The following is a 57,671-nucleotide window of genomic DNA, read 5'->3' as shown; positions in this document are numbered from 1 at the left end:
CAACAGAAACAATTCGCTTGGAACTACATTCAATTCCATCAATTTATGATGGGTGATAAATGTGTAATTGTTTTGATTAATTATCTTAACCAGTATATTTGTATTTGCATAAGGCTCCACCAATGGATGCGTCAATATATCCAAAACATCTTTGTAATACAACACATAACTTTTTGCATTTCTTGATAACGCATTCGTGTGCATTTTGAATAATTTGGCAATTAAAATTTGGGCTGGATTGTTTTTGCTTGAATACCCCATTGTAATATTCAAAGCGCCAACACTTGACGGTAACGAATATAAAAGCGGTATTAAAAGATTTTCTTCACCAAGTACTATCGCCACTTTATCTAATTTCCCTTCCGGATTTCCATTGATGACATTTTCGATAATACTTCCCGCGATTTTGGCTTGGCCAATTGATTTTGGTGTACCAATAACCTGAATGTTTTTAATCTGCGAAAAATCATTTACAATCCACTCAAACGGATGCAATTTATAATGTTTCCAACTCTCCTTAAAACGTCGCACAAACAATCCTGCATCGTGGTACGGATCATTGAGAAAGGTTTGGTCTACATCCCAATATATTTTGGCCTGATCAGAAGCGATAAGATGTTGGATTATTTTTTCTTCGGCTGCATTTAACGCATTAAAACCAGCAAATAGAAACTGTTTGTCTCGTACGGTATTTGAAAAATGATTTAAGTTATTTACTGCCTCGCGATAAATCAAGCCTTGATACCCAATTCGTTTATTTAGTAAATGAGTGTACAGAGATTGATAGTAATTGGGTAGTAATTTCCAAAAATCAATATATTTCTCTAATAATACAGTTTTGTTTTCAACTTCAATTCCCCATTTTTTTATATCTTCAATATCTTTCAGATACGAAAGAACATGCGACGGTTCTAATAAATAACGGTCAATTTCATTGAAGTCCTGTAATAATGTTTTGGCCCAGTTGGCAAATAACTCAAAGGATTGTTGATTTGCTTTATCAGTGATAGATAAGTAGACTTCATAAAATTCAAATAATAACTCTATAGGATCTACTGTTCGGATTCCAGCTATATTTTGAACAAAATCTTCGATATTTATAATTTCTGGAGAAAGTATATTTGTTTTGACTTGATTTTTTAACGCTTCAATCAAGAATATTTTGGCTCGTTTGTTTGGTAAAACTACAATGGTATTGGAAAGATTGTCTAAATGATTTTCAATTAAAATCGAAGCTATTTTGTCAAGAAAGGAAGTATTTGTCATTTTATAAAAATAAAAAAAACGCCCCGATAAATCGAGGCGTTTTCTAAAAAATTTAGAAGGAAATTATTTTTGCAAAATAACTTCTGTTCTTCTGTTTTTTGCTTTACCAGCAGCAGTTTTGTTTGTTTCAACCGGAGTTCCTTCACCAAAACCTACAGCATTTAAGTTTTCAGCTTTAATTCCTCTTTCTAACAAAGCTTCTCTAACAACGTTAGCTCTATCTTCAGAAAGTTTTTGATTGAAGGCATCTGAACCATCACTATCAGTATGTCCTTCTACGCTGAATTTAGCGTTAGGATAATTTTTAAGAATATTTGCCATTGCATCTAATCTAGCTGGAACATCTCCAGCTTTGAAAGTAGCTTTACCTGAATTAAAATAGATTGCTCTAGCTTGAATTTTAAGATTGTCTAAAGCTTCAGTAGTTACTTCAGGACATCCTCTATTACTAGCTGGACCAGCTACAGTAGGACAATCGTCATCTTTATCTAAAACTGAATCTCCATCAGTGTCTGGCCATGGACATCCACCATTTTCTTTAGGACCTGCAACAGTAGGACATTTGTCATCTTTATCAGCAATTCCATCACCGTCAGCATCAGGACAGCCGTTTAATGCAGCTAAACCAGAAACTGTAGGACATGCGTCATTTTTATCAGCAATCCCATCTCCATCAGTATCAGGACATCCGTTTAATGCAGCTAAACCAAAATCATTTGGACATTCGTCAGCACTATCTTGAATTCCGTCTCCATCAGTATCAGGACAACCGTTGAATTCTTTTAAACCAGCAACTTCAGGACAAGCATCATCTTTGTCATAAATTCCGTCACCATCAGTATCTTTACCACCAAATTTAAAGATAAGACCTGCTGAATGTTGGAAGTGTGATGGAGCATCTGGAACACCAGCTGCATCTTCTCTATCTCCAAAAGATTTTTTATACCTTGTTGCAAGTTCTAAACCTACATTATCAGTAAACCAAAATGTCAAACCAGCGCCTGGGTTTAAAGTTCCGTAGCTACTATCTCCAAAGAAAGTATATCCTCCACCAATAGATAAAGAGGGATCAATTACTTTAGAACTAATTAAGTTCATAAAACTATATTTGATAGTTGCATCAACACCATAGTACATCAAATCTCCAGGATCAGATACTTTATATCCACGAGAATCGCTTCCAATAGTTCCAGGTGCAAATTTTACGTAGCTATCAATTTTATTCACAGATCCAGATAAACCGAAAGAAAAATTATCACCCACGAATCTAGATACACTAAGGTACGATACTGAAGGAAGGATATTCCAATTGTCTTTAACAGCAAATGGTTGAGAAAAATGGCGATCTAGCCAATTATGTCCTCCACCAGCACTAGTTCTAGTGTCAACGGCATTAACTCCAAAAGAGATAGCCCAAGGATTGTTACTGTCTTGTGCGTGAGAGCTTAAACCCATCACCATCATCACAGCAACTAAAATTTTGTTAAGATGTTTCATACTTAATTTTTTTAATTACAATTTAGTTAATTACATACAAAAGTAGTACGTAAATTTTAAACTACAAAATGAATTGTTAAAAAAAACCTACAATCATTTCTAAAAGTGGGAATTATACAACATTTAACATTCTTCCAACCTCAATAAATGCGTTAATTGCCTTATCCAAATCCGCTATTGTGTGAGCTGCAGACAGTTGTACTCTAATTCTTGCTTTATCCTTAGGGACAACAGGAAAAAAGAAACCTACAACAAAAATACCTCTTTTCAACAGCTCATTTGACATCGACTGGGACAATTTTGCATCATAAAGCATTACCGGAACAATTGCTGAATCACCTTCAACAATATCAAAACCTGCTTTTTTCATTCCCTTTTTGAAATAATTAGTATTCCATTCTAGTTGATCCCGTAAAACAGTATCTCTCTCCAATATTTCAAAAACTTTTATAGATGCGCCAACAATAGCAGGCGCCAAAGAATTAGAAAACAAATACGGTCTGGATCGCTGACGCAATATTTCGATAATTTCTTTTTTTGCAGTCGTGTAACCTCCCATGGCTCCTCCAAGCGCTTTTCCTAATGTTCCCGTAATGATGTCGACTCTTCCCATTACACCTTTTGCCTCGAGCGTTCCTTTTCCAGTTGCTCCAATAAATCCGGCAGCATGGCATTCGTCTACCATAACCATCGCGTCATATTTATCGGCCAAATCACAAATTTTATCCAACGGAGCTACAACACCATCCATAGAGAAAACGCCATCGGTAACAATTAATTTAAAACGAGTTCCAACTTCAGTAGCTTTGATTAATTGTTGTTCCAAATCTTCCATATTGCTATTTTCATAACGATATCTAGCAGCTTTACACAAACGAACACCGTCTATAATGGAAGCGTGATTTAAACTATCTGAAATTATAGCATCATTTTCTCCTAATAAAGGTTCGAAAACTCCACCATTAGCATCAAAAGCTGCAGCATAAAGAATAGTATTTTCGGTTCCGTAAAATTCAGAAATCTTTTTCTCCAATGTTTTGTGAATATCCTGGGTTCCGCAGATAAAACGAACCGATGACATTCCGAAGCCATGAGTATCCAAAGCGTCTTTAGCAGCCTGAATCACTTCTGGGTGCGATGATAATCCAAGATAATTATTGGAACAAAAATTTAAAACAGTTTCTCCTGTAGAAATAGTGATTTCTGCTCCTTGAGGTGAAGTTATAATTCTTTCTTTTTTGAAAATTCCGTTATCTTCAATGGTTTGTAATTCTGCTTGAAGATGTTCTTTTATTTTTCCGTACATTTTTGCTGTTTTTTAAAGTTCAATTTTGCGAATAATTCATTATTTAGGTTACAAATTTACTACATCGATTTCTTTTCCGATGTAAATTAGCGCTTTTTTTGTCACTTTATAACCCATTAGCTCAATTGCTGTTTGATAATTTTCCAATTGCTGTTGGTATTTCACATTGTGTATTCCTGTTTTATAATCCAGCAGCAACACTTCTTTGTTTTTTGTTAAAACCATACGATCCGGCTTAATGGTTTTACCTTGTTTTTGAATAATAGTTTGTTCATTCAAAACTTCATTCCCTTCGGCAAAACAAATTTCTAATTCACTGTGATTAACAATTTCCCGAATTGTTTTCAAAACTATTTCTTTTTGACCAAAAGTTATCAATCCGTTTTCTATAGACTTTTTAATTGCCAATTCGATATCGTTTTTCGTTTTCACAAAAGATAAAATTTCGTGAATTACATTTCCATATTCAATGGCTTCCTGTTGATGAGTTCCCCACATTAATGCCTCTCGCTGCGCAATTTTTATATTCTTTGGATTTAGAATTTCAGACACGAGAGGAATCGTTTTTGAAGAATCGACGTGTTGTTTTGCTACAGACAACTTCGTCGCATTTCCAAATTCATATTCCAATTTATCTTTAACAAATTCACTTTTGCTTTCCAAATAATTAATGAAAAAGCTGCACATATTATTCTTTGGGATTTCACCTTTATTGGATAAATTCATATTCGAAATCACATACAACTGCTCTTCAGCTCTTGTCAAAGCCACATACAAAACATTGACATTATCCAATAATTCTTCCTGTTTCTTTTGATTGTAAACCTCCGCAGCTTCCTCGCCAAATCCTTCTACCGCACTGCTGTTGTCAATTAAAACTTTAGGTAAACCGAAATCCTGTTCCTTAGCGTTTAGCCATAATTTGTCTTTTGGCTTTCTGTTATAATCCTCTTCGCCAAAAGGAAAAATCACGACCGGAAATTCCAGTCCTTTCGATTTATGAATCGTCATAATCCGAACGGCATTAGTTCCTTCCGGCGAAGGAATGCTGAATTTCTCCGCATTTTTATCCCAAAAATTCAAGAAATCAGAAATTCCTGCTTGGTTGCGAATGTCCCGCTCTAAAACAATGTCTAGAAAATATTGAACGTAAGCATTCCCCTCCCCGACCCTCCCCGAAGGGGAGGGAGACGAAACTGGTGCAATAGTTTGTAGAAAGGTTTCTTGTAGAATTAACTCTTCTTTTATTTCGTTCAAAACATCTGAAATACTCTTTACAACTTGCTCATTTGTAAATCGAATGACTTTATAACCTAATTTATTTAAAGTGTTTGTTCTATTTTTATCAAATTGAATTTGCTCTTTAGTAAAATGGTATTCGCCATCTACTTCAACAACGAGTTTTTTTGACAAACAAACAAAATCAACAATAAAATCATCAATGAGATGTTGCTGCCTGAATTTATAATTTTCTAATGATTTAGATTTAAGATCCATCCAAAGAATTTTTTCAGCATGTGTTTGTTCTTTCCTCATTGCTTTTGCCTTATCGATTGAAAGGTGAGAATAATTTCCGCCCGTCATGTATCCAAATTTATTTGATTCAACAAGACGGGCTTTATCCATCTGATTAACTACTACGTCACCCTTTACTTTGGAGAGGGCCGGGGAGAGGAACTTTGCTATTATAGTTTCAACTGCTTCATACAATGATTTTTTTCGAATGTTTTCAAAAGACAATTCCACATCAAAACTCATCAACCACTTTTCGAAATCAGTTTCCTGAAATAATGCCATTCCTTGAGCAATAAAATCATGAATTGGTAATTTATCCTGACTGTTTTGAGCTAAATATTGAAGAAAATTTGCTTTAGATTCCAAATCAGAACTGTTTTTAAGGTACTTTAATAAATGAATAATCAACCGAACTTCGGTGGCATTTTGAATCATCAAGGTTTCCGATGACAGAAGTGGAATTCCTTGCTCGGTCAGATAATTCGCAATCGCAATTCCTTGGCTTCGTTTCCGTGTCAGAATCACAATATCTTTGTATTGAAAGCCTTGTTGTAGTACTTTTTGAATCGTATTTAATGTTGCTAAAACATACAAATCGGTTTTATCTAGAGCTTCTTCATCTTCTTCCGAAGTTTCTATTTTTGGAATGAACGAAATATTTACGTAACCACCGGTTTTATCGTTGGTTTTTTGATGGCTGTGATTTTCGTATAAATCTTTATAATCCAAATGTTCAAATTCATTGGACAACAATTTAAAAAAATCATTATTGAATTCGATTATCTTGGAATAAGAGCGGTAATTTTTGTCTAAATGTTCGAGTCTTTTATCTGGATTATTGAACGGATTTTGGTCTTTACTCAATTCAATAAACTGTTCCGCTTTTCCACCGCGCCATCTGTAAATGGATTGTTTTGGATCGCCCACGATCATCAAAGTTCCTTTTACGCCATAATCATCCTGACCCGAAAGTGCATTATCAATCAGCGGAATCAGGTTCTGCCATTGCATTTCGGACGTATCCTGAAATTCATCAATAAAAAAATGACGGTAGCGCTCGCCTAATCTCTCATATATAAAAGGTGCCGGTTGATTTTGAATTTCGCGATGGATAATCGCATTAAATTCTGAAATGGAAAGCACATTTTGTTCCTCCTGAATTTTAGCCAATTCATTACTGACGGTATTTAGTAATGACAAAGGCGTAATGTTTTTGAGAAATGCTTTATAAAAATTTATCTTTTCAAAAGCTGAATAAACTTTAGTAAGAATCTGCAAAAATTCAGGAATCAACTTCTCAATAATCGCTCGATCTTTGGCTGTTTTATTCATTACTATATCATCAAACTCGTGAAAAGTTTTATTCTTAGGATTGAATTTCCCTTGCTGAATACTATTGATATGATTTGGGAAAGTACCTCTGGAAAAGGATTTTACATCAATCCCGTTTTTATCAATTAAAGTCAAGGCTTCTTCTGCAAAAACAATGGTTTGCTTTTCTAAATCTTTGCAGGCTTGAGTTAATTTGACTTTAATTTCGACAAACTCAGCGATGGATTTATCTTGAAAATGGGTGATTTCGTTTCGATTATTTTCGTTTAAAACCAAGCGACCGGTTTCGAGAATTTCACGGGAAATGTCCCAAGATTTATCATCATCGGTTTTTTCCATCGTGAAATCAATGAGTAATTTGGTCAATATTTCATCTTCTCCGGCTTGCGCGATGATGGCATCGACGGCTTCAATTAATAAATTTTCAGTATCCAAAGTGACTTCAAAAGTCATGGGTAAATTTAGATCGTGCGCAAAAGCCCGAATGACTTTATGCGTAAATTTATCAATGGTCGAAATATCAAAAGCAGCATAATTATGAATAATGTGCTTAATGATTTGCTGTGATTTGATTTTGATTTGGATAATAGAAAGTCCTATTGGTTCCTCACTCCATTCTTCAGGATTATTTTCTTTCCGTTTTCCGTTCACCAAATCCTGCATTAAATCCTGCGCTTTATCGCTGGGTTCATCTTTGGCAAATTCGGATAAACTACTTACGATTCGGCTTTTCATTTCGTGTACCGCTTTGTTGGTAAACGTAATGGCGAGAATATTGCGGTAGGCATCATTTTTGGGCGCGACAAGGATAATTTTCAGGTATTCTTTAACAAGCGCATACGTTTTTCCGGAACCGGCCGATGCGTCATATATCGAGAAGGAAGGTCTCCCCTCCCCAGCCCTCCCCGAAGGAGAGGGAGCCGAAACTGGATTTATTTTATGTTCCAAATTGATGTTGTTTATAAATTACGATTTCTGATTTAGAATTAGCGTTCTAATTTCTCAAATCCCATAGCCCTGATGGAAACGGCATCCTTTTTATTAGGTGATTTTTCATCACCTAATAAAAAGATATAGTGAACAGCAGGAAATAGCTCCTAATAATACAAGAATTAACAGGTTACTTTTAAAATTTGTCCCTAAACTTCGGGATAAAACTTAAAAGTAGTATTTTTGCAGCATGGAAACAAATAGACAGAAAAAAATAGGTGGGGTGATCCAAAAAGATTTGGTTGATATTCTACAAGGTGAAGTGAGAAAAAACGGAGTGGCAAATTTAGTCATTTCGGTATCCAAAGTTACTGTAACTACAGATTTATCAGTGGCTACGGTTCATTTAAGTGTTTTCCCTCAAGACAAAGCGAAAGAAATTTTAGAGGCGGTTAAGTCCAATGCCAAAAATATTAAGCATGATTTATCACAACGCGTGCGTTTGCAGTTGAGAAAAGTTCCTAATTTAGTTTTCTTTATTGATGACTCTTTGGATTACATTGAAAAGATTGATAATGCCTTAGCGAATAGAGACAATCCTATAGAAAATAGAGATCTTTTGGACAAACGCAGATTTCAATAAGATTTGAATTTCCCTCTTTACATAGCCAAACGATACATTCTTAGCAACAGTAAAAATAATGCTATCAATATCATCAATCGCATTGCCAGCATGGGAATCATTGTTGGTGCCATGGCTTTGTTTGTGGTTTTATCTGTTTTTAGTGGGTTGAAAGTTTTTAGTCTTTCGTTTACCAATGACATTGACCCCGACCTGAAAATAAGCAGCACTTTAGGAAAATCCTTTTTAATTTCTCCGAGTCAGGAAAGCCAAATCAAGAAAATTAATGGCTTGGCTTCGTATACCAAGGTAATTGAAGAGCGTGTTTTATTTACTTTTGACGGAAAACAAGAAGTTACGTACTTAAAAGGTGTTGATTCTAATTTTAGCAACGTAAACACTATTGAAAAGAAACTTTTCAACGGACAGTGGCTTAAACCAGATACGTATCAGGTGGTTGTGGGTTACGGAATTGCTCAGAAATTTTCGATGGGATTATTGGATTTTAATCGTCAATTGGAAGTTTTAGTTCCAAGACCTGGAAAAGGCGCTATTGAAAATCCGGAACAAGCTTTTAATAAAACGGATTTAATTCCTGTTGGGATTTATGCCATCAGCGAAGATTTAGATTCGAAATATGTTTTTGCCGATTTAGGTTTAGCGCAAGAATTATTGGAATACAAAACCAATCAGGTTTCCGGCATTGAAATCAAGACGAAAATCGATGCTGACGAAAGTGCAATTACAGACCAACTTAGAACTATTTTCAACAATAAAATCACCGTAAAAAACAGGGCGCAACTCAACGAATCGCTTTATAAAATGTTGAATACCGAGAATATTGCCGTGTATTTGATCTTTACGTTGGTGATTGTTGTGGCGCTATTCAACTTGATTGGAGCGTTAATTATGATGATTTTGGACAAAAAAGGAAACCTAAAAACCCTTTTTAATCTAGGAACCGAAATCAAAGATTTGCGAAAAATATTTCTGCTTCAAGGCACATTACTAAGTGTTTTTGGTGGAATTATTGGCTTGTCTTTAGGAATTATCATTGTTTTACTACAAGAGTATTTTCAACTAATTATGATTACTCCTACGCTGGCGTATCCCGTTGTCTTCTCGCTTGAAAATGTACTGATTGTTATGGGAACAATTGTTACGCTAGGCTTTATTGCTTCGCTGATTGCGAGTAGCCGCGTGAGTAAAAAGTTGTTGGAATAAGATTTCCGCTTTAAAATAAAACACGAATTCCACCAATTTACACGAATCAATTTGTGCAACTTAGTGGGATTCGTGTTTAAAGTCATCAGCTAAACAACCTCATAACCCGCATACGTTTCTTCAATTTCACTCAAAGCGGCAAACAACTCTTCCGGTCGGTCTAGGGTTACCAATTGTTGCTTGTGCGTTTTAAAAGAATGAATTCCTTTGAAATAATTGGTGTAATGAGGACGCGTTTCAACAATTCCTAGCCGCTCCCCTTTCCATTCCATGGCCCAAGTCAGGTGATTTCGCACTGCTTCGACTCGATCAATAACGGTGGGTTTAGCTAAATGTTCTCCTGTTTTGAAATAATGTTTGATTTCTTCAAAAATCCAAGGATAACCAATCGCAGCACGACCAATCATGATTCCGTCAATACCGTATTCATTTTTATATTGTAATGCTTTTTCAGGAGAGTCAATGTCGCCATTACCAAAAATAGGCATCGTTATTCTAGGATTATTTTTTACTCGCGCAATGTGCGACCAGTCGGAATGGCCTTTGTACATTTGGGCACGAGTTCTGGCGTGTATGCTCAAAGCGGCAACACCAATATCTTGCAGACGCTCTGCAACCTCATCAATATTAATAGAATTATCGTCCCAACCCAAACGCGTTTTTACAGTAACTGGCAAATGAGTACTATTAATAACAGCCTTAGTCAGACGAATCATCAAATCGACATCTTTGAGAACTCCGGCTCCGGCACCTTTACAAACGACTTTTTTGACAGGGCAACCAAAATTAATATCAATTATATCGGGATTTACAGTAGACACAATCTTTGAGGACATCGCCATGGCTTCCTCATCACCACCAAAAATCTGGATTCCAACTGGACGTTCGTAATCAAAAATATCTAATTTCATTCGGCTTTTGATCGCGTCACGAATCAATCCTTCAGAAGAAATAAATTCCGAATACATCATATCGGCACCATGCATTTTACACAATCTACGAAACGGCGGATCGCTCACATCTTCCATAGGTGCAAGAAGTAGCGGGAAATCTGGTAATTCTATGTTGCCAATTTTTATCAAGGGAATTTTTTTTGCAAAAATACGGAAATGTTTGTAAGTCTAAAACATTTTCTTTTCGGTTAGGTATTTCCAATATCGTTTTGGAACATGCTGTATGTGAAGCTTGGTGTTTTTTCGTTCTTTTATATTGGTATGATCAAAATACTCCCACCACAGTTTTTGATAATTAATTTCTGTGTCCGAAAAAACTTGATTGTTTTTATCATCTAATGATTTGATGTCTAAATCCATCATCACAATTTCGGCGTCTTTTAAATCGTAATACACACCATATTTACGTCGTAAGTCATATATAATCCATTTTTGATCTTGGTAACGATTTTTAAAATGTCTTATAATTAAAGTCAAAACATCAAAATCGGGATCAATTTTAGCAAAATAAATACCGTCTTTCAATTGTTCGAATCTTATGAATGCTTCCATTCGGTGCTTTTCACGCCCCACATTTTTGGTTAGTTGAGAAATTTGCAACACACTTTCATTTGCAAAATCCTTCATAATATTTATGGTAGGATTTTGAACCGCATAATTTATCACATCAAAAATCACATCTTCAACACCTATTTTTTCAGACAAAAAGGCATAAATAATACAGCGAACACCATCATTACCAATTTGTGCGTTAAGCTTTTTAATGACCCGATCGGATTTAGAAATATCGGTAATTATTTCTATTTTTTCAACAAATAAATTGTGCTGTAAATCGTCTTTTTTACTGATTTTTGGGTTTGAATATTTGAATTCATAGATTTCAAAAACTGCAGTTAATAAACCCTCAAAAGTGTTATCGTAGGAAAGTTGTGTCATTGAGTAATGATAATTGATTATCAAACGGTTTCTCAAATTTTGATTTCATATCACTGAGGATAATTTCCTTTAGATTCAAAGCGTTCAAAAATTTTAAATGGGTATTTTCGTTGCTTACGGATATGAAATATTTTGCTCGGTTTATCGATACACCAATTTTTTTAAGATGTTCCATCGTCAGATTTTGGAATCGTCTGGCATGAACAATTTTGTGTGCCGATTTTACTCCGATTCCAGGAACACGAAGAATCATTTCTAGCGGTGCATTTTGAATAATTACTGGAAACTGCGTGATATTCCGGAGAGCCCATCCCATTTTTGGATCGACTTCTAAATCGAGAAATGGATTGTTTTTTTCGAGAATTTCATTGGCTTTAAAGCCATAAAAACGCATCAGCCAATCGGCTTGATACAATCTGTTTTCACGGACCAAAGGAACTTGAGCACCAATGGCTGGCAATCGTGCGTCATTGGAAACTGGAACATAACCAGAATAATAGACTCGTTTTAGGTTAAAATTATTGTAAAAATGATCGGCAACCTGAATGATTTGAAAATCGTTTTCTTGCGTTGCCCCAACAATTACTTGTGTGCTTTGTCCAGCTGGTGCAAATTTTGGTGTGCTTTTGAATTTTTTCTTTTCTTCTTTGTATTGAATGAGTTCATTTTTTACAAAACGCATCGGCTTAATCATGTCCTGATGATTTTTATCTGGCGCCAACAATTTCAATCCAGATTCAGTAGGAATTTCTAAATTCATACTCAACCTATCTGCGTATAATCCGGCTTCACGCATTATTTCATCAGAAGCTCCAGGAATACTTTTCAGGTGGATATAGCCATTAAAATTGTGTTCCAGCCTTAATTTTTTGGCTACTCGAACCAAACGCTCCATCGTGTAATCGGCATTTTTGAAAATTCCTGAACTTAAAAAAAGACCTTCAATATAATTTCTTCGGTAAAAATTGATGGTTAAATCAACCACTTCTTCTACGGTAAAAGCGGCGCGCTGAATGTCATTACTTTTTCGAGTGACACAATAAGCACAATCGTAAATACAAAAATTAGTCAATAGAATTTTGAGCAATGAAACACATCGTCCATCTTCGGTGTAAGTATGACAAATTCCAGAAGCCGACGAATCGCCAAGTCCTTTATTGGTGTTTTTTCGATTCCCGCCACTTGAGGAACACGACACATCATATTTTGCTGCGTCTGCCAGAATTTCTAATTTTTCTTTGATTTTATCGTAATCCACAGTACCTTTTTCTTTCTTTTATTTAAACAAAAGTACAGCTAATAATAATTGTAAAACAGCTATTTAACATTTTTGTATTCTTGTAAAAACCTTCTTTTGGACGGTAAAATATTTAAAGAAATTATGAAAAGTTTACTTTATATTTGCAAACTTAAAGTAGGGCTTAGAAAGACCTGGACAGATATATAAAAGAAGATGATATGTTAGGCATTTCATATTTTCAAAAAATAATATTATTAAGATATGAAACACATACGTAATTTTTGCATTATTGCACATATTGATCACGGAAAAAGTACACTTGCTGACCGATTATTGGGTGCTACACAAACCGTTACTGCTCGTGAGGAAAAGGCGCAATTACTCGATAACATGGACTTGGAGCGTGAACGTGGGATTACTATAAAAAGTCACGCGATTCAAATGGAATACACCTATAAAGGGCAAGAATACATTCTGAATTTGATTGACACTCCAGGACACGTAGATTTTTCGTATGAAGTTTCTCGTTCGATTGCAGCTTGTGAAGGCGCACTTTTGATTGTAGATGCAGCGCAAAGTATTCAGGCACAAACCATTTCGAATTTATATTTGGCTTTGGAAAACGACTTGGAAATTATTCCGGTTTTGAATAAAGTGGATTTACCAAGTGCTAATCCGGAGGAAGTAAGTGACGATATTATTGATTTACTTGGCTGTAAATTGGAGGATATTATTCACGCTTCAGGTAAAACTGGTTTTGGTGTAGAAAATATTTTGGCTGCTATCATCGAAAAAATTCCGCCACCATCAGGAAGTGTTGACGAGCCGTTACAAGCATTAATTTTTGACTCGCATTACAATCCATTTCGAGGAATCGAAGTTATTTTTCGTGTAAAAAACGGACAGATTAAAAAAGGCCAAAAGATTAAATTCATGGCTACGGGAAATGAATATTTTGCGGATGAGATAGGTACTTTAAAATTAAACCAAGTTCCAAAACAAGTCATTTCAGCAGGCGATGTTGGATATTTAATTTCTGGAATTAAAGAAGCAAAAGAAGTAAAAGTAGGAGATACGTTGACGGATGCGAAAACGCCAACAACAAATATAATAAAGGGTTTTGAGGATGTGAAACCAATGGTTTTTGCGGGTATATATCCTGTGGATACCGAAGATTATGAAGAGTTGAGAAACTCTATGGAAAAACTACAGTTGAACGATGCTTCGTTGGTGTTTTTACCGGAAAGTTCTGCAGCTTTGGGATTTGGTTTCCGTTGTGGATTCTTAGGAATGTTGCACATGGAAATTATCCAAGAGCGTTTGGAGAGAGAGTTTAACATGACTGTAATTACTACCGTTCCAAACGTTTCGTATTTGGCTTACACCAAAAAAGATCCTACAACGCCGCTTATCGTAAACAACCCTTCAGACTTACCAGAGCCTTCTCGTTTAGACCATGTGGAGGAACCTTTTATCAAAGCAACGATCATTACGAAATCCGATTACGTCGGAAATGTGATGAGTTTATGTATCGAAAAGCGTGGGTTGATTACCAATCAGACGTATTTGACTACGGAACGTGTAGAGTTGACTTTTGACATGCCTTTGGCAGAGATTGTATTTGACTTTTACGACCGTCTGAAAACCGTTTCTAAAGGATATGCCTCGTTTGATTATACTCCAATTGGGATGCGAACTTCTAATTTGGTTAAAGTAGATATTTTGTTGAACGCTACCATTGTTGATGCTTTATCATCTTTGATGCATGCCGACAATGCATATCACATTGGTAAAAAAATGTGTGAAAAACTGAAAGAATTAATCCCACGCCAGCAATTTGATATTCCTGTTCAAGCGGCGATTGGGGTAAAAGTAATTTCTCGTGAAACAATAAAAGCATTGCGTAAAGACGTTACCGCTAAGTGTTATGGTGGTGATATTTCCCGTAAACGTAAATTATTGGAAAAACAGAAAAAAGGTAAAAAACGTATGAGACTTGTGGGGAACGTTGAAATTCCACAAGAAGCGTTTATGGCTGTTTTGAAGTTGAATGATTAAAAATTATTGTAAATTCTGTCTCGAGCAAAGCGAACTGGCGAGGTAATTTAAAACTATAGATGAAACCTGACGATGTAAAAATTGTCAGGTTTTTTTGTTTTTATTTATCTTTCAACCATTCAAACAATCGTTTTGCATCTTCGAATTTAAACAATTGGGTTCCTTCATTCATCGTTGCTGCTGAACCGCAAGCGACTCCCCAACGAATGACTTCTTTCAGGCTTTTATTTTGGGAAAGCGCCCAAACCATTCCACCCACCATACTGTCGCCGGCACCTACTGTACTTTTTTTGGCAACATTGGGAGCAGGAACAAACTCACAAGAGTCTTTTGTAACCAAAACGGCGCCTTGTGGACCAAGGGAAACGACAACAATTTCGGCGCCACCATTTGTAATGATTTGCTTGGCAGCTTCGTTTACTTCTTCCAGTTCCAACCGCTCCGCGCCTATTAATTTTGCGAGTTCACCAACATTAGGTTTAATCATATAAACACCAACTTCTAATGCTTTTTTTAATGCTTCGCCTGAGGTATCTACAATTAACTTTGCATTTGATTTTTTGGCAATTTCTGCAATTTTTAAATAAAAATCTGTTGACAAACCTTTATTCAAACTACCACTAGCAACTAAAAATTTTGGGCTTAAATCAGCTATGGTTTCTAGAATTCTATTGCTTTCTTCTTCGGAAATTTTTCCTCCTTTAAATCCAAAACGGTATTGAGAATTAGTATTATCATCCACGGCTACAAAACTTTCTCTAGTCCAACTTTGAACGGCAACAGCTTCATAGGCAATTGACTCCTTGTCAACCAATTCTTCAAGCATTTTACCTGTTGGTCCACCAGAAGTAAATACCGCTAGCGAAGTTCCTCCTAAACGCGAAATTGCCTTAGAGACGTTAATTCCGCCGCCACCAGCATCAAAGAGTGGTTCATCACAGCGTATTTTTTGTTCCGGTTTTAAGCCTTTAAAGTGAGTACTTTTGTCCAAAGCAGGATTAACTGTTATCGTAACTATATCAAATGACTTCATTTTTTATGATTTAATTACTCTAAAGGTCGAATAAAATTCATAAAAATTGGTACAAATCAAGGCGAATATTTCTTCGTATATTTGCAACCTCAAAACAATTAAAATAATGATTGAAGATAAAAACCCACAACGTACTAGCATAGCTCAATTAGGAGAATTTGGATTGATAGACCATTTGACAAAAAACTTTGAAATTAATCAGCCTTCTACTCTAAAGGGAATTGGGGATGACGCAGCCGTTTTGGATTTCAAAGACAAAAAGGTGGTTATCTCTACCGATTTACTCATTGAAGGTGTGCATTTTGATTTGGCTTACATGCCGTTAAAACATTTAGGCTATAAAGCAGTTGTGGTCAATGTTTCGGACATTTGCGCGATGAATGCCAAGCCAACTCAAATTACGGTTTCTGTAGCCGTTTCCAATCGTTTTCCTTTAGAAGCTTTAGACGAATTGTTCGCAGGAATTACGCATGCAGCTCGTGAATATAATGTAGATGTTATAGGCGGCGATACGACTTCATCTCAAAAAGGGTTAATTATTAGTATAACTGCTATTGGTGAAGCCGACGAAAATGAAATCGTATATAGAAACGGCGCGAAACAAACTGATTTATTAGTAGTTACCGGAGATATTGGAGCTGCTTACATGGGACTGCAAGTTTTAGAAAGAGAAAAGCAAGTTTTTAAGGTGAACCCAAATTCACAACCAGATTTAGATGCATATACGTATTTAATCGAACGTCAATTGAAGCCAGAAGCCAGAAAAGATGTCCGTACTTTATTGCATGCTTTAGAAATAAAACCAACTTCAATGATTGATATCTCGGATGGATTGTCATCGGAAATTATGCATTTGTGCAAACAGTCCAAAGTAGGTTGTAATTTATATGAGGACAAATTACCAATAGATCCACAATTTATTAATGTGTGTGAAGAATTTAATATAGACAGTACAACCGTTGCGATAAACGGTGGGGAAGATTATGAATTACTTTTCACTATTGCTATGGAGGATTTTGAAAAAATCAAAGGCAATCCAAATTTCACTATCATTGGTCACATGACACAGGAAAGTGAAGGGATTCATTTAGTTACTCGTGCCAACACCAAAATTGCGTTAAAAGCACGTGGCTGGGATGCTTTGAGTGAATAAAGTATACATTGGAACAACAAAAAACGACACCTATTAAGTGTCGTTTTTTTGTAAAAGAAATTTAAAAAAGCAATCCTTTATTTTTAGCTTCTCGAATTAAGTCAATGTCACTGCCGTCTTCAATTTTTAATAATTCTTTTAGTTTTAATTTTCTTTGTTCTATTGCACCCAAAGAAATTGGAATATATTGAGGAATAGTATTCAACTTTGTACCTTTTGATATATGAAACAAAATTTGTTTATCAAATTGATCGATTTCGATTGCATCTTCCTCCGATTGGGCTAACATTTTTAGAACGGATTGACTGTAATACTTTTCATCCTTTATAACTTTGTCAAAAGCAAAAAGCAATTCGTCAAATGTTAAATCATTTTTTATAGCCAGTGCACTTGGGTTTATCGTATTGATAATTGTTTTAATCTTCAGCAATTCCGTATACATGGTTAGCAAAATGATTTTGCAGTTTGGCATATATTCAGATAATAACTTCGCTAAATCCTCCCCAGAATAAATATTTTTTTCTTCAAAAGGAGGCATGCTAATATCCAAAAAAGCGATGTCAAATGCGGGAATATCTGGATTTGTAATAATCTGGTATGCTGATTGACAATCTTTAGCTTGAGTAATAAAAAACTCAAATTCATCCGGATTATATCTGGTAATTGCATTTTTGTAACCTTCAATAATGAAAGGATGGTCGTCAACTATTAAAATTTTATTCTTCGTTGTTAATGTATCAACTGAATTAATCGCCATTTTTTGTGTAAATTGTAGGTTTATTTTCTATTGTATTGGGGCTGTAACGGTTATAATTGTTCCTTTACCTTTTGCCGATTTAATGTCAAAAACTCCATCGCATTCCTTGGATCGAAAAAGTATGTTTTGCAGGCCAATTCCTTTTTTGGCTGTTTTCACATTAAAACCAGTGCCATCATCGGTGATTTTTAAAATTAAGTAATCCGCTTCTTTTTTCAGTTCTATTCTAATGGTATTTGCATTGGCATATTTATTAATATTTTGGAGTGCTTCCTGCAAAATACGATATAAATTAATTTTTACCGGGTTACTCACCAATTCCCATTTTATCGCAGAATCAATATTAGAAATGAGTTTTGATTTATAAGTCTTTTTTTGGTCTTCAAATAAATTATCGATTATCGCGACGAAGTTATTAATTAATTCTGATTTTTCTCTATTAAGATCATGGGAAATCTCACGAATATCCTGCTCAATATTTTTTAATTCTGTTAAATAGCTGTTTCTTTTTTCAATAGCAGTCTCATCAACAACTTTATTTAAACTATCTAAGTTAATTCGTACTCCAAACATTCTGCCCAAAACTCCATCATGCAATTCTTGCGCCACTCTTTTTTTCTCCTTAATCCTATTTATTTCGATTGTGTTTTGTTGTGAAATCATTAAATTATAAATCTCTTCATTGGCAATCTGCTGTTGTTGCTTAAATAACAATTCTCTGTTTTTTGTTTTTTGTGTTCTAATGACAAATGAAAACAAACCAATCATCGCTAATCCGCTAAAAATATATACTAAATTTCTATTTTGTTGAACTAAGTCCGTATTTTCGCTTTTGATTTCCTCTGTTTCAAACTCTATACGGGAGAATTTATTCCCTATTTTACGGTCTGATCTTTGGAGTTTTTCATTGACAAGAATGTATTCTCTGGCATATATCGCCGCGTTTTGTGGTTCTGTTACAGATAATTGCTTTAGCGAGTTTAAAATATCACGATAATCATTAGTCTCTTGTGATAACTTAAGCGCTTGTTTGGCATACTTACTTGCATTTACAGTATCATTCTCAGACATAAAATATACTGATAAATTAATTTTACTTGCAATAACTCCAACTGTAAACTGCAAACTATCCCTGATTTTTAATGACTTAAAAAACAAATCTGGCAATTCATTTTTCTCATTCAGTTTAAATTTGGTATAAGCTAAATTATCTAACAGCATGGCATACAGTGAGGGTTTGTCTTTAAACACATTCTCTTCTTCTAATCCTTTTTGAAAAAAAGATTTTGCTTTCTTAAAGTCTTTTTTGTTTTGATAAACTAATCCAATATTATTATAAGAAGTAGCCTTTGGCTGAAAAACTGATGGAATTATTTCATCAATACTCGCCAAGGCTTTGTTATGGTATGTCATTGCATTATCAAAATCATCTAATTCGTTATAGATTAATCCCAATAAATTATAAGCATGGTACAACACTTCACTTTGATCTGTATTATTTACAATTTTTAAAACTTTAGAAGCGGCTTTTTCAGATCCCAAAAAATCACTTACGTTATACTGAAGATTGGCTTTATTCAGAATCGTTCTTGCTTGATTGGTTTTGTCTTCTAGTTCGAGATACATTTTCTCGGCTTTGTCATAAAATATAAAAGAACTATCCGATACCGCTTGAGAATAATAATAATCCCCTAAGTAGGTATAGCCCTTTGCAAGACTAAACAAATCCTTTTTTTCTTCAGATTTTTTGAGTATTACAAACACTGCTTTTTTATACTCTTCAAATTTGTCTAAGTTGTAATACCGGTTAGCGATTTTAAATAAATTTACACGGTGTAGCGAGTCATTTTCTTGGTCAGCAATAATTATTGATGCTTTTTGTACGTATTGCTCTCGCAACTGAGGAGGCAAGTCAAAATCATTAGCAAAAGTTAAATAAGAAGTAAGGCTGTCTTGTGAGCGCACATTTACAGCTGACGCTCTTTTCTTTTGGTTACAACCCAAAAAAAAGAATGTTAAAACAATTACTAAATAGGAAGTTAATTTCAATAGGAGATTCTTATTTCATCAAAAATAACAAAATAAAATTAGTACCATAAAAAAAGGCTGTCAAATTTCTTTGATAGCCTTTTAAATTTATAGGAGAAGTTTACTAATCTACTTTTTTATTCCCAGCGCTTGTTGATCCACTTCCAGCAAGCTCCAATCTCACATTTTCGATTTTAAAAACCTCTGCTTTATTGTCTTTTTTTGTTACTGAAGTGATTTTTTCATTTGAAGTAAAAGAAGTTAATACCATTACTAAAGAGAATAATCCGATTGTTAAAATTGCTTTTTTCATAATTTGGGTTTTTTATGTTGTTGTTTTGATTTATCTTATTTAGAAGCACAATTAATCAGTGATTCTTCTGTAAAACTACACAGACAACTTAATTTTTTCCTATAAAAAAAGACGTTTATGGTAGAATGCACCCGTTTGGCGGTAGATGAATATCAAATTTGAGTGCATGGCTGATTCTATATTTCTAAATAATTTCCGTTAGCAAATTCAGAGATAATGAGATCGATATTAATCTTGTATGATTTAGAAAAAGGAAGTTTTTCAGTACTATTTTTAATATGACAGAGAGAGTTTCCGCTATGAATTCTGGAAATATAATTACGGTTCACAATGTAACTATTATGAATTCTAATAAATGGATACGACAATGCTCGTTCAAAATGTTTCAATGTTTTAAAAGCAGTAATCATTTCTCCATTGTTGAGATAGATATCTGTTGAATTATTATCCGCCCGCAGATAACAAATGTCTTTTGCATCAATATAACGATAATCTCCATAAGACTTAATACACAATGTCAACGATTGTCCATGACTTATCGTTTCGGGTTGTGGGAGGAATGTTGGTTTTTCATCAAAAGTTATAGGTTCATTCAAATCTACTTCACTTTCAACTTTTGACTTATTTAATTTTAATATCAATTTTACCAGATCAATTCTTAGCAGTGGGTTTACGAAATAATCGAAAACCTCACATTTTATAGCATCAAAGGCTAAATCTTTATTGCTGGATTTAACAATAATTTTTGGGACAACTATTAAATATCTGTGCAGTTCATTGATAAGTGCCAAAGACAAATTACTGGCTTTATTATTAGGATCAATTTCGAGAAAAACTATTACAGGAGTATGTTCTAAAATAAGATTTAGTCCATCAGTATAATTATTTGCGGACGCCACAAAAGTAAGCTCTGAAAAACTATCAGCAACGCCTTTTGTTTTTAGAACACCTTCTTGATTGTCGTCAATAATAATGTACGAGTAATTCATCGATGGTTTTTCCTGAAATTATGAGGCATTAAATCTGATATTCAAAGCAAAACATACTTCAGATCATTAAATTACTATCGTGGTTTAGGGAAACTAATTATACGAAAGCATGAAAAATCAAATAAAAGAATCTTATTCAACATTCTAAAAATAATCATTTAACCTTTTTTCCTCATAAGTTGTTAATATGTTTTAAACAAATGTTAACACATTAAGATGAAGTGCAAATATATCCGATAAAAAGCGTTGTTTTTTATTTTCTAACCAGTTAAAATAAATTTCATTTAGTAAACCATACCTAAAAAACATCTCGTTATTATCACAAAAAATTTCCAATAGAAAAGCTGGGACTTATTTTATTACTGACATAAAAATTAACGGTATCGATTGATTATTACTCTGTGCAAATTAGCCAGCAAAAAATTAAACGTAAAAAATACTTTTTTTACAAATTTATCTTACTTTTATAAAAAAACCAACATTATGAAAAAACTATTTGTATTAATTTGCCTAACTTCTTCTCTATTTGGTTTTAGCCAAGAAAAAGAAACAGTCGATTTTAAAAGAAATGAATTAAAAGGAAATGCACTTTTATTGGTGATAGGCGCCGGAGAATTCACTTACGAACGATTACTTAGCGAAGAATCCGGAGTTGGAGTATCATTATTTTTCAATTATGATGATCAATTTTACACCAAATTTAGCCTGACTCCCTTCTATCGTTTTTATTTCAGTAAAAAACCGGCGGCTGGTTTTTTTGTGGAAGGTTTCGGGATGCTGAATTCTTATGATAGCTATGTCTATAACAATAATTCATACAATTCAAACATCGAAAACAGAACCGATTTTGCGCTTGGTTTTGGTCTGGGTTCTAAATGGATTACCAAAAAAGGATTTCTTTTTGAAATAAATGCAGGTGTTGGTAGAAACTTATTTAATAGCAGCGATACTGATAATGAAATAGTAGGACGAGGCGGAATAACATTAGGTTACAGATTTTAAACAAAAAAGCTTCTCAATCGAGAAGCTTTTTTTTAATATTAATCGCAAGTAATTACATTTTCATCAACCAGTTTTTCATTGAAACTTCATTTTCAATAATTGATTTTAAGTCTGTAATAGCCACACGATCTTGTTTCATTGTATCTCTATGACGAATAGTCACCGTTTGATCTTCGATAGTTTGATGATCGACCGTGATGCAAAAAGGAGTTCCAAGCGCATCTTGTCTTCTGTAACGTCTTCCTACGGCATCTTTTTCATCATACGCCACATTAAAATCCCAACGCAAATCGTCAAAGATTTTATGCGCGATTTCTGGCAATCCGTCTTTTTTTACCAATGGTAAAATGGCAGCTTTTGTTGGAGCCAGAACCGAAGGTAATTTCAAAACAATTCTTGTGGAGCCATCTTCTAGCGTTTCTTCCTTCAATGAAGTCGCGAAAACTGCCAAGAACATCCTGTCTAATCCTACTGAAGTCTCTACTACATAAGGAACATAATTCTGATTCAATTCAGCATCAAAATATTGTAATTTTCTGCCGGAAAACTGTTCGTGTGCTTTCAAATCAAAATCGGTACGAGAGTGAATTCCTTCCAATTCTTTGAATCCAAAAGGGAAATTAAACTCAATATCAGCAGCTGCATTCGCATAATGCGCCAATTTTTCGTGATCGTGAAAACGGTAATTTTCTTTTCCTAAACCAAGTGACAAATGCCAATTAAGTCTCGCCGCTTTCCAATGTTCGTACCATTTCATTTCATCGCCAGGACGCACAAAAAATTGCATTTCCATTTGTTCAAACTCACGCATACGGAAAATAAATTGTCTCGCAACGATTTCATTTCTAAATGCTTTTCCGGTTTGTGCTATTCCAAAAGGAACTTTCATTCGACCTGATTTTTGAACATTCAGGAAGTTAACAAAAATACCCTGAGCCGTTTCGGGACGCAAATACAAATCCATTGCTGAATCAGCTGAAGCTCCAAGTTTTGTTCCAAACATCAAGTTGAATTGACGCACTTCGGTCCAATTTCTGGAACCTGATTCCGGACAAGCAATTTCTAATTCTTCAATTAATGCTTTTACATCTTGCAAATCTTCGTTTCCTAAAGAACGCGCCATTCTTTCCAGAATTTCTCTTTCTTTGGCTTTGTACTCCATGACACGGGCATTTGTCGTAACAAATTCCTGTTCGTTAAAAGCATCTCCAAAACGAGCACGTGCTTTTTCGATTTCTTTGATTGCTTTCTGATTTAGCTTTTCGGCATAATCTTCAATCAAAACATCGGCTCTATATCTTCTTTTTGAATCTTTGTTATCAATCAATGGATCGTTAAAAGCATCTACGTGACCTGATGCTTTCCAAGTAGTTGGGTGCATCAATATTGCCGCGTCAAGACCTACAATGTTATCGTTCATTTGAACCATTGCTTTCCACCAATATTCGCGTATGTTCTTTTTTAATTCTACTCCGTTTTGTGCATAATCATAGACCGCACTTAAACCATCGTATATTTCGCTTGACGGAAAAATAAATCCGTATTCTTTTGCGTGCGAAATTACATTCTTAAATAAATCTTCTTGTTTTGCCATAATAATGCAAAAATATAAAAAGTGAACTTAAAAAAAAGAAAATTGTTAAAGATTGAAGCATTGATTTGTCTATTTTTATAAATAAATCCCTGATTACATGTTTGAAAGCATTATAAATCTCTTTTTTCCAAAAGTCTGTTCCGGCTGCAACTCCTTTTTATTATCTAATGAAAATGTAATTTGTACGGTTTGCAGACACGATATTCCACTGACAAATCATCATTTGAATTCCAAGAATGATGCTTTCAAAAAATTTTACGGACGAATTCCTGTAATCCATACTTCGGCATTATTTTATTTTCATAAAAAAGGAATTGTACAAGAACTTATCCATAATTTAAAATACAAAGGACACGAGGAAATTGGGGCAATTCTTGGCGAATGGTACGCCGAAGATCTAAAGAACATTGACTCACTGCAATCTGTTGATGAAATTATTCCTGTTCCATTACACCGAAAAAAGTTAAAAGAAAGAGGATACAATCAGGTAACTGCTTTTGGAAAAGCACTTTCTTCTGGTTTAAATATCGATTATAATGATTCGCTGCTGATTCGCAATGTGTACTCAAAAACGCAATCCAAGAAAAACTTATTGGGAAGAACAGAAGGAATCGAAAGCATTTTTGATGTTTCTTTTACTGGAAAAGACCACAACAAACATTTCCTTTTAATTGATGATGTCATCACAACAGGCGCTACACTGGAAGCTTGTTCCAGAGCTTTGCTGAAAATTCCCGGCGCAAAAATCAGTATTGTTTGTATGGCCATGGCGCAATCTTAATTTAGAAATTTTGGTTCTAAAACATATATTTAAAACAGAATGGCAATTTAAAGCACAGCCGTTTTTTAGCCCTGATTACTTCACCAAATTTTTATTCTCATGTAAGTTCAATGAACTTCGTTTAAAGTGGAAATCCTTTTTACGCGTCTTTGCAACAGATAAAAAGATTACTTCATTATACTTTTATTTTAATTGGTGTTCGGTGAATTTCATTTGCGGCGGAAAGCAGGACACGAGCGGAGCGAATTAATGAAGTAAATAGCTCCTTAAAATAAGTCTGTTACAATTTCAAATAGCACACTATCAATTAATTTAATGAAATTATAACGAAATAGAATTTCCGTTTCCAAAGTTTAATGTTTAAATTTGAATAAATATTTATAAATCATTAAACAAACACATTATGGCTTTTGAATTACCACAATTACCTTATGCGTATGACGCATTGGAACCTTATATTGATGCGCGCACGATGGAAATTCATCACACGAAACATCACAACGCTTACATTACCAACGTTAATACTGCTATTGCAGGGACGGATATGGAAGGTAAGACGATTGAAAATATTTTACTTAATCTTGATATGAAAAACATGCCAGTTCGTAACAATGGTGGTGGTTTTTACAATCATAATTTGTTCTGGACTGTGATGACACCAAACGGTGGCGGACTTCCAACTGGAGATTTATTAGCTGCGATTGAAGCGACTTTTGGATCTTTTGAAGAATTTAAAGCATCGTTCAGCAAAGCTGGAACAACTCAATTTGGTTCTGGATGGGCATGGCTTTGCGTGCATAAAGGTGGAAAAGTAGAAGTTTGTGGAACTCCAAACCAAGACAATCCATTAATGCCTGGTGTAGGTTGTGGAGGAACTCCAATTTTAGGAATGGATGTTTGGGAACACGCATACTATTTGCATTATCAAAACAGAAGACCCGATTATATTGAAGCTTTTTTCAATGTAATCAACTGGACGGAAGTAGCAAGAAGATTCGCTTTAGATAAATAAAAAAAACGTCAAGATGAAAGAATAAAGACTTCAAAAATTACTGTTGTCTTTTTTCTTGTTTCTTAAAACAAAAATCACCGATTTCAAGATTTGAAATCGGTGATTTTTTTTATATCATTTCCTAACTTTACTCCAATAAAAAAGGTGGAATCTCTTCCACCCTTTTTGCCCCAAATCTACCATAAACTTAACCTACTAATATTATGGTGATTCAAATTTATACTAGTTCTTCGTTGCCACCAAATAAATTAGATGAACAACTTAGAAAACCGATTAAAACCTTGTGGACCCCAAAATTAATACGCTCTAGCGTCTTTTCCTTCATAAAAATTCATGAATGCTCGGTTTACCACTCGGTTTCCTCCAGGTGTTGGATAGCCTCCGGTAAAATACCAATCTCCTAAATTTTTTGGACAAGCAATATGTAAATCTTCTACGGTTTGAAAAATAATTTTCACTTCGGCTTTTATCTCCGGAGAACTTAACATTTGTGCGATTTTATCTGAAATCTCTTGAGGTTGAAAAGGTTCGTAAATTGCCGTTACGTAATTTATAATTTCAATGTCCTTGAAGTTTTCCTGCGCTTTACATTTCAGATATACTTCATCCACGATATGATACAAATTTCTTTCTTTAAGTAGTTCTAAAGCTGCTTTGAAAGCCACTAAACCTTCCAGTTTTGCCATATCAATTCCGTAACAATCCGGATAGCGAATTTGTGGCGCCGATGACACTATAACAATTCGCTTTGGATTCAAACGATCCATCATTTTGATGATACTCATTTTCAAGGTGGTTCCCCGAACAATACTATCATCAATAATAACCAGATTATCCGTTGGTTTTATAACACCATACGTCACATCATAAACGTGGGCTACTAAATCGTCACGGCTACTATCTTCTGTAATAAAGGTTCTTAGTTTAGCATCTTTAATCGCTACTTTTTCGGTGCGAATTTTTACCGCAAGTAATTCTTGCAACGATTCCTTTGTTAAGGTATTTCTATTTTGAAGTATGTAATTGTTCTTTCTTTGATTCAAGAAATCTTGCGCTGCCTCAACTAATCCGTAGAATGAAGTTTCAGCTGTATTTGGAATATATGAGAAAACCGTATTGTCTGTATCTTGATCAATCGAGTTTAAAACAGCCGGAAGAATTAGTCTTCCCAGTGTTTTTCTTTCCTGATATATTTCAGCATCACTTCCTCTGGAAAAATAGATTCGTTCAAAAGAACAGGCTTTTTTAACCGTTGGCGGAAGAATTTCCTGCATAGAAACTGTCCCGTTTTTCTTGATGATCAATGCGTTTCCTGGTTCAATTTCCTGCACTTTTTCGAAAGGCACATTAAAAACAGTCTGGATTACCGGTCTTTCTGAAGCCACAACTACTATTTCATCATCCTGATAAAAATAAGCGGGACGAATTCCTGCCGGATCTCTAAATACGAACGAATCTCCATGTCCCAGAAGTCCAGCCATCGCATAACCGCCATCTAAGTTTTTAGAAGCTCGGGTTAAAATCTTGGCAACATCCAGCTTTTCAGCAATTACTCGTGAAGCTTCTCTTTTTGTTAAGCCATTATTTTTACATTCTTGATACAAATCAGTTACCTCGTCATCCAGAAAGTGACCAATTTTTTCCATTACAGTAACTGTATCAGCCATTTCTTTTGGATGCTGACCCAATTCCACTAAACTTTGAAAAAGCTCTTTAACATTCGTCATATTAAAGTTTCCAGCTAAAATCAAGTTTCTGTGCATCCAGTTATTCTGACGTAAAAAAGGATGAACACTTTCAATGCTGTTTTTTCCAAAAGTTCCATAACGAACATGTCCTAGAAACAATTCTCCTAAATAAGGGATTTTCTGTTTTTGTAGCGCAACATCATCCGCGTATTCCGGATGAGAAGCCATTTCCTCATTGATTCTGTCATTAATCTGCGCAAAAACATCCTGAATCGGTTGTGCATGATTGGAACGAACACGACTAATGTAACGCTCTCCTGGTTCCACGTCTAATTTTATACTTGCAAAACCAGCACCATCTTGTCCGCGATTGTGTTGCTTTTCCATCAAAAGATACATCTTTTGGATTCCGTAAAAAGCCGTTCCGTATTTTTCTTTGTAAAATTCAAGCGGTTTGAGTAGTCTAATTAAGGCTATACCACACTCGTGTTTTAAAGCATCGCTCATTGTAAGTTTGTTTGTGTTGTTGTGTTATTCTAAAAATAAATTGAACTGATTTAAAAAAAAGATAAATCAGATGTAATTCCCTGCTAATTTTATTTAACAAAAAAACCCCGTTTCCGAGGTTTCATAATATTATAATTCTATATCAAATTGTGTCAGTGATTTGAATTGTTGCAATCTGGAAACTACTTCCGTTTTATCTAAATCAACCATTCTTTCGGTTCCAAATTTCTCCACACAAAAGGAAGCCAAATTTGACCCCTGAATAATTGCGTTTTTCATGTTTTCGAATGAAATATTTTCACTCTGCGTTAAATATCCTGCAAACCCTCCCGCAAAAGTATCTCCTGCTCCAGTTGGATCAAAAACCTCTTCAAGCGGTAAAGCAGGCGCGAAGAAAACTTCTTTATTATGAAAGATAAGTGCTCCGTGTTCTCCTTTTTTAATCACTACATATTTAGGTCCCATCGTATGGATTTTTGCAGCCGCTTTAACTAAAGAATATTCTCCGGAAAGTTGTCTTGCTTCCTCATCATTGATGGTGATTACATCTACACGTTTTATTACATCCAATAATTCAGGTAAAGCACAATCCATCCAAAAATTCATAGTATCCAATACTGTCAATTTAGGTTGTGTTTTCATTTGGTCCAAAACACTGCTTTGTACCAATGGATGTAAATTTCCTAACATTACTATAGCAGCGTTTTTATAATCTTGTGGTACTTTTGGTTGAAAATCAGCCAAAACGTTTAGTTGTGTATCCAGCGTATCTCTTGAATTCAAGTCATTATGATAACGACCACTCCAAAAGAAAGTTTTCCCTCCTTTTACAATTTCAAGACCAGATATGTCAATATTTCTTGAAGTCAATAAATCTAAATATTCTTGCGGAAAATCATCTCCAACTACAGAAACTATAGCGGATTGTACATTAAAAAAGGAAGCCGATAAACCAATATAAGTTGCCGCACCACCTAAAATTTTGTCCGTTTTTCCAAATGGAGTTTCAATTGCGTCGAAAGCTACTGTTCCAACAATCAATAATTTATTCATTATATACGTTTCGAATTAAGGCGCAAAGATAGTTTATAAGTTGTAAAGTTGCAAAGAGTCTCAATTGTAAAGTTTTGCCAATTTACATTCTTATATCACAACAGCTTTGCCTCCTCTTTTTCATAAAAAGCATCTATAGAAAGTTGTTTTTGCATTGAAGCCATAACAGCTAATTCATCGCACCTTTCGTTTTGGACATGGTTGTTATGTCCTTTGATCCATTTAAAATCCACTTTGTGTTTTCTATAAACAATTAAAAAACGTTTCCACAAGTCAGCATTTTTCCGGTCTGCAAAGCCTTTTTTTTCCCAGCCTAAAACCCATTTTTTTTGTACTGAATCAACCACATATTTGGAATCAGAAACTACCAATACTCTTGTATTTGGGTTTTTTAATTTTTCGAGACCTACAATAACACCCAGCAACTCCATCCTGTTATTAGTAGTGCGACGAAAGCCTTCATAGAATTCTTTTTTATACGGTTTTCCTACCCATTCCATCACGACACCATAACCGCCGTTTCCGGGATTTCCTTTGGCAGCGCCGTCCGTGTATATGTGTACGTCGTGTTCCATTTATCAATTAGGATTTTAGATTTAAAATTTCCTCAATTACCGTTGGAAAATATTTTTGTTCCAAATCATGAATTTTATGAGCCACTTCCTCCGGAGTTTCATCACCTGCTAAAACAACATTTTGTTGAAAAATAATATTTCCTTCATCATAATTTTCATTAACATAATGAATGGTAATTCCGGTTTCATTTTCTTTATTGGCCACAATTGCTTTATGAATATGCATCCCATACATTCCTGTACCACCATATTTTGGCAACAAAGCAGGATGAATATTTATGATCTTATCCGGATAGGCAGCTATGATATTTGCGGGGAATTTCAATAGAAATCCTGCTAAAACAATCAAATCCGGTTGGATTTCATTTACCTTATGTAGTACTTCGCCTTCAAAAAACTGTTCTTTTGAGAAAACATTTGTTTGTATTTCATAGGTTTTTGCTCTTTCAAGCACTCCTGCATTTCGATTATTTGTGAAGACTGCCACAACATTTCCCGTTTTTGTTTTTTCAAAATACTTTATGATATTTTCAGCATTAGTACCCGATCCAGAAGCAAAAACCACAATTTTTTTCATAACCTTACCTGTTTTAATTGCACAAAAAAAGGCATAAAAATCGAAAATAAATAACATTGCGACAGCTTTGTTAAAATAAATTTCATAAATTAGATGTCACATTTATTAACTAAATAGTTGTTTTAAAATAAAGTTTTTTATTTTTGCCAACAAATTAAATTCTAAAATTAAAGATTATGTCAGACATTGCATCAAGAGTAAAAGCGATTATCGTAGACAAATTAGGTGTTGACGAAAACGAAGTTGTAACAGAAGCAAGCTTCACTAATGATTTAGGAGCTGACTCATTAGACACTGTTGAGCTTATTATGGAATTCGAAAAAGAATTTGACATTCAAATTCCAGACGATCAAGCAGAGAACATCGCTACTGTAGGTCAAGCAATCTCTTATATCGAGGAAGCTAAAAAATAATAAAAGACACACCCGTTTGCATTCTTGTAAACGGGTGTTATTATTATTTTTAAAATTAAATTCGAGATTGAATTTCAATCACAAATATATTTACTGTAACACCCATGGCTCTTTTGTAATAGTAATACAGTAAAGAAAGCATGGGTTTTATTTGTTTAAAGATAACAAAAATAAAGAATTTATGGTATTAAGACGAGTTGTTGTAACAGGTTTAGGCGCTCTTACACCTATTGGAAATAACATTGAAGACTATTGGAACGGACTTATTAACGGCGTTAGTGGCGCTGCTCCAATTACCTATTTTGATGCCTCAAAATTTAAGACGCAATTTGCCTGCGAATTGAAAAATTTTAATGCTGAAGATTTTTTAGACAGAAAAGAAGCCCGAAAAATGGACCGCTATGCACAATATGCCATGGTTTCATCAGATGAAGCGGTACTTGATGCAGGTTTTAATTTCGAAAAATTAGACAAAGACAGAGTTGGTGTTATATGGGGTTCCGGAATTGGTGGCTTGGAAACGTTTCAAATTGAAATGTTGAATTTTGCAGCCGGAGATGGCACACCAAAATTTAATCCTTTCTTTATTCCAAAAATGATTTCGGATATTGCCGGTGGTCATATTTCTATAAAATACGGTTTCAGAGGTCCAAATTTCACTACTGTTTCAGCTTGTGCTTCTTCTACAAATGCTATAATCGACGCTTTCAACTATATTAGATTAGGACATGCTGATGCTATGATAACCGGTGGCTCTGAAGCTGCAGTGACAATAGCCGGAATGGGAGGTTTTAATGCTATGCATGCTTTATCAACCAGAAACGACGATCCTAAAACTGCTTCAAGACCAATGGATAAAGATCGAGATGGTTTTATTTTAGGTGAAGGAGCTGGTGCGTTGGTGTTAGAAGAATATGAACATGCTGTTGCCCGTGGAGCAAAAATTTATTGCGAAATCGGCGGTGGCGGAATGTCAGCTGATGCGTATCACATTACTGCACCGCATCCTGAAGGATTAGGCGCTAAAAATGTAATGCTAAACTGCTTGAGAGATGCTGGTTTGCAAGCAACTGATGTTGATGGTGTGAATATGCACGGAACTTCAACACCACTTGGCGATATGGCAGAATCTAAAGCAATATTGCATGTTTTTGGTGAACATGCGTACACGATGAATTTAAATTCGACTAAATCCATGACAGGTCATTTACTTGGAGCAGCCGGAGCAGTTGAAACAATTTCTTCGATTCTTTCATTAAAATATGGAATAGTACCACCTACAATCAACCATTTTACGGATGATGAAAACATAGATTCTAAACTGAACTTTACATTTAACACAGCTCAGAAAAGAGACATGAACGTTGTAATGAGTAATACTTTCGGTTTTGGAGGCCACAATGCTTGTGTATTAGTTAAAAAATTAGAAATCTAATTATATATGCGTATAATCAAAAAAATATTTTCAAAATCCCGTTCTCCAGAAGACGGGATTTTTTTTGATTCTATTCAGAAAATTTTAGGATTTGCCCCGTTAAATCTTGATTTTTATAAAAAAGCGTTTACTCATCGCTCCTCTAATCGTCTGGATGTTTTAGGAAATCCAATCAATTACGAACGATTAGAATTTTTGGGAGATGCCATGTTAAGTTCCGTTATTGCTGCTCATTTATTCAGCAAAGCACCCGCAGGCGACGAGGGTTATTTGACCAAAATGCGTTCTAAAATTGTAAGCCGAGAACACTTGAACGAATTAGGCAAAGACCTGAATTTAGTCCAATATATAGAAAGCAAAGTGCCACTTCAGCATTTTGGAGAAAACATCCATGGTAATATTTTTGAATCGTTGGTTGGAGCCATATACCTAGACCGAGGATATGTGTATTGCGAAAAATTCATTCAAAAGAGAGTTGTAGTTCCCTATGTTGACATTGCAAGACTCGAGGGAAAAGTAATCAGCTATAAAAGTCTGGTTATCGAATGGTGTCAAAAAGAAAAAAAAATATTTCATTATGATATTTTTGAGGACAATGCAATTGACGGACAACGTCTGTTTGGTGTAAAACTCAGCATTGACGATAAGGTAATTGCAAAAGCAAGAGCAACCTCTAAAAAGAAAGCAGAAGAAAAAGCATCTCAACGCGCTTATTTTGCATTTCAAGAAAAAATGGATAGAAAATAATCTTAACATTCATAAAACTACATCGTTTTCGTTCATAAATTAACAAAAACATCCCATTTTTAGGCTTTTATACTTCATTAGAAATACTATATTTACATCTTATTTTCTCATGAAATGGCTATTCACAAACTTGATCTTGGCGAATTTGACAAAATAGATTACTATCTTATCGCTATTCATACTTCCTTAGAAGACTATCGGTTGGCATTTTTTATTAATCAAAAATTGCCTGTAAACCTAAGTAAAAGTGGGAATGAAATTCAAATCAATATAAAAGAAGGAGAGACAAATTTTTCCAGATTTTATTACATTGATAAAGAAAGTACCATTACCTGGAATTTGATTCAAAATAAAAACGAGGTTATCCAATATAAAAAAGGAAACACTCCAAATCTATTTTCAGATGTAACAATGGAAGTGGCTACGAAAGTCTTTTTACTTCCTGAATTCAAAAAGGTAGATTATTTTTTGAAAATTGAAAATAACGATGATACCATGAACGTATCCAATATACAACTCCTATTAAACACCGTCGACAGCATATCAACTGTTTATATTGTAGATACAAATAAAATCAAATCTAAAAACAATTTAATTTTTTAATATCAATGCTTACAAACAAAAAAACTAAAATTGTAGCCACACTTGGGCCTGCATGTAGTACAAGAGAAATCATAAAAGACATGATTGACGCAGGCGTAAATGTGTTCCGAGTAAATTTTTCACATGCTGATTATGAAGATGTAAAAGAAAAAATAAATCTGATACGGGGATTAAATGAAGAGTTTGGGTACACGACAGCGATTCTAGGCGATTTACAAGGTCCAAAACTTCGTGTAGGAGTTATGGAAGAAGGTGTTGTAGTGCGTGACGGTGATCTAATTACATTTACCACCGCCGAAGATATACTTGGAACTGCAAAGAAAGTGTTCATGAAATACAAAAACTTTCCAAATGATGTAAATCCAGGGGAAAGAATTTTGCTTGATGATGGGAAGCTTATTTTTGAAATTGTGGAGACTGATAAGAAATCAGAAGTCATTGCACGAGTAATTCAAGGCGGTGAATTGAAATCTAAAAAAGGAGTTAATTTACCGAATACAAAAATATCGCTTCCCGCAATGACCGAGAAAGATATTGCTGATGCTATTTTTGCAATTGGACAAAATGTAGACTGGATTGCATTATCATTTGTAAAAACACCACAAGACTTACAAGACTTGCAGGATTTAATCGCAAAACATTCAGATTATAAAATTCCAATCATTGCAAAAATAGAAATGCCGGAAGCATTAGAAAATATCGACAAGATTGTTGCCTATTGCGATGGATTAATGGTTGCCCGAGGAGATTTAGGAGTAGAACTTCCGGCACATGAAGTTCCGCTTGTTCAAAAAGAATTGATTCGTAAAGCTAAAACAGCTCGTATTCCAGTTATCGTTGCTACACAAATGATGGAAACTATGATTACTAGCTTGACACCAACGCGTGCCGAGGTAAATGATGTTGCGAACTCAGTTATGGATGGTGCAGATGCAGTAATGCTTTCTGGAGAAACAGCAACTGGTAATTATCCGGTTCAGGTAATCCAAAAAATGACTCAAATCATTGAAGCAGTAGAAGATTCTCCGCTGATTCAGGTTCCACAAAACACTCCACAGATAAAAACAAAACGTTTTATCACTAAAACAATTTGTCATCACGCAGCAAGCATGGCGAATGTAATTAAAGCAAAAGCAATTTGTACATTGACAAATAGTGGTTATACGGCCTTTCAAATATCTGCCTGGAGACCAAATGCACATATTTTAGTATTTACATCCAATAAAAGAATTCTTACCCAACTTAATTTATTATGGGGCGTAAAATCTTTTATGTATACCAAAGATGTAAGTACCGATGATACCGTAACTGACATCAACGAAATTGTAAAACAAAAAGGTTTTGTACAAAAAGGAGATTTCCTTATCAATCTAGCAGCAATGCCTATTAAAGATAAAGGAATGGTCAATACCTTAAGAGTTTCTGAAATAGAATAGTCCAAAACTGTTCTAATACTTTCCGTCTTGTCTCGTTTTAAAACGAAATAAGACGGATTTTTTTTATGCAATATTACATGAAATATGATTTTACCTCACAAAAATTTAAGAATAATTACACCTTCTTCTGCAAAATAAAATTTATATTTGAACAATAAATAACCCTAAAATTTATGAGTTTAAATTCTAAAAATCCATTTTTAAACAATAAAACTTTTTCGTCAACTGCAGTTTCAAAAAGAGATGAGGTACATCATGCAACGATTATAGATTATAATGAGGAGATGACTTTGTCTGGCACTATTAATAAAAGTTTAATCTTATTTTTGCTTCTTACCGCATCTGCAACCGTAATCTGGTGGCTGACTTTTAACGGAATGAACCCGTTGGTTGCCGCTATTGGTGGAGCTGTCGTTGGATTAATTTTAGTACTTATCGCTGCTTTCAAACCACAATATTCTCCTTATCTAGCTCCGGGATATGCGCTGTTTGAGGGATTATTTATCGGTGGAATTTCGGCAATATTTGAAGTCAGATACCCTGGAATTGTAGTTCAGGCGGTTGGAGCAACTTTTGTAACTTTTATGGTTTGTCTGGGTTTGTATAAATATAAAATTGTAAAAGTAACGGAGCAATTTAAATCAGTTGTCGTGGCAGCTACGTTAGCTATTGCCACTTACTATCTTATATCTTGGGTTTTCTCCATGTTTACCAGTTTTGTTCCCGTTCATTATGGAAACTCCCTGATGAGCATTGGCATCAGCGTTTTTGTGATTATCATCGCAGCTCTAAATTTATTCTTAGATTTTGACCGCATTGAAAAGGGAGTTGAACAAAAAATGCCAAAATACATGGAATGGTATGGTGCCATGGGATTAATGATTACATTAGTTTGGTTGTATATTGAGTTTTTAAGATTACTATCTAAATTGAACAGTAAAAACTAACCTATATATTTATGTAAAAAGAGAAAACCTTTCCAGACTGGAAAGGTTTTCTCTTTTATGCAGCTTTCTCAAAAGCGATATAATGACTCAATTCGCCTTTGATGTTGAAAACAGGATATCCTTTTATCAGACAAGCATAAACTTCTCCGTTCTTTTTATAATTCATTACAACTTTCTCAAAAGGTTGCTGATCTAATATTGCTAATCGGATTTCATTTGAAGTAATGTGATTGGTTGCTTCACCCTGAAACATCTTTGGGCTTTTACCCAATACTTCATGTTCTAAATAGCCATTCATTTTAACGATGTTGTGTGAAGCAAAAACAATGCTTAATCTTGCATCAGTGACAACTACAACTTCATCTCTGAGACTGCTTTTTAAATCCCAGTTATTCTGAACCCATTTATTTTTGGAAGCAATTGAATTTAATTTATTTAAATCCAAAAAAAAGCTCTTTACTTCAGTCAAAAATTCATTGTGAAAATCCCAACAGAAAATTGGAGCTGTCTTTACGTTTAAACCATTGTGATACACCGCAATAGCATCTTCATATTCTTTAAAATTACTCATGATTTATCGATTTAAAGAGACAAATGTAAATTTATTTGTAACGATAAAACAGCAATTATCTAACTTTAACCATTGTTGAACATGCTTTAAACACCTAAAAATCAAATTTTAACTGCACTACAACAAACTTCTTCTCCTCTGTGTTCAAATTATTTAATGAAATGCCAAGCAATCGAACAGAATCTTTCATACGTTCCTGAAATAACAAATCCTTAACGATTTCGAGAATTAATGCTTTATCAGCAATAAAATACGGCAAGGTTTTACTGCGGGTTTGCTGAGTAAAGTCGCTATACTTGATTTTTAAAGTGACTGTTTTGCCAGCGACATCGTATTTTTTTAGCCTTTTTTCCAACGCTGCAGCAATACTTTCCAATTTCTCCATCATGAAAATTTCAGACGAAAGATTAACATCAAAAGTATGTTCCGCAGCAACTGATTTTGTTGTTCGATTGGATTTCACTTCACTATTGTGAATCCCTCGAACCACATGATAATAGTAAGCACCTGATTTTCCGAAATGCTTTTCCAAAAATTCCAAAGATTTATTCTTTAACTCTACTCCGGTAAAAATTCCAAGTTGGTACATTTTTTCAGTGGTAACTTTCCCTACACCATGAAATTTCCGAATGGGCAACGCTTCTAAAAATGAAATTACATCATCCGGATTAACCGTTTTTTGTCCATTTGGTTTATTGTAGTCACTAGCAATTTTGGCTACAAACTTATTGATGGATATTCCAGCCGAAGCAGTCAAACCCACTTCCTTAAAAATACGTTGTCTTATTTCCGCTGCCAATAATGTAGCGCTTGGATTTCCTTTTTTGTTAATAGTAACATCTAAATACGCTTCGTCAAGTGATAATGGCTCAACTAAATCTGTATAATCGTGAAAGATTTTTTGAATTTTATTCGAAATTTCCTTGTAACGGTCAAATCGGGGTTTAACGAAAATGAGTTCCGGACAATTTTTCTTAGCCAAAGCTCCGCTAATTGCACTTCGGACTCCAAATTTTCTAGCCTCATAACTTGCCGCTGCTACAACTCCTCGGCTGTCAGAACCCCCAACGGCAATAGGCTTACCTCTCAGAAACGGATTATCCATCTGCTCCACCGAGGCATAAAAAGCGTCCATATCGACGTGTATAATTTTTCTATTTAGAATTAACTCCTGCATCTTAATTGCATTGCACAACCGTTATTATTATCAAATGACTGACACACTAAGAATTTTTCCGGTCCTCGACGTGCAAATAATTTTCGACTACAACTGATTTAGCTTTCTTTTCTGTCGGAAAAAAGAAACTGACAGGATTTGATTTGAAATGACTCCAAATGGAAACGGTAACAAATCGTAATTCATATAATGAAATGGCTCTGGAACGAAAGGCAAGTCCGAGTGAAAGACTGAAACTCACGATAAAGTTAATCGCTCCAATAACACCAATTCCAAAAATACCCCAAAACAACATAGAGTTGCTTACTTGATAATTTGCTCCATATAAACCTAAAGCAAGATTACCACTTACAAAAGTGATGTGTCTAATATCAAGATTCAATCCTAAAAACAACCCTACCGAAGCCGTACTTCCCATAAAAATACCAAACCAGAAATTAGAAATAATTCCAGCTCCTCTTTTTTCATACAGTTCGGCTAATTTCAAAGTTTTAGCTTTTCCTAAATTTCTTTTAAAAAAAGGATGCTCTGTAATCCGGAAATAAACTTGATTGTGTTTGTCTCTGTTAGCAACACTTCCTGAAATAATCCCAGATAAAAACAGAAAGAATCCTGCTATCGCCGCATGAAAAACAGCTGGGGAATGAATTGGACTAATGTCGATCAGTAAACTTTCCCATTTAGTAGCCGCAATATTGTAGTGTGCTGTATAATCTATAAGCCAAATTCCGAGTAATGAAACAGGAAAAGCCATGATAACATTCCCTACAAATGCGATAAACTGAGAACGAAATACGCGTGCAAAAAGAATAGCGAAAGCGGTATACTTTTCAGAATCTTTTCCTTTTTTTATCACGCCTTCCTCCAATGCTTTTATTAAAGCCGAAGCTGTCATCGCTGGTTGTTTAGTTGCCAAAGTAAAACCGAGAAGATAAATGGCAATAAAACCAAATGCATAATTCATACTATACAAAAACGCATGCCCAAAAAAGCTCGTATCAGCTTTAGAGAGCAGCACTTTGATAACACATAAAATCCCTACAATGAAACCTCCACCCAATGCTGTTTTGAACATTTTATAATATTCTTTTCGGCTTTCTGTAATATAATGTTCTCCTGTTTTTGCCGTGTGTTGTGTGATTTCATACGAAATCAATTGTGTGCTTTCTCCAATAAATTTTCGAACATTATTTTTATAACAATTGAATTTTATCAATCGCAACGCCAATATAATTCCATTGTATTTTTTGTCTTTTTCTTTACCGACAATCAATAACGAAATCAAAAATTTCAAGCGTTCTAATTGCTGTCTAATTTTTAATAAATTTTGGTTCACTCGAAGTGAAATTCCATATTTTGAACTGTTATGAAATGCTCTATCTACAAATTCTACGCATTGTTTATGCAAAACCAGCAGCTGTGCATACGATAAATCATCCGGCGCGATATAATGACTATCTGAACTTCTAATCCGCTCTTCAATTAGGAATAATTCCTTTTCAAAAGCTGAAAAAGGACTTTCAAGATCATCATATTCCGGTACCATTTTAATTACATCAGTTTCCATCGCACGACCACTGATCCGCTGTGTAATTAAATGCATGGAAACTAATAATTCCGATAAAACTGAGTTTGGTTCTGTACTGTCGTAAATGGATTTAAACCTCAAAAGATTATATAATTCTTCCAACTGACTTAATGGAATTTTGTTGATCCAAATCCCGTCATTCGCTAAATAAAAAACCTGATTAAGAATATATTCTAAAGTATCTTTTTGGGGTTGATACGGCAATAATTTTGCGAAAATCCTTTTTTTTACTTCAAAAATAAAATCTACATCCTGAAGAATTGCCGCATCAGCAAGAATTTTATTGAACTTTTTATCTTTTAAAATTTCTTTAAGATAAGTAAAAAACTGTTCTCGACACGAATAATTTTCTTTCAAAAATAAAATGATTTCTTGTAAATCTACCCTTTGCACATTTTTGATTTTTACAGGTCGAATCAACCGAATCAACTCTATTAAAGGCTCCAAACTATCATTTGTTTCACGCCAAGACTGCGCTTCGCCAAAAAACTCCGTTAAAAGCCCAGCAATAGTTGGCTTTGGTTTTGCTTTGAAAAATGCCTTCATTGTATTAGTTCAATTTTTGTAAAAATACAAATCAGAAAACAAACTACTGTTACTTATTCATAAAATTACGGCTTATAAGACAGACTCAGGAATCAAAATTTATTAAAGTAAATATTTTCATACCTTTGAATTACGATGCCATACAACTATACGTTAAATTTTAAATTAAAAAGCACTCTTTTGAAAGTTAAAAAAAGAGCAATCCAAGAAGTCCTTTTTTTAAATACTAAAAATTGAACTAAAAAGTCAGAAGCAAGAGAAGAGATAAAACAAAAAAATTAGCAGACGCTATTTATAAAAAATACTAAAATGATTGAAATAGAAAGAAAATTTAAAGTAAAAGATGATTCATTCAAAACGGAAGCTTTTGCAAAAAACCACATCGCACAAGGCTATTTAAATTCAAATCCAGCGCGTACGGTTCGCGTTCGCATAAAAGGCGACAAAGGATTTCTGACGATCAAAGGAGCGTCAAATGATACAGGATTATCCCGATTTGAGTGGGAAAAAGAAATTCCGGTACCAGAAGCTCAAATGCTATTGCTTTTATGTGAAAAAGGTGTGATTGAGAAAACCCGTTTTGAAATAAAAAAGGGCCATCATGTTTTTGAAGTAGATGAATTTTATGGAGACAATGAAGGATTGATCGTGGCAGAAATTGAGCTTAACTCTGAAACGGAGACCTTTGAAAAACCAGATTGGTTGGATACTGAACTAACCGGCGACAGTCGGTATTACAATGCTTACTTAAGCAATAATCCTTTCAAAAGCTGGTAATTATTTAGTCATTACTTCTATCGTGACTAACATTCCTCCGCTACCTTTATTGGAAGTAATATCCATATACGCCCGTTTTGAAAGGTCAATTTCTCTGGACTTTACAAAAGGACCTCTATCAGTAATCTCGACGATTACCCATTTGCCATTTTTTTCATTGGTAATTCTTACTTTTGTTCCAAAAGGGAGTTTTTTGTGTGCTGCCGTATATTTATTATTATCAAATTTTCTTCCACTTGTAGTTTTTCTTCCGTTAAACTTATCGGCATAATACGATGCATGAGCCGCTCTTTTAAAAGGTTTAAAAACGCTTGATGCATTATTTAAAGAATCAATTTTCTTGTCTTGACTTTCTAATACTAGTTTACTATTTTTGATTGAGTCTTTTTGGATTAACGTTTTCTGTCTGATTGTACTTTGACTACTTAGTATGCTTGTAAATGTCAGTAAAAAAAATAAAGTAATTGATTTTTTCATAAATATTTTCTGTTAATTTAGTCTAGTAAAACAAAAACCATACCTAGATAAAAAAAGCCCTATTTCTAGAGCTTTATTCGGTTTTTATAACCACATATTCCATGGTATTCTACTCAAAATAAGTAATAAACCTAGACCGTAAAAAATAGAAAAAGTTTTAAATTTAGATTCGCTTGTCATTAACTTTTTATGTTTGGACCAACCAATTGTAATAAGAACAATCGCAATGATATTGATCAACGGATGTTCTAAAGACGTTAGGCGTAATGCTTTGTCAGCCATTTGTCCAAATGAAGCTAAACCTAATGGTGACACAAAGTATAAAATGATACCAACTAATAATTGAATGTGAATTGCTATTAAAGCAAACAATGCAATTTTTCGATCTTTTGAAGTGAAATCTTTTTTAGAAGACATCCCGACAAAGGAGTTAACCACAGCAACCACTAATACTAAAAGTGCTAAATAAGCCCAACCAGAATGAAATTTTTGAATTAAATCGTACATAAATACTGTTTTTGTTTTAACAAATATAAGAAAAAAAGGCATAAAAAAACCACGTTTTTCAACGTGGTTTTAAATATTCAATTGCTTTTAATACGCTTATTTTCCAAAAATATATCTAAGTGTAAATTGTGCTTGCCACACATCAAAAGTTGAAGCATTTTTCTGAAAAGTATCTTTAATTAAAACTCTACTTCCATCAGCCTGTACTTGAGTTGCTAACTGATAAAAAGGAACATTTGCAGTCGTTGTTCTATAATTTAAAACATTAACATTTGTAACTCTTTGTGTAACACCCCAATCCTTATTAATGAAATTTGTAAAGTTTAAGATATCAGCTCTAAATTGGAAGTTGTTTTTTTTACCAGCTATTGTGATATAAAAATCTTGTGTTGCTGATAAATCTAATCTATGCAACATGGGCAAGACTCCGCCATTTCTTTCAACATATTGACCTCTCCTTGTAGAAAGATATTTATCTTGGTCAACGTACTGGTCAAAAGCATTAACTTGCTGTGCTGTTGTATAAACTATTACGTTCCCTGCTGGAGTTCCTCTTAAAGAAGAATTTAAATCTGCAGCTGTAATATTCGAAAATTGAATATCTGATGCTTTCAATGGCACAAAAATCAAATCATTGTTACTTACTCTGTCTCCATTCATATCTCCTCCGTAAGAATAAGAAAATGGTCCAGCTTGTTCACCAATATATCCTAAATTGATTGAAGTCGCCGCGCCAACATTTTTACCATATTCGATTTTGTATCCTAAAATTCCAACTAATCTATGTGGAGTATTATTGTTAGATAATGCTAATGGCAAATTGTTATTACCATTTACAGATCTAGCACCTGTCCATGAACCAGAAGCAATAGAACCCGGAGATAATAAATCATTAGCGCTTGAATGTGTGTAAGCGAACGATCCCCAAAGACCTTTTTTATATGGATACTCTAATTTAAAAGTTGTAGAATAAAAATATCCTCTATCAGTATTAGTTAAAACAACTGCACTGGAAACATTATCATTTACACGTACACCCGCATCCGTACGCGCATATCTTGGTCTTTTATCCGGACCACTGAAAGTTCCAACAGGCGCATCAAAATTACTGTTGTAATAATGGATCGCATTAATGTTTCTTTGAAAAATCCCTTCAACTGTACCTACAAATCCGAAAGGAAGTTTTTGATCAACCGCTACATTAGTTTTCCAAACTTGAGGAAACTTAAATTTTTTGTTGGTGAAAGCCAATTCAAATGTAGTTGGAAGAGTTGGTGTATTTGGAATAAAATAATCATTAGGATTTGGAGTAAAACCATATCCTCCTGATGCCAATGCTGGACCACTCACGTCAACAAATCCTGTCAGTACACCATTATTTCCAATAGCATTAGATAAAAAAACTGAAGGAGCTCTACCTGTAAAAACACCACTACCTCCACGAAGTAAAGTACTTGCATCACCATTTAAGTCTAAGTTAAAACCAACTCTTGGTTCAAACAAATATTGGGTATCAGGCATGTCACCAGTGTTGAATTTTTGTCCTTGTCCAAAAGTTAAAGCAGTAACTGCAGGATTTTCAAGGGCTGTGTCAGCAAACCATACTGCAGAAGCACGAAGACCCACTGTTAATTTGAATCGATCACTCAATTTCATTTCATCCTGTGTATATAAATCTAATTTATTAGACTTAAATATTTGCAATGGCTCTTGCGCTCCTGGTAAAGCAGAATATCTAAACTGAAAACGCGCGGGAAGAGCTGTTGTAGATGGCGCTCCTGCAGTATTTGCTGATTGAGTAGCCGCAGCGTAAAAATCAGTTAATGAATTAAAGATATAAACACCGTTTGAACCTGAGAAGAACAAGTTACTTGATTTGAAATACTCAAAGTTAGCTCCAAACAATAATGAATGTTTACCAATAGTTTTGGTCAAATTATTAGTAAAGTGTAAAGTAGAATAGGACAGTTTATTGCCCTGTGTAAATGGATCTAAACCTGCAGAAATGTAAGTATTTGAGCCGTTTAAAATGTCAATTGTTGGAAATAAACCACCACCTTGTAACGCTCTATCTTCAATTTGTTTGTCGTAACCCGCAATAAAGTTATTGTACCAAGAATTACTTAATTTACTGTTTAATTCTAAAACTGCTGATCTAGTGTTATCCTGAATAACGTATCCGCTATTTTTGAAAGACATTGCAAGCGGACTTGTTCTCCTATTACCATTTCCTAATGAAAAAGAGTTTGAAGTTAACTCGTCAGAATTGGAGTTGTGAAACACATAACGAGCCGTCAATTGATGATTGCTATTAATATTCCAGTCAACTCTAGCAAGGAATTTTTTTGAAATTCTTTCGGCATCATAATTTTCCCATGGTCCAGTGGTGTAATTAAACTTATCCTGTAAAAAATTAGAAAGTGTTTCCATCTGCGCGTAAGTAGGCGCGGAAACCTGAGCGCTTGCTTGTGCAGAACCTGTTGAAGTCCACGTTGTAGCCGGGCTAATGTTTTCTATAGTTTCGAAATTTCCAAAGAAAAATAATTTGTCTTTTATGATCGGTGCTCCAATTCTAGCTCCCCAAATTTTTTCATCAAATTTTCCAGGAATAACTATGTTGTCTCCTGCTTTATTTCCAATAAAATCTTTTTTGTTACTTCTGAATGAATTGTAAACTGATCCTTCTATTTCGTTAGTTCCACTCTTAGTAACTGCATTTATTCCAGACCCTAAAAATCCTGATTGACGTACATCATAAGGTGCAATGCTTACCTGCAATTGTTCAATAGCATCTAAAGAAATCGCAGTAGAACCTGTTCTACCTCCTGCTTGTGAATCATTACCTAGTCCAAAACCATTATTAAAAACCGATCCGTCAATTGTAAAATTATTTAATCTTGAATCTTGTCCTCCAAAAGTACCATTACTACCTGCGTTTGCATTATACTTCGTTATAGCGTTTATTGAACGTGCTCCCGTTACTGGCACTGCTGTGATTTCTCTATTAGAAAATTGTTGCGATGCTCCAGTTCTTCCTTTATTAAAATTCCCTTTGGATTTTGTAGAAACAATTACTTCATTCAAAGCATTTGATTCTTCTTCTATAACAACATTTACAGTTAAGTTATTCCCTAAAGGAGCATTGATTTCTGTGATTTCAGTTGTTTTGTAACCAACGTACGTTACTTTTACTGTGTAAGGACCTCCTGGTCTGATACCTTGAACTGCATATCCTCCATTAGCACTTGTTGTAGAGAAATATTTTGTTCCAGTAGGTTTGTGAACAACCTCAACTGAAGCTCCAGGCAGAGTCTCTCCAGAATTTGATTTAACAGTACCAGACATAGCAGAACTAGTAACCTGCGAATGACCTACAACTGATAAAAAAATAATCAAAATAAAAATAATTCTTTTCATTTTTGTTTTTTGTTTAGTTTATTAAATTTCAGCAAAAATATAACATTTTTATCTTAAAAAGTTAACACAACGTTAAGAATAATATCTTTTTCCGGTAGGAATTTTTACTTAAAATGATAAACTCGTTTTTTTTGTTAAAAACGTGTAATATTACTCATCGTATTAATTTTTTATTAATTTTTTCACAAAAAAAAACTAATATTACATTCTGGAATAAATCATATTTTTTTTATAAAACTACTATAACAGAGTTACTTATCCATAAAAAAGCCCTGATTAAATTATAACCAGGGCTTTTAAATTTTAAAAAATCCAAAGAAAGAGAGTTGCAAATTAATAGCAGAACTAAAATTATAAAAACAATTAGTATTTGCAAAACTACTTATTAACAAGAAAATAATTCAATAAAAAGGCTGTAGAACTATCATGACCTTTAACTGTTTTCGTATTAATTTCATCTAAAATAGAATTTGCCAATTGTTTTCCTAACTCAACTCCCCATTGATCAAAACTAAAAATATTCCAAATAATTCCTTGTACAAAAATCTTATGTTCATACAAAGCAATCAAAGAACCTAAAGTTTTTGGAGATAATTTCTGAATTAAAATAGTGTTGGTAGGCTTATTTCCAGTAAAAACTTTAAACGGCAAAAGAAATTTAGCCTTGTCTTCTGAAATTCCTTGTTTATCAAATTCTGCCTGAACCTGTGCTTCGGTTTTTCCGTGCATTAACGCTTCCGTTTGTGCAAAAAAGTTAGACATTAATTTATCATGATGGTTATCGTCTCCATACAAAGGAGTTACAAAACCGATAAAATCTGCAGGAATTAATTTTGTCCCTTGATGAATTAATTGAAAAAAAGCATGTTGTGCATTCGTTCCTGGTTCGCCCCAAATAATAGTTCCGGTTTGGTAGTTGACAGTTTTCCCATCACGTCCCACGCTTTTACCATTACTTTCCATCGTTCCTTGTTGCAAATAAGGGGCTAATTTCTGTAAGTACTGTGTGTATGGAATTAAAGCTTCACTTTCGGCACCAAAAAAATTATTATACCAAATGCTTAATAATGCTAAAGTAACTGGCATATTTTGATCAAAATTAGCAGTTCTAAAATGCTCGTCCATTTCATTAGCTCCTTGTAGCAATTCATCAAAATTATCGTATCCGATAGCTAAACTTATCGTAAGTCCAACGGCACTCCATAAAGAAAACCTTCCGCCAACCCAATCCCACATAGGAAATACATTGTCTGGGTTTATCCCAAACTCAGTTACTTTTTGCATATTGGTAGAAACCGCAACAAAATGTTTAGCAATATCTTCCTCAGTTGTTCCGAAGTCTCGGGATAAAAACCATTTTCTGATGGTCTCAGAATTAGTCAATGTTTCTTGCGTGGTAAATGTTTTAGAAACAATCACGAAAAGGGTAGTTTCCGGATCTAGTTTTTTTATAATCTCATTAACATGATCGCCATCAACATTTGAAACAAAATGAACATTAAGATGATTTTTGTAAAATTGCAATGCTTCAACTGCCATAGCAGGCCCTAAATCTGAACCTCCAATACCTATGTTAACGACATCCGTGAAAGGTTTTCCTGTGTAACCCGTTCTTTCACCTGAAGTAACTTCATTTGAAAATTCTTTTATTTTATTTTTTACTTCAAATATTTCCGGAATTACATTTTTTCCATCAACATTTATAACTGCTGATTCTTGCGCTCGCAATGCGGTATGAAGCACTGCTCTATTTTCGGTTTGATTGATTATCGCACCATCAAAATATTCTGCAATAGCGCTTTTAAGTCCAACTTCGTCTGCCAATTCTAATAACAACTGAAGTGTTTCTTGATTAATAATATTCTTTGAATAATCAATTAAAAAATCATTCCATTTCAAATTGAATTTTTCAGTTCTAGTTGCGTCCAAATGAAATAATTCTTGCATTGAAGCTTTTTGCATTTCGTTGTAATGCATTTCAAGTTTCTTCCAAGCATTTGTTTCTGTTGGGTTTATCGTATTTAAAGCCATTAATTAGGTGTTTTGTAGTATTATTTGAATTTGGCAAAAATACTGAAATTAGTTTTAACGGTAAATGAGTTTTCGACTATATCACAATTTAGCGCGAAAAACACTAAATAGTGACCATCTATAATTATCGGAAGCATTTCAGTTTTAAAGCTATATATATTTTTAAAGAGGTATGCATTGTTAAATTATAAATTAGCAATACTGTCTAACTGAAATTTTAAAGGTGTTATTTGTTCCAGAAAACGACTTTTGTTAATCCCGCCCATGGGTTCGCCAGTAGGCAGTTTAAGCCTTAGCGCATCAACTTGCTTACCATTTTTCCAAAATCGATAACACACATGTGGACCTGTTGCCAAACCAGTACTTCCTACCAAACCAATGACCTGACCTTGATTGACACGCTGTCCGCGTCTAACTAATATTTTTGACATGTGCAGGTATTGTGTAGAATAGGTTCCGTTGTGTTTTACTTTTACAAAATTCCCGTTTCCGGCCGAAAAACCACTTTGCTCTACAACACCTCCTGCCGTAACTGTGATAGGAGTTCCGCGTGGTGCCGCATAATCCGTTCCTTTGTGTGCCTTCCAGCGGTGTTGTACCGGATGAAAACGACTTGTGGAAAATCGAGAGGATATTCTGCTGAATTTTATTGGAGATTTAAGAAAGAAATTTTTCAGTGTTTTCCCTTGTTCATCGTAATAATCTATTTTATTCGAATTCTGAGCAAAAGGAAATGCATAAATAATTTTTCCTTTGTATTCAAAAAACGAAGCTTCCAGTTCTTCCACTCCATCATAAACGGAATCATTTATAAAGCGCTCTGTAAAAGTTATCGCAAAACGATCTCCTTTTTTGAGTTTCATAAAATCAATTGAATAGGCGTAAATTTTAGCTATTTTATTCGCTAGAGCTCCTTCAATTTTAGCATTGCCTAAAGTTTCCGACAATGATTCTTTCAAAACTCCACCAATGGTGCGTCGCCTAATTGTAATGGGTTTGGTTTTTTTATAAACAACTACCGCTGTGTCCCGCATATCAATTACGTAATAACTCAGCGCATCGGGTTGATAAATAAAAACCTGTAACTTGTGTTTTTTATCTTTGGACCTTAATAATGTAAAAGGTCTGCTAATTCTTATACTCCTGACATTAAAAGCATCTCTCACTTTGGAAACAATTTCATATACTTTTCGGTCCCCAATATTCTGATTTTGAATAATTGTTCCAAAAGTGTCGCCCCTTTTTACAGTATCATTAACGATATTAAAATTAGCAAGAACAAATCCAAATTCGCTCTTTTTAGCAATAAGTTTTACTACTTTTTGCGGTACTATTTCCTTTTTTTTATCACATGATCCTAAAGTAAATAGCGCAATTATAATTATAAATATTTGTTTCAAACCTTGTTTTTTTATTCAATCTACATTTCTACTCCCCAATTTTCTAATTCATGGCTACTCCATAATTCCGGAAAGAAAATTCTTCTCTGGTATTTTGGATGCATGTATTTTTTCCAGTCACTTCCACCAGTAGCTTCTCCATCTCCTTTTCCACTTTGATCAATGTATTTTTTTGCTGTATTTAAATGTTGCATCACCCAAGTAATATTCACGGTGTGATCGTAATGACGCATCGCTTGAACTAATTCGGGATTTTTTTGATCCAATTCCGGCAATTGTTTAAATTTTTGCCAAATGTTTATGATATTGTATTCCTCCATGTGAGCCAGGAATTCCTTCTTATATTTTTTTTCAAATTCCTCCAGTAAAAATGATTTTTTTCCAGTGTGATAATTTTTACCGGCGGCTTGCCAATACAAATGCTCCAGTGCAAACTCATAAGAGGTATTTCTGTCAATTGTATCTCTATAACGGTAGTCAATAAGATTTATTAGGTCAGTGGAAGAAAATTCTATTAGGCGATATTGCGCACTCTGAAAACCACTCGCAGGTGTGAGTGTATTTCTAAATTTCATGTACTGTTCGACTTCCATTCCGTCTCCCATAATGCTGAAAGAGGTGGTTAACATATCAAAATAACGGCTGATTCGCATTAATCTTTCGGTAAAAAAAACCGTATTAATAGCCTCACAATAGGAAATTTGTTTCATTTCCCACAGTATCATTTTAAATATCAATTCATTAACCTGATGGTACATGATAAAAACCATTTCGTCAGGTAGGGTGGTTCTTTGAATTTGAAGATTTAATAAAGCATCCGTTTGGATATAATCCCAATATGTAATTGGTTTTGACCACAATAACCCTTCGAGTTGCGTTTCCGTTTTTTGATTTATTGCTTCATATTTATGCTCAATTTCTTTTAAAATAGCTTCTGAATTGCCGTTATTGCTCATTATTGTTTTGTTTTAAAAGGTTTTCTTAAACCTCTATAAGCATCTATATCTGCTTTAATTGAACCAACTGCCAAACTAGCTTTTATTCTCAATGGCACTTTATTGTCATCATCCGAGATCCAAACCGTAAGACTTTCTTGCTCTTTAAAAACACGTCCTGATTGTACCAAGGGTCGGAAAATCATTGCCGGAACAACGCCAAATTTAGTGGTAATATCTTCCCTTCCAATAAACTTTAGCTTGAATTTAGTAGTTTCATCATCAAAAAACATGTCAATTGCCACCGATTCGCCAATTTTTAACTTATCAATATTAGGATGATTCCTTAAGTAATAAAATGTTGATAGTATATCTTGTGTGTTTTTTGGAATGTAAAGCGTTTTTTCGGTTTTGTGTTTGTAATCTTTTACGACAACTTTATTGACGGACTGATTGAAAAAACCTTCTTGATTTTTAGTGTAGCCTCCTTCATCAATTTTTCGAACAAAGCGGTATGGATTTCTCGTTTCCTTATCAATGTAGCTTTCGTATAAATCATCTACTTTAAAGAAAAACCGGGACATTCCTGTGGTGTAACCTTTCCCAACAACATGAAAAGTTTTTTTATTATTTATCGTTGCATCTTTTACTTCTAATGTTGCATATCCAGCATTCACTATTCCATAATGTATTCTGAATTTAAAAAATTCCCCCACATCGTAAGCATCTTCCTGAGGAGAATCAAAGCTTACTGTTATAATCAATACAAAGAATAAGATTAGTTTTTTCATTACTTAATTTGTCAATTTATTGACTGCACGATCAAATTTTGTTCCAAATATATCAAAACAAAAAAACTCAGTCAAAAAATGACTGAGTTTTTATGCTATTAACTAACCAAAAAACTATAAACTATGAAATTTATATGAAATTAGGAAGGAAACCACCCCTTCCCTTTTTGCGAGTGCAAAGGTAGCTAACAAATTCAGTTATATTTGTTAAAAATAAAGTTTAACACAACATTTACAAAAAAACATGCTACTCATCGGTTTTTTTTTCACTATATATAAAAATAATCGGTTTTTATAACGTTCCTCGCAATTGTTGTTCTCGCTCAATTGATTCGAATAGCGCTTTAAAGTTCCCTGCACCAAAACCTTTGGCACCCATTCTTTGAATGATCTCAAAAAACAAGGTTGGTCTGTCTTGCACCGGTTTTGTGAAAATTTGCAATAAATATCCTTCTTCATCGGCATCGACCATAATAGCTAGTTTCTCGATTTCATTCAAATCTTCTTTCATCATTTTCATGTGATCACCCAATCGCTCCGGAACGGCCTCGTAATAGGCATGCGGTGGAGCGGATAAGAATTCGATTCCTCTCGCTTTCAATTGAGATACCGTTTTAATTATATCATCCGTTGCAATAGCAATATGCTGAATTCCGGGTCCACCGTAAAAATCTAAATATTCTTCGATTTGCGATTTTTTCTTTCCTTCAGCAGGTTCGTTGATTGGAAATTTGATTCTTCCGTTTCCGTTTGACATTACCTTACTCATCAACGCGGAATATTCAGTATTGATTTGTTTGTCATCAAAAGAAAGAAAATTCACAAATCCCATTACGTCTTCATAGAACTTTACCCATGTATTCATTTCGTTCCAACCCACATTTCCTACCATGTGGTCTATATATTTTAATCCGGTTGGCTCTGGATTGTAATCGGATTTCCATTCCTTATATCCAGGTAGGAAAACACCATTATAATTTTTTCGTTCCACAAAAATATGAACCGTTTCCCCATACGTGTAAATTCCGGAACGCACCACCTCTCCAAATTCGTCTTTCTCGACTGTTGGTTCCATAAAAGAGCGCGCACCACGTTTCATTGTTTCCTCATATGCGCTTGTTGCATCTTCGACCCAAAGTGCAGCCACTTTTACTCCGTCACCATGTTTTCTCAAATGTTCGTGTATTGGAGAATCTTGTGTTAATGGCGTAGTCAATACAATGCGGATCTTATCTTGTTTCAGCACATACGATGTTCTGTCTCGTACTCCGGTTTCTAATCCTGCATACGCCAATGACTGGTAACCAAAAGCGGTTTTATAATAATGTGCGGATTGTTTTGCGTTTCCTACGTAGAATTCTACATAATCGGTTCCTAATAATGGAAGGAAATCTTGCGCTCCTTCGAATATTTTTTCTAGTCCGTACTCTACTGATTTAAGTTCTTTGCTCATTGTGATTTATTTTTTGATTCGGTATTGCTAGTTTTGGAACGCCGATGACGCGGATAAAACAGATGTACACGGATTTATTAATTTAAAATTATGTTGTTGTTTACTCTAAAGCCCTAGCCCTGATGGTCGAATTGCTCTCGCAATTACCTTTTTATGGCCTCTTTAGCCAGGAAAAGATAGAGCGTACAACAGTAAATAGCTCCTAATTACTCTACCCAAGATTTATAATATTGGCCGTCGTCCAATCCCATCGCTTCTTCGGTAACCATTAACGGGCGAAAGGTATCAACCATAACCGCTAATTCGTGGGTTTCTGTATGACCAATGCTGCGCTCCATAGCACCTGGCGCCGGTCCGTGAGGAATTCCTTTTGGATGCAATGTGATATGACCTTGTTCTATATTGTTGCGACTCATGAAATCCCCATCTACGTAATATAAGACCTCATCACTATCAATATTACTGTGATTGTAAGGCGCCGGAATGGCTTTTGGATGGTAATCGTACAATCGTGGAACGAACGAACAAACGACAAAAGTTGAAGTTTCGAAAGTTTGATGAACTGGTGGTGGCTGGTGTACCCGACCTGTAATGGGTTCAAAATTGTGAATACTGAATCCGTATGGAAAATTATAACCGTCCCAACCTACGACATCAAAGGGATGCGTGGCATAAACGACTTCATGCATCATTCCTTCTTTCTTGATTTTGATTAGAAAATCACCTTTTTCATCGTGCGTTTCTAACTCGTTTGGCAAAATGAAGTCGCGTTCGCAAAATGGCGAATGTTCTAGATGTTGACCTGATTCGTTTTTATAGCGTTTTGGCGTGTAAAAAGGCGCATATGATTCGACGTAAAACAACCTGTTTTCCGAAGTTTCAAAATCAATTTGATAAATCATTCCACGAGGGATAATCAAGTAATCTCCATATTCGAAAGGAATATTTCCCATCATGGTGCGCAATTTTCCTTTGCCTTTATGAATGAAAATCATTTCATCGGCATCGGCATTTTTATAGAAATAACTGCGTAATGATTGTCTGGGTGCGGCTAATCCAATGATACAATCTTTATTGACCAACATGGCTTTGCGGCTGTCCAGAAAATCGTCCTCGGGCTTTAACTCAAAACCTTTTAAAAGTAATGATTTGATGTTTTTTCCAATGGCAATTTTTGGTTCCACCGAATAAGAATTGAGAATTTCCTTGACTTGCGTAGGCCTGTGAACATGATACAATAAGGACGAATTACCGTGAAATCCTTCTGTGCCAAAGAGTTGTTCGTAATACAAACCACCATTTGGTTTTTCGAATTGTGTATGTCTTTTTTGAGGAAAAATCCCTAATTTGTGGTATAAAGGCATGATTTTTTTGTTTAAAAGTGTAACAAATTAAAGTTGAGAGTACTTTATAATGTGCTATGATAAATCAAAAAAAGAGCAGTTACTCAGGATTTCTCTTGATAAGAAATTGAAGATACTCTAATAAACCTAGCCATTTTGTTTTCATTATAACAAATATCGGAATTATTATTGAAATAAATTATAATTAAAACAAAAACCCAATACTGAACCAGGTAAATCCTTTGGGCTGTTCCGGGGACCAGGAATATTTTATTTCTATGGGTCCAATGACTGTTTCCAAACCATATCCGACGGCATAACCAGAATATTTTGGAATTGAAATCCAATCCACCGTTTCAAAAATCCGATCACCAATATTAGCAAAATTTGCCGAAAAATTGATATGGTTTTTTTTGTAGAACTCATAATCTACCGTTCCCGTTGATTTTATGTAACTATTGGCAGCCAAGCTTAAATAATCGTAGCCATATAAATACTTGAAATTATTAAGCGGATTATAACCATAACCTCCCAAAATAAAATTAAAAAAAGCAACGCTTTGCTGACCAAAAGAAAATCCAGCATCAGTTTGTAATTTTATTGTCGCGTTTTTAAATAAAGTTGCTGCCACCCCAAAATCACCCTTGGCAATTGAGTATGGTTTAAAATCGCCCGTATAATTCGAAGAAAGCAAATACGATTGAATATCGCCTGTGAAATACCATCCTTTTTTGGGGAAATATTTATTATCAAAAGAATCGTATTTCATGTACCCAAAAAGACTTAAATAATTACTGTTGTCAATTATTGGATCTACATTGGCGAGTGTTTCAGATTTTATTTTTAAAAATTTCAATTCTACTCCGCCACCAATCAAAAATTTTTGAACAAATAACGATTGAAAATAAGCTTGATTTGTAAAATCAGTAAAATCAATATTAATGGAATTTATATCCGGATTATTAAATGTTGTACTACTGATTTCTTTAGCCACATTTCTATTGAATTGGTTGTAATGGGATTTGAAACCAAAACTTAAATTAAATCCATTTTCAATGTAATAATCTAAATTGTACCTGAAATTATCGCCTAAAATAATATCCAATGACGCAATATCATTTTTAAAAAGTGTTTTTTTACGAGTCAAATTTACTAACACCCCACTTTTGAATAAATTATCATAATGCAACCCGAATTTCAAATAAGTTTTTGTCGGATTTTCTCTCAAACTAATATTTAGGTCAACATCTTCCTTGTTTGCTTCCAAGGAATACGATATGGCACTGAAATTTTTTGTGGCATTAATATTATTAATTCCCTTTAATAAATCATTGTAACACGTTTTTGTCCCCGGCTTAAATCGTAATTTCCCAATGACATACTCTTTCGTGTAATTATCTAATTCATTGCTGTTTATTGCTCTAATTTGTATGCTGTCGGAACGTAATTCTAACTTTGGTTTCCGGTACGGGTTGGACTCATCGACAATGTTTTTTATTTGTTCGTAAACCGCAAAGGTAGCTTCTTCCCCTTTTCTTATAATTTCGTTTCCTTTGTCAAATGAAATCACTCCATATTGAGTCACATCCGGTTTAATGTAGATATCCGTGTTGGTTACATTTTTCCTCATTCGCTCGATAGACTGAAGATTCGTGATTTGCACCAAAATTTTAGTGGCATCTCTGAGTTGTGTTCGGTCGTATAAATCATTTTGAACATCGACCCCAATAATGATATCAGCACCTAATTTTCGTACCTCTTCAATGGGATAATTATTAACAACTCCACCATCTACCAGAATTTTTCCATCAATTTCAACAGGGGAAAATAAAGAGGGAAACGCGGAGCTTGCAATCATGGCCTGCGCCAAATTTCCTTTGTTTAACAGGACTTCTTCACCGGTTTCAATATTAGTACCAATACATAAAAAAGGAATCGGAAGTTGATTGAAATCCCTTATGTGTCTTACGTTTCTCGTAATTGTGCTCAATAAATTATAATTATACATTCCTTTAGACAAGGCTTCCGGAATTCCAATTTTCATTTTATTAAACGGCAGAACTAACGCATACAATTCATCATTTCTTCTTTCGTAAAAATTTTTAGAAGATCTGGGAATAAAATCGTTGATTAGTTCATTGAAATTTGTCGCCTGAAAAATAGAATCAATCTGATTAGCATTGTATCCCGAAGCATAAAGTCCCCCAATAACAGCTCCCATACTGGTTCCGCCAATGTAATCAATCTTGACTCCGGCTTCTTCCAATACTTTCAAAACTCCAATATGAGCAAATCCTTTTGCACCACCACCACTCAAAACCAAACCTATTTTAGGTCGTTTTTGCTCTTGCGAAAACACAGCCAAACTGGCAAAAACAATGAATAATAGTGCGATTTTCTTCATAAGCAGCCATTTGTTCCGTGATAGAATGGGCGAATATTAATTTTCCTTTGTTGCCTTGTAAAATTCGGTAATTTTTTTGGCTTTCGATATACCTATAACGTCCGAAATTTCTTTTTCTGTCGCTAATTTCAATCTTTTAACACTTTTAAAATGCTGAATCAAAGTCAACATGGTTTTTTCTCCAATGCCCGGAATGGATTCTATCGAAGAATTCAGCGCTGCTTTACTCCTTTTGTCCCGGTGGTGCGTAATCCCAAAACGGTGCGCTTCGTTTCGCAATTGCTGGATTATTTTGAGTGTTTCTGATTTTTTATCTAAATATAACGGAATAGAATCTCCCGGGTAAAACAACTCTTCCAGTCTTTTGGCAATACCAATAATGGCTATTTTTCCGCGTAATCCCAGCTCATCGATACTTTTCAATGCCGAAGACAATTGTCCTTTTCCACCGTCAATAATTATTAAATTCGGTAACGGTTGGTTTTCATCCAGCAATCGTTTGTATCTTCTGTATACTACTTCGGTCATAGAGGCAAAATCATCAGGTCCTTCAACCGTTTTTATATTAAAATGACGGTAATCCTTCTTACTTGGTTTTCCATCTTTAAAAACAACACAAGCCGACACGGGATTCGTTCCCTGAATATTTGAGTTATCAAAACATTCAATGTGTCTTGGCTCTACCGGCAATCGCAAATCTTTTTGCATTTGCGCCATAATTCTTTTAGTATGGCGATCCGGATCTACAATTTGAAGTTGCTTGAGTTGTTCAATGCGGTAAAATTTTGCATTTCGAATGGATAAATCCAGAATTTGCTTTTTGTCTCCCAATTGTGGAACGGTGATCTTTAAATTTTCACCTAAATCAACGTGAAACGGAACGATGACTTCTCTGGATAATAAATGAAAACGCTCCCGTAGCTCGACAATCGCCAATTCTAATAATTCTTCATCGGATTCATCCAATTTCTTTTTAATTTCCATCGTATGCGAACGAATAATTGAACCATGCGAAATTTGAAGGAAATTCACATAAGCCGCGCTTTCATCCGAAACTATTGAAAACACATCGATATTAGTGATTTTTGGATTTACAATCGTGGACCGCGATTGGTAATTCTCCAGAACTTCGATTTTCTCTTTTATTTTTTGGGCTTCTTCAAAATGCATATCCGCAGCTAGATTCGTCATGACCCGCTTGAAATCCTTCATGCTTTCTTTGAAATTTCCTTTCAAGATTTCGCGAATCGCATCCACCTGCTTTTGATAATTTTCTAAAGTTTCTAATCCTTCGCAAGGCCCCATACAATTACCAATATGATATTCGAGGCACACCTTGAATTTCCCGCTTTCGATATTGCTTTTACTTAAATCATAATTGCAACTTCTAAGCGGATACAACTCTTTAATCAATTCTAAAATAGTACTTACGGTTTTGAAACTGGTATACGGACCAAAATATTCCGACCCATCTTTTACCATTCTTCGAGTCGCAAAAATGCGCGAAAAAGGTTCTTTCTTGATGCACAACCACGGATAACTTTTATCATCCCGCAGTAACACATTGTAACGCGGCTGCAAGGTTTTTATCAGATTATTTTCTAATAAAAGGGCATCGGTTTCCGTAGGAACCACAATGTGTTTTATCGTGACAATTTTCTTTACGAGCACATTAGTTTTGGCCGTATCGTGAATTTTATTAAAATAAGAAGAAACTCTTTTTTTTAAATTTTTGGCCTTGCCCACATATAGAATCTTTCCTTCTTTATCGTAATATTGATATACGCCAGGATTATCAGGTAAGGTTTGAATTTGTAAGGCTAAAGTTGTTGGATTCATGTAACAAAGTTAATCTCAAAAATCCCGAAATACAAATCAATACTCTTGAAATCTTTCTGGCAAATTTTTTATCAAATTTTAGTTTCTAATTCGTTATAATCCCTATTTTTATCGTTTCAAGAACTTATGATGAAAATCAATAACACACCTATCGTTCTTTTTGGCGAAAGCATTATTCCTGGCGAAAGCAAAACCATCAATGTCGAAATTGCCAGATTACATACCACAACAAAACTGAACATCCCCATTATGGTAAGACGCTCAAAGTTTGACGGTCCCATAGTGCTTTTCTCGGCAGGAATTCATGGCGACGAAATCAATGGAGTAGAAATCGTGAGGCAGCTTATTCACAAAAAAATTAACAAGCCAAAAAAAGGTACAATCATTTGTATTCCAGTCATAAACGTATATGGATTTGTTAATAAATCCAGAGAATTTCCAGACGGTCGTGATTTAAACCGCGTGTTTCCGGGAAGCAAAACGGGTTCATTGGCCAGCCGATTTGCATTTCATATTTTAGCCGAAATCATGCCCTTGGTTGAATATGCCGTCGATTTTCATGCCGGTGGAGCCAGCCGTTTCAACGCACCACAAATTAGAATAACGCATAACAATCCGGAATTAAAAATCCTGGCCGATGTCTTTAATGCGCCTTTCACCCTATATTCCAGAAACATAATGGGATCCTTTAGGAGTTCCAGCGAAAGAATGGATGTCAAAATGTTACTTTTTGAAGGCGGAAAGTCATTAGATATTAATAACGGTATCGCCGACGAAGGCATAAATGGAGCGAAACGTCTGCTTTCGCACCTTGATATGCTAGACCCAAAACATACTGTAGTCCATCAGAAATTCAACACCATCTATATTGAAAAATCAGGCTGGATACGAGC

The 57,671-nt window shown here is 34.6% G+C and carries 46 protein-coding genes (2 of these 46 only partly in view); 15 read left to right on the top strand and 31 right to left on the bottom strand.

Annotated features, from left to right (window positions below; all coding sequences use genetic code 11):
- The 4 genes from ACP7AV_RS03080 to ACP7AV_RS03065 form a co-directional block, all read right to left on the bottom strand.
- A protein-coding gene (locus ACP7AV_RS03080; RefSeq protein ID WP_426090716.1) for a PD-(D/E)XK nuclease family protein crosses the window boundary here: on the bottom strand, positions 1 to 1,266 show its 5' portion. It extends 1,500 nt beyond the left edge of the window; the window shows 1,266 of its 2,766 coding nt (coding positions 1-1,266); the start codon lies at positions 1,264 to 1,266; its stop codon lies beyond the left edge, outside the window.
- Between the two features lie 63 nt (positions 1,267 to 1,329).
- Positions 1,330 to 2,763, bottom strand: coding sequence for an OmpA family protein (locus tag ACP7AV_RS03075; RefSeq protein WP_426090715.1), 1,434 nt, complete (start codon positions 2,761 to 2,763; stop codon positions 1,330 to 1,332).
- Positions 2,764 to 2,875: 112 nt separating this feature from the next.
- The gene (gene kbl / locus ACP7AV_RS03070; protein ID WP_426090714.1) at positions 2,876 to 4,069 is read right to left on the bottom strand and encodes a glycine C-acetyltransferase; all 1,194 of its coding nucleotides are present in this window, start codon (positions 4,067 to 4,069) and stop codon (positions 2,876 to 2,878) included.
- A 48-nt stretch (positions 4,070 to 4,117) separates the two neighbouring features.
- The gene (locus tag ACP7AV_RS03065; protein WP_426090798.1) at positions 4,118 to 7,852 is read right to left on the bottom strand and encodes a UvrD-helicase domain-containing protein; all 3,735 of its coding nucleotides are present in this window, start codon (positions 7,850 to 7,852) and stop codon (positions 4,118 to 4,120) included.
- Positions 7,853 to 8,096: 244 nt separating this feature from the next.
- Here ACP7AV_RS03065 and rbfA point away from each other — a divergent pair, with 244 nt between their 5' ends.
- The gene (gene rbfA / locus ACP7AV_RS03060; RefSeq protein WP_035669309.1) at positions 8,097 to 8,489 is read left to right on the top strand and encodes a 30S ribosome-binding factor RbfA; all 393 of its coding nucleotides are present in this window, start codon (positions 8,097 to 8,099) and stop codon (positions 8,487 to 8,489) included.
- Between the two features lie 3 nt (positions 8,490 to 8,492).
- Positions 8,493 to 9,692, top strand: coding sequence for an ABC transporter permease (locus tag ACP7AV_RS03055; RefSeq protein WP_426090713.1), 1,200 nt, complete (start codon positions 8,493 to 8,495; stop codon positions 9,690 to 9,692).
- A gap of 89 nt (positions 9,693 to 9,781) precedes the next feature.
- Here the strand turns inward: ACP7AV_RS03055 and dusB are convergent, their stop codons facing one another.
- Genes dusB through ACP7AV_RS03040 form a run of 3 tightly spaced genes read right to left on the bottom strand, consistent with a single transcriptional unit; the run spans position 9,782 to position 12,839 of the window.
- Positions 9,782 to 10,774 (bottom strand): tRNA dihydrouridine synthase DusB, encoded by a 993-nt coding sequence (gene dusB / locus ACP7AV_RS03050; RefSeq protein WP_426090712.1) that lies wholly within the window; start codon positions 10,772 to 10,774, stop codon positions 9,782 to 9,784.
- 39 nt (positions 10,775 to 10,813) lie between these two features.
- Complete coding sequence (locus ACP7AV_RS03045) at positions 10,814 to 11,581, bottom strand: TIGR03915 family putative DNA repair protein (protein ID WP_426090711.1); 768 nt, start codon at positions 11,579 to 11,581, stop codon at positions 10,814 to 10,816.
- On the bottom strand, positions 11,559 to 12,839 hold the full coding sequence (locus ACP7AV_RS03040; protein ID WP_091207197.1) for a putative DNA modification/repair radical SAM protein: 1,281 nt from the start codon (positions 12,837 to 12,839) through the stop codon (positions 11,559 to 11,561). The genes ACP7AV_RS03045 and ACP7AV_RS03040 overlap by 23 nt, the downstream gene beginning before the upstream one ends.
- Before the next feature lie 243 nt (positions 12,840 to 13,082).
- On the opposite strand from ACP7AV_RS03040, the gene lepA reads away from it, so the two are divergent.
- The gene (gene lepA / locus ACP7AV_RS03035) at positions 13,083 to 14,879 is read left to right on the top strand and encodes a translation elongation factor 4 (protein WP_417959202.1); all 1,797 of its coding nucleotides are present in this window, start codon (positions 13,083 to 13,085) and stop codon (positions 14,877 to 14,879) included.
- Positions 14,880 to 14,979: 100 nt separating this feature from the next.
- Here the strand turns inward: lepA and ACP7AV_RS03030 are convergent, their stop codons facing one another.
- Positions 14,980 to 15,912, bottom strand: coding sequence for a 1-phosphofructokinase family hexose kinase (locus tag ACP7AV_RS03030; RefSeq protein WP_426090710.1), 933 nt, complete (start codon positions 15,910 to 15,912; stop codon positions 14,980 to 14,982).
- A 106-nt stretch (positions 15,913 to 16,018) separates the two neighbouring features.
- Here ACP7AV_RS03030 and thiL point away from each other — a divergent pair, with 106 nt between their 5' ends.
- The gene (gene thiL / locus ACP7AV_RS03025; RefSeq protein WP_426062777.1) at positions 16,019 to 17,065 is read left to right on the top strand and encodes a thiamine-phosphate kinase; all 1,047 of its coding nucleotides are present in this window, start codon (positions 16,019 to 16,021) and stop codon (positions 17,063 to 17,065) included.
- A gap of 61 nt (positions 17,066 to 17,126) precedes the next feature.
- Here the strand turns inward: thiL and ACP7AV_RS03020 are convergent, their stop codons facing one another.
- The 4 genes from ACP7AV_RS03020 to ACP7AV_RS03005 form a co-directional block, all read right to left on the bottom strand.
- Entirely contained in the window at positions 17,127 to 17,822 is a 696-nt protein-coding gene (locus ACP7AV_RS03020; RefSeq protein ID WP_426090709.1) for a response regulator, read from the bottom strand.
- Between the two features lie 27 nt (positions 17,823 to 17,849).
- On the bottom strand, positions 17,850 to 19,871 hold the full coding sequence (locus ACP7AV_RS03015; protein WP_426090708.1) for a tetratricopeptide repeat-containing sensor histidine kinase: 2,022 nt from the start codon (positions 19,869 to 19,871) through the stop codon (positions 17,850 to 17,852).
- Positions 19,872 to 19,974: 103 nt separating this feature from the next.
- Positions 19,975 to 20,163: a hypothetical protein gene (locus ACP7AV_RS03010; RefSeq protein ID WP_426090707.1), complete on the bottom strand. Its 189-nt coding sequence runs from the start codon at positions 20,161 to 20,163 to the stop codon at positions 19,975 to 19,977.
- 176 nt (positions 20,164 to 20,339) lie between these two features.
- Complete coding sequence (locus ACP7AV_RS03005) at positions 20,340 to 21,152, bottom strand: LytR/AlgR family response regulator transcription factor (RefSeq protein WP_426090706.1); 813 nt, start codon at positions 21,150 to 21,152, stop codon at positions 20,340 to 20,342.
- 483 nt (positions 21,153 to 21,635) lie between these two features.
- Between ACP7AV_RS03005 and ACP7AV_RS03000 the strand changes: the two genes are divergently transcribed.
- Complete coding sequence (locus ACP7AV_RS03000; RefSeq protein WP_426090705.1) at positions 21,636 to 22,154, top strand: DUF3575 domain-containing protein; 519 nt, start codon at positions 21,636 to 21,638, stop codon at positions 22,152 to 22,154.
- 52 nt (positions 22,155 to 22,206) lie between these two features.
- Here the strand turns inward: ACP7AV_RS03000 and ACP7AV_RS02995 are convergent, their stop codons facing one another.
- Positions 22,207 to 23,748, bottom strand: a complete 1,542-nt coding sequence (locus ACP7AV_RS02995) for a glycine--tRNA ligase (protein WP_426090704.1) — start codon at positions 23,746 to 23,748, stop codon at positions 22,207 to 22,209.
- A gap of 97 nt (positions 23,749 to 23,845) precedes the next feature.
- Between ACP7AV_RS02995 and ACP7AV_RS02990 the strand changes: the two genes are divergently transcribed.
- Both ACP7AV_RS02990 and ACP7AV_RS02985 read left to right on the top strand, forming a co-directional pair.
- A complete protein-coding gene (locus ACP7AV_RS02990) occupies positions 23,846 to 24,529 on the top strand; it encodes a ComF family protein (RefSeq protein ID WP_426090703.1) in 684 nt (227 codons plus the stop codon).
- A gap of 403 nt (positions 24,530 to 24,932) precedes the next feature.
- The gene (locus tag ACP7AV_RS02985) at positions 24,933 to 25,541 is read left to right on the top strand and encodes a superoxide dismutase (RefSeq protein ID WP_426090702.1); all 609 of its coding nucleotides are present in this window, start codon (positions 24,933 to 24,935) and stop codon (positions 25,539 to 25,541) included.
- A 296-nt stretch (positions 25,542 to 25,837) separates the two neighbouring features.
- Here the strand turns inward: ACP7AV_RS02985 and ACP7AV_RS02980 are convergent, their stop codons facing one another.
- The 4 genes from ACP7AV_RS02980 to purN form a co-directional block, all read right to left on the bottom strand.
- Positions 25,838 to 27,736, bottom strand: a complete 1,899-nt coding sequence (locus ACP7AV_RS02980) for an amidophosphoribosyltransferase (protein ID WP_426090701.1) — start codon at positions 27,734 to 27,736, stop codon at positions 25,838 to 25,840.
- Positions 27,737 to 27,865: 129 nt separating this feature from the next.
- On the bottom strand, positions 27,866 to 28,789 hold the full coding sequence (locus ACP7AV_RS02975) for a PfkB family carbohydrate kinase (RefSeq protein WP_426090700.1): 924 nt from the start codon (positions 28,787 to 28,789) through the stop codon (positions 27,866 to 27,868).
- A 95-nt stretch (positions 28,790 to 28,884) separates the two neighbouring features.
- On the bottom strand, positions 28,885 to 29,364 hold the full coding sequence (rnhA, locus tag ACP7AV_RS02970) for a ribonuclease HI (protein WP_426062766.1): 480 nt from the start codon (positions 29,362 to 29,364) through the stop codon (positions 28,885 to 28,887).
- Positions 29,365 to 29,371: 7 nt separating this feature from the next.
- On the bottom strand, positions 29,372 to 29,941 hold the full coding sequence (gene purN, locus ACP7AV_RS02965) for a phosphoribosylglycinamide formyltransferase (protein ID WP_426090699.1): 570 nt from the start codon (positions 29,939 to 29,941) through the stop codon (positions 29,372 to 29,374).
- A 176-nt stretch (positions 29,942 to 30,117) separates the two neighbouring features.
- Here purN and ACP7AV_RS02960 point away from each other — a divergent pair, with 176 nt between their 5' ends.
- The 6 genes from ACP7AV_RS02960 (at position 30,118) to ACP7AV_RS02935 (ending at position 35,522) form a co-directional block, all read left to right on the top strand.
- The gene (locus ACP7AV_RS02960; RefSeq protein WP_007137004.1) at positions 30,118 to 30,354 is read left to right on the top strand and encodes an acyl carrier protein; all 237 of its coding nucleotides are present in this window, start codon (positions 30,118 to 30,120) and stop codon (positions 30,352 to 30,354) included.
- A 181-nt stretch (positions 30,355 to 30,535) separates the two neighbouring features.
- Positions 30,536 to 31,789, top strand: coding sequence for a beta-ketoacyl-ACP synthase II (gene fabF, locus ACP7AV_RS02955; RefSeq protein ID WP_426062764.1), 1,254 nt, complete (start codon positions 30,536 to 30,538; stop codon positions 31,787 to 31,789).
- A gap of 6 nt (positions 31,790 to 31,795) precedes the next feature.
- Positions 31,796 to 32,536, top strand: coding sequence for a ribonuclease III family protein (locus tag ACP7AV_RS02950; protein ID WP_426090698.1), 741 nt, complete (start codon positions 31,796 to 31,798; stop codon positions 32,534 to 32,536).
- A 114-nt stretch (positions 32,537 to 32,650) separates the two neighbouring features.
- Entirely contained in the window at positions 32,651 to 33,139 is a 489-nt protein-coding gene (locus tag ACP7AV_RS02945; RefSeq protein ID WP_426090697.1) for an IPExxxVDY family protein, read from the top strand.
- A gap of 5 nt (positions 33,140 to 33,144) precedes the next feature.
- Complete coding sequence (gene pyk, locus ACP7AV_RS02940; protein ID WP_426090696.1) at positions 33,145 to 34,575, top strand: pyruvate kinase; 1,431 nt, start codon at positions 33,145 to 33,147, stop codon at positions 34,573 to 34,575.
- A 173-nt stretch (positions 34,576 to 34,748) separates the two neighbouring features.
- The gene (locus ACP7AV_RS02935; RefSeq protein ID WP_426090695.1) at positions 34,749 to 35,522 is read left to right on the top strand and encodes a Bax inhibitor-1/YccA family protein; all 774 of its coding nucleotides are present in this window, start codon (positions 34,749 to 34,751) and stop codon (positions 35,520 to 35,522) included.
- Between the two features lie 55 nt (positions 35,523 to 35,577).
- Here ACP7AV_RS02935 and ACP7AV_RS02930 read toward each other — a convergent pair whose 3' ends face one another.
- From ACP7AV_RS02930 to ACP7AV_RS02920, 3 genes are all read right to left on the bottom strand, one after another.
- Complete coding sequence (locus ACP7AV_RS02930) at positions 35,578 to 36,093, bottom strand: PAS domain-containing protein (RefSeq protein ID WP_426062759.1); 516 nt, start codon at positions 36,091 to 36,093, stop codon at positions 35,578 to 35,580.
- A 94-nt stretch (positions 36,094 to 36,187) separates the two neighbouring features.
- Positions 36,188 to 37,270, bottom strand: a complete 1,083-nt coding sequence (gene dinB / locus ACP7AV_RS02925) for a DNA polymerase IV (RefSeq protein WP_426090694.1) — start codon at positions 37,268 to 37,270, stop codon at positions 36,188 to 36,190.
- Between the two features lie 46 nt (positions 37,271 to 37,316).
- Entirely contained in the window at positions 37,317 to 39,404 is a 2,088-nt protein-coding gene (locus ACP7AV_RS02920; protein WP_426090693.1) for a recombinase, read from the bottom strand.
- A 309-nt stretch (positions 39,405 to 39,713) separates the two neighbouring features.
- On the opposite strand from ACP7AV_RS02920, the gene ACP7AV_RS02915 reads away from it, so the two are divergent.
- Positions 39,714 to 40,181 carry a CYTH domain-containing protein gene (locus ACP7AV_RS02915; protein WP_426090692.1) on the top strand — a complete coding sequence of 156 codons (468 nt, stop codon included), beginning with the start codon at positions 39,714 to 39,716 and terminating at the stop codon, positions 40,179 to 40,181.
- On the opposite strand, the gene ACP7AV_RS02910 is transcribed toward ACP7AV_RS02915, so the two are convergent.
- The 11 genes from ACP7AV_RS02910 to uvrC all read right to left on the bottom strand — a co-directional run bounded on the left by ACP7AV_RS02910 (position 40,182) and on the right by uvrC (position 56,778).
- Positions 40,182 to 40,658: a septal ring lytic transglycosylase RlpA family protein gene (locus ACP7AV_RS02910; protein WP_426090691.1), complete on the bottom strand. Its 477-nt coding sequence runs from the start codon at positions 40,656 to 40,658 to the stop codon at positions 40,182 to 40,184.
- A gap of 84 nt (positions 40,659 to 40,742) precedes the next feature.
- Entirely contained in the window at positions 40,743 to 41,165 is a 423-nt protein-coding gene (locus ACP7AV_RS02905) for a hypothetical protein (RefSeq protein ID WP_426090690.1), read from the bottom strand.
- Positions 41,166 to 41,261: 96 nt separating this feature from the next.
- Positions 41,262 to 44,582: a carboxypeptidase regulatory-like domain-containing protein gene (locus ACP7AV_RS02900; protein ID WP_426090689.1), complete on the bottom strand. Its 3,321-nt coding sequence runs from the start codon at positions 44,580 to 44,582 to the stop codon at positions 41,262 to 41,264.
- Positions 44,583 to 44,960: 378 nt separating this feature from the next.
- On the bottom strand, positions 44,961 to 46,613 hold the full coding sequence (pgi, locus tag ACP7AV_RS02895; protein ID WP_426090688.1) for a glucose-6-phosphate isomerase: 1,653 nt from the start codon (positions 46,611 to 46,613) through the stop codon (positions 44,961 to 44,963).
- Between the two features lie 185 nt (positions 46,614 to 46,798).
- Positions 46,799 to 48,013 carry a peptidoglycan DD-metalloendopeptidase family protein gene (locus ACP7AV_RS02890; RefSeq protein WP_426090687.1) on the bottom strand — a complete coding sequence of 405 codons (1,215 nt, stop codon included), beginning with the start codon at positions 48,011 to 48,013 and terminating at the stop codon, positions 46,799 to 46,801.
- Between the two features lie 20 nt (positions 48,014 to 48,033).
- Positions 48,034 to 48,969, bottom strand: a complete 936-nt coding sequence (locus ACP7AV_RS02885) for a tryptophan 2,3-dioxygenase family protein (RefSeq protein WP_426090686.1) — start codon at positions 48,967 to 48,969, stop codon at positions 48,034 to 48,036.
- Positions 48,969 to 49,739, bottom strand: coding sequence for a DUF3108 domain-containing protein (locus ACP7AV_RS02880; RefSeq protein ID WP_426090685.1), 771 nt, complete (start codon positions 49,737 to 49,739; stop codon positions 48,969 to 48,971). Before ACP7AV_RS02880 ends, ACP7AV_RS02885 begins: the two co-directional genes overlap by 1 nt.
- Positions 49,740 to 50,031: 292 nt before the next feature.
- On the bottom strand, positions 50,032 to 51,192 hold the full coding sequence (gene hppD, locus ACP7AV_RS02875; RefSeq protein WP_426090684.1) for a 4-hydroxyphenylpyruvate dioxygenase: 1,161 nt from the start codon (positions 51,190 to 51,192) through the stop codon (positions 50,032 to 50,034).
- A gap of 206 nt (positions 51,193 to 51,398) precedes the next feature.
- Positions 51,399 to 52,556: a homogentisate 1,2-dioxygenase gene (locus ACP7AV_RS02870; protein WP_426090683.1), complete on the bottom strand. Its 1,158-nt coding sequence runs from the start codon at positions 52,554 to 52,556 to the stop codon at positions 51,399 to 51,401.
- A 184-nt stretch (positions 52,557 to 52,740) separates the two neighbouring features.
- A complete protein-coding gene (locus tag ACP7AV_RS02865; RefSeq protein ID WP_426090682.1) occupies positions 52,741 to 54,939 on the bottom strand; it encodes a patatin-like phospholipase family protein in 2,199 nt (732 codons plus the stop codon).
- A gap of 36 nt (positions 54,940 to 54,975) precedes the next feature.
- Positions 54,976 to 56,778 (bottom strand): excinuclease ABC subunit UvrC, encoded by a 1,803-nt coding sequence (gene uvrC, locus ACP7AV_RS02860; protein WP_426090681.1) that lies wholly within the window; start codon positions 56,776 to 56,778, stop codon positions 54,976 to 54,978.
- 129 nt (positions 56,779 to 56,907) lie between these two features.
- Between uvrC and ACP7AV_RS02855 the strand changes: the two genes are divergently transcribed.
- Positions 56,908 to 57,671 carry the 5' portion of a succinylglutamate desuccinylase/aspartoacylase family protein gene (locus ACP7AV_RS02855; RefSeq protein WP_426090797.1) on the top strand. The gene runs 217 nt beyond the window's last position, so only the first 764 of its 981 coding nucleotides appear in the window; the start codon lies at positions 56,908 to 56,910; its stop codon lies beyond the right edge, outside the window.

Source organism: Flavobacterium sp. DSR3-2, from assembly GCF_049896525.1.
In the GTDB taxonomy this organism is placed as follows: domain Bacteria; phylum Bacteroidota; class Bacteroidia; order Flavobacteriales; family Flavobacteriaceae; genus Flavobacterium.
This window is presented reverse-complemented; position numbering and strand designations above follow the sequence as displayed.

Coding starts and splice junctions, on each gene's coding strand:
- ACP7AV_RS03075 (WP_426090715.1), bottom strand. CDS start 2,763: ATGAAACATCTTAACAAAATTTTAGTTGCTGTGATGATGGTGATGGGT.
- kbl (WP_426090714.1), bottom strand. CDS start 4,069: ATGTACGGAAAAATAAAAGAACATCTTCAAGCAGAATTACAAACCATT.
- rbfA (WP_035669309.1), top strand. CDS start 8,097: ATGGAAACAAATAGACAGAAAAAAATAGGTGGGGTGATCCAAAAAGAT.
- ACP7AV_RS03045 (WP_426090711.1), bottom strand. CDS start 11,581: ATGACACAACTTTCCTACGATAACACTTTTGAGGGTTTATTAACTGCA.
- lepA (WP_417959202.1), top strand. CDS start 13,083: ATGAAACACATACGTAATTTTTGCATTATTGCACATATTGATCACGGA.
- ACP7AV_RS03030 (WP_426090710.1), bottom strand. CDS start 15,912: ATGAAGTCATTTGATATAGTTACGATAACAGTTAATCCTGCTTTGGAC.
- thiL (WP_426062777.1), top strand. CDS start 16,019: ATGATTGAAGATAAAAACCCACAACGTACTAGCATAGCTCAATTAGGA.
- ACP7AV_RS03020 (WP_426090709.1), bottom strand. CDS start 17,822: ATGGCGATTAATTCAGTTGATACATTAACAACGAAGAATAAAATTTTA.
- ACP7AV_RS03010 (WP_426090707.1), bottom strand. CDS start 20,163: ATGAAAAAAGCAATTTTAACAATCGGATTATTCTCTTTAGTAATGGTA.
- ACP7AV_RS03005 (WP_426090706.1), bottom strand. CDS start 21,152: ATGAATTACTCGTACATTATTATTGACGACAATCAAGAAGGTGTTCTA.
- ACP7AV_RS03000 (WP_426090705.1), top strand. CDS start 21,636: ATGAAAAAACTATTTGTATTAATTTGCCTAACTTCTTCTCTATTTGGT.
- ACP7AV_RS02995 (WP_426090704.1), bottom strand. CDS start 23,748: ATGGCAAAACAAGAAGATTTATTTAAGAATGTAATTTCGCACGCAAAA.
- ACP7AV_RS02990 (WP_426090703.1), top strand. CDS start 23,846: ATGTTTGAAAGCATTATAAATCTCTTTTTTCCAAAAGTCTGTTCCGGC.
- ACP7AV_RS02985 (WP_426090702.1), top strand. CDS start 24,933: ATGGCTTTTGAATTACCACAATTACCTTATGCGTATGACGCATTGGAA.
- ACP7AV_RS02980 (WP_426090701.1), bottom strand. CDS start 27,736: ATGAGCGATGCTTTAAAACACGAGTGTGGTATAGCCTTAATTAGACTA.
- ACP7AV_RS02975 (WP_426090700.1), bottom strand. CDS start 28,789: ATGAATAAATTATTGATTGTTGGAACAGTAGCTTTCGACGCAATTGAA.
- rnhA (WP_426062766.1), bottom strand. CDS start 29,364: ATGGAACACGACGTACACATATACACGGACGGCGCTGCCAAAGGAAAT.
- purN (WP_426090699.1), bottom strand. CDS start 29,941: ATGAAAAAAATTGTGGTTTTTGCTTCTGGATCGGGTACTAATGCTGAA.
- ACP7AV_RS02960 (WP_007137004.1), top strand. CDS start 30,118: ATGTCAGACATTGCATCAAGAGTAAAAGCGATTATCGTAGACAAATTA.
- fabF (WP_426062764.1), top strand. CDS start 30,536: ATGGTATTAAGACGAGTTGTTGTAACAGGTTTAGGCGCTCTTACACCT.
- ACP7AV_RS02950 (WP_426090698.1), top strand. CDS start 31,796: ATGCGTATAATCAAAAAAATATTTTCAAAATCCCGTTCTCCAGAAGAC.
- ACP7AV_RS02945 (WP_426090697.1), top strand. CDS start 32,651: ATGGCTATTCACAAACTTGATCTTGGCGAATTTGACAAAATAGATTAC.
- pyk (WP_426090696.1), top strand. CDS start 33,145: ATGCTTACAAACAAAAAAACTAAAATTGTAGCCACACTTGGGCCTGCA.
- ACP7AV_RS02935 (WP_426090695.1), top strand. CDS start 34,749: ATGAGTTTAAATTCTAAAAATCCATTTTTAAACAATAAAACTTTTTCG.
- ACP7AV_RS02930 (WP_426062759.1), bottom strand. CDS start 36,093: ATGAGTAATTTTAAAGAATATGAAGATGCTATTGCGGTGTATCACAAT.
- dinB (WP_426090694.1), bottom strand. CDS start 37,270: ATGCAGGAGTTAATTCTAAATAGAAAAATTATACACGTCGATATGGAC.
- ACP7AV_RS02920 (WP_426090693.1), bottom strand. CDS start 39,404: ATGAAGGCATTTTTCAAAGCAAAACCAAAGCCAACTATTGCTGGGCTT.
- ACP7AV_RS02915 (WP_426090692.1), top strand. CDS start 39,714: ATGATTGAAATAGAAAGAAAATTTAAAGTAAAAGATGATTCATTCAAA.
- ACP7AV_RS02910 (WP_426090691.1), bottom strand. CDS start 40,658: ATGAAAAAATCAATTACTTTATTTTTTTTACTGACATTTACAAGCATA.
- ACP7AV_RS02905 (WP_426090690.1), bottom strand. CDS start 41,165: ATGTACGATTTAATTCAAAAATTTCATTCTGGTTGGGCTTATTTAGCA.
- ACP7AV_RS02900 (WP_426090689.1), bottom strand. CDS start 44,582: ATGAAAAGAATTATTTTTATTTTGATTATTTTTTTATCAGTTGTAGGT.
- pgi (WP_426090688.1), bottom strand. CDS start 46,613: ATGGCTTTAAATACGATAAACCCAACAGAAACAAATGCTTGGAAGAAA.
- ACP7AV_RS02885 (WP_426090686.1), bottom strand. CDS start 48,969: ATGAGCAATAACGGCAATTCAGAAGCTATTTTAAAAGAAATTGAGCAT.
- ACP7AV_RS02880 (WP_426090685.1), bottom strand. CDS start 49,739: ATGAAAAAACTAATCTTATTCTTTGTATTGATTATAACAGTAAGCTTT.
- hppD (WP_426090684.1), bottom strand. CDS start 51,192: ATGAGCAAAGAACTTAAATCAGTAGAGTACGGACTAGAAAAAATATTC.
- ACP7AV_RS02870 (WP_426090683.1), bottom strand. CDS start 52,556: ATGCCTTTATACCACAAATTAGGGATTTTTCCTCAAAAAAGACATACA.
- ACP7AV_RS02865 (WP_426090682.1), bottom strand. CDS start 54,939: ATGAAGAAAATCGCACTATTATTCATTGTTTTTGCCAGTTTGGCTGTG.
- uvrC (WP_426090681.1), bottom strand. CDS start 56,778: ATGAATCCAACAACTTTAGCCTTACAAATTCAAACCTTACCTGATAAT.